Below are 57,671 nucleotides of genomic sequence, written 5' to 3'. Positions count from 1 at the left end.
AATAATGTCGTTTTTTCTCCCGTTAATTTAATAATTTCATTTTCTGTACGTAATATTTCTTCTTTTATTTGCGAAGTAGTTAAATGAGTTAATTTAGGATGGCTCCAGCTATGATTTCCTAACGCATGCCCTTCTTTCTCAATACGCTTTAACATACTCGGACACCACTGAATTTGTTGCCCCACAACAAAAAAAGTAGCTGGAACTTTTTTGTTTCCTAGAAGATCTAAAATTTTAGGAGTGTAATAATCATCAGGACCATCATCAAATGTTAAAGCTATCTTTTTCCCAGCTGCGGATCCTCTATAATAAACATTCGAATTCCATTTAGGTAAGGAATTCGTGATCAAGTATATGCGAGGAATCTCCATATTGGACCAGACAACTAACTCCAGCCTTTGAACAACATAAAAAAATGGAATATACATAATATCATTTATTTCAATAGGTGCAGTCAAAATAGAATCATGTAGAACTGTATTGCTTTCTTCTACAAAAACATCACTTTTACATTGATTCTTAAATAACGTGATTAAAAACTTACCTTTTTTCAAAACAATAGCATGATTTTTATTATCATAATCGACTGAAATGCCCGCGTATTTAAAAAACAAACATGGAACCATAACATAACCATCTTTAATATAATACGTTGTTTGCACCATTTTTCCATCGATATAAATCTCTATCTGATCTGTTTTCATTTTTCAAACTCCCCCCCATTCTTGTTGTTTAAAACTTAAAGTCTTAAATAGCCTCCTCGTTTACTATAAATAAAAAACCAAAGGAGAATACCACAAAACGATACATAAACTAATTCTCACGGTGCATCTATATAACTATAACGAAAGAAGTTTACTTACCGTACATAGTTTTAAATTACGATTTAAAATCAATTTCAATATACTTGGCAATGCCTTTACCGTTACTTCAGTTGGATGGATCAAAATAATAGATCCATTTTTCACATTAGAATTTACTTTATCAATAATTGTATCTGCATGATTTAAATACCAATCTTGAGTATCTAATGAACTAATAATCGTTGTCATACCTTCTTGAGAAGCTATTTCTACTATTCTTTCATTACATGCGGCATATGGAGGAGTAAATAAATTAGGTGTAACTTTAAGTTCTTTAAAAAGTATTTCATTCGTCATTTTTAATTCCCACTTCATATACTCATCTGTTAAGCCTCTCATATCAAGATGTGAATAAGCATGACTCCCAATCTCATGTCCCCGGTCCCTTATCTCCCGAGCTAAATGAGGATATTTATGAACCCACAGCCCGTCTAAAAAAAATGTAAGTTTGCAGTTATAATTTTTCATTATCTCCAATAATTCTAAAACGTATTGATTTCCCCAAGATACATTAATCATGATTGAAATTAAGCGTTTATTGGGCTGTCCAACATATATCGGGTTTATACTCTGATTTGTATTTCTAAATTGAGAATTCTGTCTAGCAACCATAGGAAAAAAATCATAAATTTTATTTTTATTCATTACATTCCACACACTTCTTCAATATCATTTTTTATATCCCTCACCATTTCTAACACTCTTTTTTATTTTATATGTTTGTACGCATCTCAATGATTGGGGGAATTAACCTCATAACAATGCTTATTCTATACAGTGTGCTCTTTATATGTGATACTCGTCCTTGTAAGCTAGTAGCTAAAAGGACTCTTTTTCATAAGAAAAGCAGCGTCCTTTTTTAAGAACTCTGCTTTTCTTGTTCGTATCCTTTTTAAATATTTTCACTTAATGTATGTGATGCTTTTAATACATCTAAAAAGTATCCCCAATTATTTATAACTGACGAAATACTAATATGCTCATCTGGTGTATGAACATTAAAAATGTCTGGTCCAAATGAAATCGCGTCTAATCCAGGCATTTTTTGAACAAATACGCTACATTCAATACCAGCATGTACCGCAAAGATTTCAACGCCTTTGTTATATTTTTCTTTATGCACTTTTTCAAATAAATCACGAATAAGTGAGTTGGGATTATACGGCCATTCTGGATACTCTGATTCCTTTTCAAACTTTGCTCCAACTAATTCTGCAATATGCTGAATCTCATTTGTAATGTGCTGTTTTAAACTACTCACAGAACTTCTTACTTCATTTCGTAATTTAATTTCATTATGTAGTGTTTCGATAACACCTAAGTTTGTTGAACTTTCTACAAGTCCTTGAATATCCATACTCATACTTTGGATGCCATTAGGAATTAAGAATAATGAAGAAATCAGTTGTCTTTGTGTTTCTTTTGCAAATACTTTTTCTACTTTATCTTCTAATTTTGTAAGAGAAACTTGTACATCCGGATCTACAGCACGTAGCTCTTCTTGTAGAACTCGTGTCCATCTTTCCACTTTTCCTTCTACTTTTTCTACATCGTTTGCAGCTAATAAGATTGTTGCAACACTTTCACGTGGAATCGCATTTGTTTTTAATCCACCATGAATGTCACTTATGTGAAATGGAACTTCATGCGATAAATCATAAAGAACTCGTCCTAATGCTTTATTGGCATTACCACGTTGCTTATCAATTTCCATACCAGAATGGCCACCTTTTAGCCCTCCAACATATAGACGATATGCAACTGTCTCAGCAGGTGCCTCGTCCCAATTAATAGAAATTGTTTCAACTGCTTTTGCTCCACCTGCACTGCTCACTAGTAATTTATGATCTTCCTCAGAATCGATATTAATAAATATTTTCCCGTCAAAATGTTGCGGATCAACAGCAAAAGCACCACCCATTGTTGTCTCTTCTTCTGTTGTAATTACCACTTCAAGAGCTGGATGCGCGGTATCAGCTGAATCTAATAATGCTAACGCATATGCAACTGCGATACCATTATCTGCACCTAAAGTCGTTTCGTTTGCATACAGCATGTCCCCAACAATTCGTAACTCGATTGGATCCTTTTCAAAATTATGAACAGTTGCTTGATTCTTCTCACAAACCATATCCATATGACCTTGGATAATAATCGACGGCACTTTTTCATATCCATCAGTAGCCGGCTTTTTTATGATTACATTTAATGCTTCATCTTGTATAACTTCTAAATTACGGTCCTTTGCAAATTTCACTAAGTAATCACTAATTTCTTTTTCATTTCCGGATCCTCTTGGAATCTTTGAAATTTCTGCAAAATGATAAAATACAGGGTGCTTTGTTAATTGTTCTAAATTAGCATACATTGTGAAGCTCCTCTCTTAAATAAAACAACTTGAATGATTATTCTTTCCTCTATCATTATATCATGCTGTTCCATTTTTCTATAAGTATTCCAGTAATCATTCCTTAAAAGGTCATATATGATACGGGAAAAGAAACATGATAATCTGACGAGATGAGTTCGTATAAATTGGTGAATGAAATTTTATTGGCTGTTTTTCAAATATATTAGCCTTTTCTCATAATATCTCGGCAATGTGATGAAGGATATCGACTAACTAATAAAAAAACAGGAGCCCTCTAGCTCCTGTTTCCATCAAACTGAAAAGAAAATGCTTCTATGCATTTTCTTTCAATTTTTTTTCTTGTATATATTTTGATGTAGTATGATTCATGAGCTTTTCTAATTCATTAATATTTTCCGTTAATGCACCTTTTACAAGAGAGAAGTCTGTATTAGGTGCTTCTTTTTTTTCTTTAAAAAACGAAAGGTTTTTTGTTTTTGTTTCTTTCATTTCTCTTCCCCCTTAAAAAAGATACAACCTATGTCTACCGTTATTATAACTTATAGATAGAAATGATGCACTGTTATCCTTTTCTCTTTAATTCTTCTTCTAAAGCTTCTACTTGTTGCATTGTATCTCCTTTAATTAAAGAGAAATCCGTTGTATCTTCAGCTTCTTCTTTAAAAAATTCATTACTATATTCTTTTTCCACGACAATCACCTCTACATACTAGTGTAGGAATGATTGTCCAATTTTATTCAACTTTTGTCCGATTGACCCGAATTTTGTTCTAAATTATGTAAAGAAGGAAAGGACAGAGTAAATATTCTGTCCTTACTTACTAAAATAACTATGATGAATTGTCAAATTATATACATTTTCAAAATCGCGATCTTGAAGACTGTTCTTTTGACCATCAATAACAATACAAACATCTTTTACTATTTTTGCTGGTATGATACCGACATTTTCTACTTGAACTGCTTTTTGTTCATTTAATCGCTCTATATGTTCTAACGGTACTGTGATACTGAATTGAGAGCGAATACCACGAAAATTCGTATTTAATTCATCTGCTGTTACAAACACTACAATCTTGGCTCCAATCTTTTCAGCATAAGTATCAAGAAAGCCATTTAAACTTTGTGCATATTCAGCCTCTGTTCTCCATTCCATCATACCAAATGCAACTGGGTTTACATTTTGAATGAGTGTTGTATATATTTCTCCCCTTGCTTTCGAAGCGATTAATGATCGTTTAATGGATTGAACAGTCTTTCCGATATCACTAAATTTCGCACCCCATATTTCTGAAATGTTTGGAGTTAAAATAAAGGCAATATCGACAAATATGACCATCGCAACGAACATTAAAATGTTTTTCCAGAGGGTTAAATCTATTCCTTTCATCATGAAATACATTGTGACCGATGTAATAAACACACCATACCATGTTTTTCGAATAAGCTGCTTTTTTTCCTCGTACAATTCTTCATTTTTCCAATAAAAGAAAATCAGAAATAAAAAAACTAATACTAGCAAAAATAAACCAATTCGAATGTTAGAGACTGTCAATCACATCACCCTCCATTCAAAGACTTCTCATATCATTACATGCTTAACTCCCTTTCATTATGACAAAAGACGTGGACAACCTTCTAAAGTAAGCAGCACCGCATATACTAAAAAAGGAATCCACGTCTTAATAATGAATCTACATTGTATATGTAGACAAGTATACATTTCAAATTTTCAAAAATATTTTTTATAAAGATATATGTTTAGGGATTACGTCTTTAGGTACTTCTCCATCCATACTTAAATAATAGTGACGAATCGGTTGTAATTTTTCATCTAATTCATAAACAAGAGGGATACTCGTTGGAATATTTAATGACACTACGCCGTCGTTCGATAGGTTATCTAAATATTTTACAAGCGAACGAATTGTATTCCCATGCGATGAAATGATTACCTTTTGACCAGATTGTAACGTTGGTGCAATTTCATTATGCCAAAAGTCCAGTACCCTTTTTTCTGTATCCTCTAGGCATTCTGTAAGCGGAAATTCCCCTTTTTTAAGCAATTTATACCTTGGGCCAGTAATTTCATACCTTGGATCATCTTCAGTAAGAGCTGGCGGTCTCACATCTGTACTTCGTCTCCAAATATGAACTTGTTCATCGCCATATTTCTTTGCTGTCTCATCCTTATTTAAACCTTGTAGTGCTCCATAATGCCTCTCATTTAACTTCCATGATTTATGTACCGTAACCCAAGCTAGGTCCATTTCGTGCAGAATAATCCAAAGTGTTCGAATTGCCCGTTTTAACACGGAACTGTACGCAACATCAAATGTATACCCGTTGTTTTTTAATATTGCACCTGCTTCTCTTGCTTCGTTTAATCCATTTTCCGATAAATCTACATCTGTCCATCCTGTAAATCTGTTTTCAAGATTCCATAAACTTTGTCCGTGACGAATAAGTACAAGTTTTATCATAATAATTCCCCTTTCGGAAATAATAATTTGAATTTTGCAATACGTACACGTCATAAAGTATTTGGTAATGTTCATTTTTCACCCATGTATTCTATGATTTCCTCATAGTTGCCAAAATACATGGATAAAACCGATTCTTTTTCAAACTCCAAAAACAGAGGAATGAATCATGTCCTTACTTTTGATTAACTGGTTCTTCACGCTTAGATAACCATGCATCAAAACCTAAACGGCTATTTGCTAGTTCCGTCATCACTTGATGCCAATATTCTTCACCTGTTTCACCAAATTTTGAAAAAATATTCCCCATTTGTTCTCTTTGCACATCACTCAATTTTTTCTCTAGCTCTGCTCCTTCTTCCGTTAGGACAAGTTGTTTCACACGACGATCATGTTCTGCTTCATTGCTTTCAATAAGCCCCTTTTCAAGAAGCTGACGAAGTGGTCCGTGAAGAGCTTGTTTACTTATTTCTAACAGAGATAATAACTCATTTATACTGATCTCTGGAAACCGAGCAATAAAAAATAAAATGCGATGATGCACCCGCTGGATACCATATTCTTTTATAATCTCATCTGGTTTTTCTGTAAATGTTTTGTATGCAAAATAAAACAGTGCAAGTGCCTGATTCATTTGTTCTTCTTTATGTTGTGTCATCTACTTTCCCCCTATATGTAAATTATACCACAATTTATTTCAGAAATAGTAAAGCGACTGTTTTGACTTCATAAGAGGTATTCCACTTAAACTTACTAGTAGTACTATAAATAAAAAACGTATTACTCATTAGATTGAGAATACGCTTTTATTCATATAAAACACTCCGTTTTCAATTAAATATTTATTTGTTAAAACCCCATTTGAGACAACCAAAGCAATAACTCTTCTTCCCTTATTCTAATGTCATCTTTTTCTTTCTGATATTTACCCAAATTTTTTTCACAACTAATACTTCCATCTAACATAAAAAGTACTCTCTCAGTTTTAGCGGCCACTTTTACGTCATGAGTAACTAGTAAAATAGTCGCTCCCGATTGATTGATATTAGATAAAATATCCATAACCTCATTTGTTGCTTGCGAATTTAATGCTCCTGTCGGCTCGTCACCAAATAGAATATCTGGATTATTAATAAGCGCTCGGCATATAGATACTCGCTGCAACTGTCCCCCTGACACTTGAGTTATATCATGATCTGATAAATCCACAATTCCTGTTTGCCTCATCAGTTCACCCGCTCGTTTGTTTATTTTTTTCCGACTCTCAGTTTTGGCCAAATAAGCAGATAATATAATATTATCAAAAACATTCAAATTTCTAATTAAATGACTTTGCTGAAAAATAAACCCCATTTTATGCAAACGTAGTTTCGTTAATTCTTCCTCAGACATATTCGAAATTTCTTTGCCAGCGAATTTCACACTTCCTGAAGTCATTTTATCCATCCCACTCACATTATAGAGTAGCGTAGATTTACCTGATCCAGATGGACCCATAACAGATACAAATTCACCTACTTTAATGTTCAAGTTAATATCCTTTAACACATGATGTTTTGCTGTTTTTCCAAACAAATAGAGTTTATTTAAACGATTCACTTCTAAAATGTTTGTCATTCTGTTCCCACCTTATTGTTTTAAATCTTTTATATTTTTTACCGATACACTATTTATAAATGTTGTAATTGTCACTGTAATTATGAACAAAAGTGGACAAATAAAATAGGAAACAACGGGATTGACGACAAACTCAATATGTGAAGCGCCCATAAATGAGCCTAACCCGCTAATTATTCCTTGTCCTAGAGTACCCGCCATATATGTTCCGGCTATAAGGCCAATTAATAAAATGAAAATGGAACGAGTCATATATTGAACCTGAATATCCTTATAAGAAAAGCCAATACTCCTTAAAATAGCAATATGAGAAGAGTCTTTTGCCAGTAACATCTTAAAAAACATAGTTGTAATCAATACAGCTATCGCTATTGCAATACACATTGCTAATACTGTAATAAGTTTTAACTGTTCGATAGTCGTCCCCAACGTCTGTGACAAATACTCATCCATATCTGTAGCTTTTGCAGGATAAAATACTTTCTTATATTCTTCTAATTTTCTTTTCATATCGACGTCCACTTTCATATCCAAGTTCACTACATGCCATAATATCTGATTAGCATCATACGGTAAAAGAGCTTTAGCGGTCTTACCTCCATTGGTTACATCTTGGTATATCCCGCATATAGTTAATTCCTTCTCTTTCCCATTTACTATAAGAACTAGGTCATCTCCAACATTTTTCTTCATTTCTTTTGCGTTCATATAAGAAAGAGCAATTTCATTTTCATATCTTGGTGCTCCTCCCTTTAAATACTCCAAAGGAAAAGCTGTAAAGTCCCCAATTTCTACATTTATATTTCGATAGGCACCATCATGATTTAATACCTTAAATGTGCTAGTTATGAGTGCTGTATATTTTTCTACATCGCTATCACTTTGAATATAAGATATTATGTTATTAAATTTTTTCCTTACGTCACTAGAGTTCTGCAAATCTATTCTGATATCACTTTTACCAGTTCCCATATAAGTAACAAAAGTTGGAGACTGCACTGTATTTAGAAAATTTACTGGAACGATTATAAGAAATGACGAGATGATAAAAATAAAACATAATACACTATATATTTTCATGCGGCTGAACACATCTTTTATACCTAAAAATATATTTACATGTAGAAGTCGACTTTTATATAGTGTAAACGGCCACCTATTCCATACATTACCTACTGAATTTCCTTCTCTAATTGCTTCAACAGCACTAATTTGACGGAATTTCCTTAAAACGAGCCGACAGAAACAAACAACGATAATAAAGACAAATATTGTACTGAATAATGGCACAACATAATGCAATAAAGTTTTACTCGCCGCCCCCATATATAGAGCGATGTTGTCTGTAAATAATCCTCCAACAAATAGCGAAAGAATATATCCACATATACTAGCGACCACTGACATGACAAAATATTTTGTTAAATAGAGTTTTTGAATATCCTTACTGTGAATGCCAATTGTTTTCATCACACCGATTTCCTGATACTCTTCTTCCATAGTCGAAATCATAGTAAATCGAATACAAAGAAGTGCTATAGCCATTAATAATAAGCTAATAAAAATGATAACAACGGCCACGACGCCGTCACTTAAAGTATTCAAAGTCTTAAAGAGGGGATACGTAATTGCGGTTCCTTTTTGAGGTAAATTCGATGCTTGGTACATATCTTGAAACTCATTTACTTTATTTAAATCATGTAACTGAAATTCTAAAAGATACTCGCTTTCTCCAAGGTTAGACTTTAATACATTCCAATCTGCATCATGAATGATAAATCGCTTTGAACTGACAATTGATGGGTTCATTTGAACATCTCGAACAAATGTCTTTATCTTAAATTCCATTTTAAAATGATTATTTATAATCCATATTTTATCTCCAATTCTTAAATTTTTCTCTTTCATATAATAAATTGGAACTCCTATTTCCCCTTGGGAAACATCTATTACTTGATTTTCTAAGTCTAGTAAAAAATCAAAAGAATGGTTTTGTTTCACAAAATTCATATCCATCACACTGTTATGTTCCGCATATTTTCTATCGTTTATAAAAACATTAGAACCGTGAATTGTAATCATTTCAACTGTTTGCTGTTTTTTAACAAGCTTATTACGAAATACAAAATTATCAATAGCTCTCTGATCGATTTCCCCAGCATGCATTTGCACAAAATGAGGTGCACTGGAATTTTTAGATAGTCGCTCCATCGAACCAAATAAATCTACTATAATACCAGTAGCACTAGCAATTAATAAAGATGCAAACATTATAAATACAAATAAGATGAAAGTTATCACTCGATTTCGTAAAAAATCTCTTTTGAGCATTCTTCTAATCATATCACGCTGTTTCCCCCTCGTTTTGCAGTATTTTCTTCGTTACAAGCGCTATTACAATCACCAGAAGACTTACAAACAATATAGGAAGATATACCCTAAAACTAAATGTTTCAAACATGACACCATAAATAACTTGACCTATAGGCGCCATACATTGTGCGACTGCTGTAATTATTGCCATGACTTTCCCTAAATTCTCATTCGGTGTTTTCTTTTGTACAAAGGTAATAACAAAAATCGAAATAATTGTCATTATCATTGCGATTAAAACAGCACATAACATAAAAAGTACAAATGATGGATAATATCCGACTTCAAGGACAGAAGGCATAATAGATATAGCCATTGGGACAATTAGTAGAGCAATGATTAGCAACCACTTATATACTGTTTTCATTTGCATTTTTTTTGCAAAAAAGCCAATAGACAAAGCGCCTAAAATAGTCGCTAAATCTATAAGTCCCATTCCGACACCATACATCGTATCACTACTTTGCATCGTAACCCGTAAAATGATCGGACCACCGACTACAAAAAATGGTGTAAGGATTAAGTTTAGTAATGCAGCTATAATCATAGATTTTAAAATATATGGTTGTTTCACAACATAAGAAAATCCACCTTTCATATCCTTTATAATTGTTGGAACAATATGTTCATCCTGTACTCTTTTCACAAAGGGCATCTTAATAAACATCTCTACAATTGCTGAAAAGAAAAAAGCGATACAACTTATCATAACAAGTACTTTTAGGCCAACCATGCCGTATAGCACCCCACCTAAAACAGGTGCAGCTACATTTGATAATGCTTGAACACCGTTTACAATCCCATTCGCTTGTTCTAGTTTCTTTTCTGCTACAAGTAGTGGAATACTGGCCATAACAACAGGTGCGTACATAGAACTAATAATAGACAATAACACCATAACGGTGCCAATGAATATTACAGAAACATTGCCGGCTGATAACAGCACCATGAGGAAAAATATAATAGCACTACTAATCAAATCATAAATGACCATTAAATTTCGTCGATTGAATCTATCAGCAATCGCTCCGCCAAGAGGTGCCAACAAAAAAGGTACACTCGATATCGCATATAAAGTAGCATAAATATCGGCCCGCCCTGTTATATCAAGTACATATAACGACAAAGCAAATCGTAAAAGAGCAGATCCTAAAATAGATACGATTTGTCCGAATAACATAAGATGAAAATCTTTAGAAAAAGATTGTTCATTCATTCTCTCCTGCAATGTAATCACACCTTTTATATCGTTTTGACCGGTTGTCGGTCTGTAGTGAACTTAATCCGGTCTTACTAAAAAGTCCAAAATATAATCAAAAGTTCCTTTCTTTGCTCCAAGAGTAATTTCCATCATATTAATGAAAGCTTTGGCTCGTTGTTTTACTTCATGAGGCTGCCATTGAAACAATCCCTCATCGAATATAACTTGCGCAGAAGCAATTAAAAACTCCATTGTTTCCCTTGGATAGGCGGTCGCAAAAACCTTTTCATCAATTCCTTGCTTAATAACCTCTGTTAAAACTGGTGTTAAATGCAAAATAGCTTGCACTAAGCTTTTTTGATGCATTTCTGCATTATTCGGTTGATGAAATTGTTCAATCATTTTTTCTTTATTCCCACCGGATTTCGGTGTTTGCACCATTAAAATTTGAAACAATTTATCAACTACTGGAATCTCTGGATTTGAAGCAATCTTTTTTGCAGCCGCTACATCCGCAGTTACAATTCTCATAATAATAGCATCCATTACTTCCTCCTTTGACTTAAAATAATGATAAAAAGTTCCTTTAGCAATACCGATTTCTCGTAAAATATCATTTACAGTTGTTTTCGTGTACCCTTTAGAAATAAATAGTTTTTCTGCTATATCCAAAATTTCATTTCTGCGCTCTTCATATTCTTTTACAATCCTCATAAAGAAACTCCTTTCATCTAGACCGACTGCCGGTCTATTATAAATATATGTGCCTCCTATAAAAAAGTTTCATTCTTAATGAAACTTTTCATCCTTTACCTAACGTATACAACACCCCAATTACATTATCCTGCCGCTTTGAAGCGCAAAAACCAAAAAGTCGTTTTCCTTGTAGAAAGGAAAACGACTTTTCATTCTTAACACATACTCCGCATTAACGCCCTCGTCTTGACTGACCTTGCTTTGTACTATTTTTCTTTTTACTTGACTTATGAAATGATCGTTGTTTGCCATTTTGAGACCCTTCGCGATTGTCTCTTTGACGATACTGCCCTGTTTTCTTTGGTTTCTTTGTGTGTTCTTTTTTGTTTTGTTCATTTTTGGTAGTTGTTTGATGTGCAGGTAGCTCAAGCTCTTGTCTTTGCAGAGTTGTACCAATACCTTTTTCAATCTCTTTTAAATACATTTCATCTTTCGGTGCAACAAATGTAATCGCAAGACCTGAGTCACCGGCACGTCCAGTTCGACCGATACGGTGGATATAACTCTCTACATCTTCAGGTATATCGTAGTTAAATACATGTGTTACCCCTTCTACATCTAATCCACGAGCAGCTACATCGGTCGCAATTAAATATTGAATTTTCGCATCACGGAAACTTTTCATTACACGCTCACGTTTTCCTTGCGATAAATCCCCATGAAGTTCATCGCAGTTATAACCGTACCCTTTTAAATCATCATATAATTTACTTGCTCTACGCTTTGTGCGGCAAAAAATAACGGCTAAAAACGGCTGATCACGATCCATCACATGGCGTAGTGCATCTTGTTTTGCACGATCCGTCGTTTCAATTACTCGTTGTTTAATACTATTTACAGTCACTTCTTCACTTTGAATATGAATGATTTGAGGTTCTTTCATATAGCGCTTCGCCAATTTTTTAATATCTTTTGGCATCGTTGCTGAAAATAGCATTGTTTGTTTACTCTCAGGCGTCGCTTCTAAAATGTCTTCTATATCATATAAGAAACCAAAATGAAGCATTTGATCTGCTTCATCTAATACAAGCATAGACACATTTGATAATTCAATCGTCTCCCGGCGTAAATGGTCTAATAAACGCCCTGGTGTTGCTACAACAATATGTGTATTTCCTTTTAACTTTCTCATTTGCTGCGCAACATCTTGACCACCATATATCGCAAGAACATTGATATCTTCTTTATGAACAAGCATCTTTTCAATTTCAGTTGTAATTTGCAGTGCTAATTCTCTAGTTGGTGCAACAATTAAAGCTTGTATATCACTTGATTCAGGATCAATTTTTTCTAACATTGGTAAAACAAAAGCAAGCGTTTTTCCTGTTCCTGTTTTCGCTTGACCAATTATATCTTTTCCAGACATGACAATTGGGATTGCTTTCTCTTGAATTGGTGTTGCTTCCGCAATCCCATTTTCACGTAATGTATGATTAAATGTTTCACTAATTCCTAACTCTAAAAAGTTTTTCAAACAGATCACTTCTTTTCCTTATTTTTCACATTAAGTTCTCATTGTACCATTTGTTTCACTAAATATGAATCAGTTGGATTAATTCTTCCTGCTTCTCTTTTGATTTTGTTAACAATTTCACATTAATAGGTGCCAAAATAAACTTCTTGATTTTCCGATTATTCCAAATGAGCCCTGTATACCTTATATCTTCATGTACGTTTCGGAACCATTCTTGTTCACTTAGCTTGGCAATATAATGTTTTAACTTCGCGTCAGTCCTCGGATAAAACAAGATAGTATCTGCTATCATATCAAATAAAAGACCCCTGTTTTCTCCCCCTATCTTCCTTTTGTTTTATGAAAATTAACAGTGAGAAAAAAATGAGAAAAGTGATTACTTTGTCAATTATTTGTCTATCCTCTTAAAAACTCTATACTTTTAAATATTTTTACGTAATGTTGAATATGCTGTTACAACATTACAAAAAAAAGACGAAATGAGGAGCGGATATATGGAAAAGCAGAAATTATGGAGAAAATTAAAGCACGGTGCAACAAAGTTAGGTAAGTCTGGTGTATATGAGAGCATTATTTTATATTACACCTTAAACAAGAAAGGACTACCTGCTAGAGCTAAAATGATTATATTAGTTGCACTATCTTATTATGTGTGGTCAATCGATTTCATTCCGGATTTAGCAGCTATTATCGGAATTGGCCTGTTAGATGATGTGATAGCAATTGCCTGGGCACATAGATATATCATGGTACATACAGATGCAGAAATTCGAAAAAAGGGAAAAGCAAAGATGGAATCTTTATTTAAAACAGCACGTGCATAATACATGAAATAAGAGAGACGGTCTTCAGAACCGTCTTTTCTTTCACCTATATATGTACTCGTTCCACATACATCTGTAAACAATTCAACATTCTTTTTATAATGATTTAGACAAGTTTTGTTGACATTGATTAATCGCCTCTACAATATATGATAAAAATTGCTCATAATTTAGTAAAACATTTCCGAAACCGCTCATACTTCTTGCTATTTCTTTACCATTTTGGTTAAATGCGATAGCTTCTGTCTTCGTCCCATCACCGTCTACACCGATTATATACTTCATCTTTCCACCCGCTTTTTCCTACCTCACAATTGGAGGGAATTTTTGTTATGAAAAAAGTGAGATCATCAAAATGACCCCACTTTTTTACTTACACATTTACTGTATCCTGATTACCATCACCGCTCTTTTCGATTTCAATCATATTTTTATCGTACATTTTAAAAAATGGTAGATAAATAAGAAATGAGATTGCTATATTGATGAAGACTAATACAACAGCTCTCCAATCTCCACCTGTCGCTAAATATGCACCAATTGGAGCTGGCAATGTCCACGGCGGCATAATATAAGTCGCTGTAACAAGTCCCATAGCAGTTGCAGTATAAGCAATCGTTGCGGTTACAAGCGGTGTAATAATAAAAGGAATAATTAAGATTGGGTTTAATACAATTGGAAGCCCAAATATAACTGGCTCATTAATATTAAAAATACCAGGTACTATACACGTTCTTGACAGCGCTTTAGAATATTTTGATCTACCGAAAACAATCATGGCTAATACAAGCCCAAGTGTAGCTCCGGAACCACCAATCCATATAAACCATTGGTATAATGGTTCTGGTGCAATAAATGGTATACTGCTCGCTCCATCTGCAACTGCAGCAGAGTTTTTGCCAAGATACACTTCCCATAAAGGACGGGCAACTGTTCCAACAACAGAAACACCATGTATACCAAATGACCAGAAGAATGTAATTAGAAACACCGGTAGGATAACTCCAAAATAACTATCACCAGCTTTTACTAATGGTGCAGCTAGCTTATCAACTAAATGGTGTAAATCAATGCTAAAAACAACAGTAATCATACTCATAATAATAATAACGAAAGCAGCAGGTATAAGTGCTTCAAAAGAACGAGATACAGACGGTGGTACTTGCTCTGGCATTTTAATCATCACATTTTTCGTCTTACAGAATCTCAAAATTTCAACCGATAAAATGGAAACAATCATTGTAACAAATAACCCATGTCCCCCAAGGTTTGTCATGGGAAGCATAAAACCTTTCTTATCGATTAATTCAGGTGTCAATGTAAGGAGCAAAGAACAAACTGCAAGTTGTGCTCCTGATAACGCATCTAATTTGTAACTTTTCGCTAAATTATATCCAATACCAAAGGCGATATAGAGCGACATAATAAACATCGTTAATCGATATGGTATTAAAATACTCGTTACATGCTTTGCTGCCCAAAGTGAAATAAAACTATCTTTTGGAAGAGGCGGAAACGCCACGATTAAAAAGAAACTCCCGACGATAATAAACGGTAATGCTGAAATTACACCGTCACGAATCGCTTGTAAATGCCTTTGCTCAGAAAGTCTCGCCATTGGACCAGATAAGTTATTCTCAAGAAACGAGATAAACTTATTCATACTATTCTCCCTCCTAACGAATGAGTTCTTGTACTGCTTTTAATAATGTCGGACCGCCAAGTGGCGTATAAGCCTGCGGTGGAATCACACCACAAGGAACAGACTGCTCATCTGCTATTTTTTTCACTGCAGCAAATCTATGCCTTACTTGCGGAGCAACCATTATAACGTCCCAGCCATTTTTCACCTCTTCTTCCACTTCACTCGTTCCAATTGCGTGTACATCCATACTAATTCCCTTCTTCTCCGCTTCTTTTTTTAAAGCGTTTACAACAATTGAACTGGACATTCCTCCAGAACATACAAACAGAACTTTCATTTCATAATCCTCCCATGTGCTTTCAGTAATTTTTATCCTTTTTCAAGGACTGTCAAATCGCCAAAAAAAGGTTGTTTTGCGGTATTAAAAATCATATGAAGAATGTAGACAAATTAGTTCTAGCGAAATGAAATTTTAACAAAAATTTTTTATATGAAATAAAAGTTTCAGCGCGCTTCTTTCTCAATTGTGAATCTTACATTCACATGATATAGTAATTTCGATAATAAAATATGTAAGGAGGCGTACGATGATTTTCAGAAGATTATTAATGAGTTGTTGTAGCGTCATCTTGATGATTCCCTTTCTATTCATCACCTCTAAATCCACACGAGCTGAAGTCCCTACTACGTACCAAAAACACGAACTACGTGCCGCATGGATTGCATCTGTGCTCAACATTGATTGGCCTTCAAAAATTGATCTACCTATCGAAAAACAGAAACAAGAATTTATCAAACTACTAGATGATTTAAAAAATATAGGTATGAACGCGATTGTTGTGCAAATTAAACCAACCGCCGACGCTTTTTATCCGTCCCAATACGGTCCTTGGTCTGAATATCTTACCGGTACTCAAGGCAAAGATCCCGGCTATGATCCACTTGCATTTATGGTCGAAGAATCCCATAAAAGAAACCTTGAATTTCACGCTTGGATTAACCCCTACAGAATAACAATGAATCATACTGATATAGACCGATTAGCAGAAAATCATCCAGCAAGAGAACATCCCAATTGGGTTATCCCTTATGGCGGGAAACTATACTATAATCCTGGTATTCCAGAAGTGAAAACTTTTATAACGGAAGGTGCACTAGAAGTTGTACAAAATTATGACATTGACGCACTTCATATGGATGATTATTTCTACCCCTACAAAGTAGTTGGTGAAGAATTTCCAGATCAAAGCACGTATGAAACGTATAATAATGGGAGATTTTCTAACATTGAAGATTGGCGTCGTGATAACGTGAACCAGCTTGTAAGCGGATTACATACTGCTATTAAACAAGAAAAGTCGTATGTAAAGTTTGGAATTAGTCCATTTGGCGTATGGAGAAATATTGCTGATGATCCAACTGGTTCCAATACAACTGCCGGACAAAGAAACTATGATGATTTATACGCCGATACACGAGAATGGATCCAAAAAGGATACATTGACTATATTACACCACAAATCTATTGGAATATTGGTTTTTCACCTGCAGCATATGACATATTATTAGATTGGTGGGTACAAGAAACTATAAACAAGCCTATTCACTTATATATCGGGCAAGCGGCATATAAAATTAATAATAACTCCGTTCCCGCATGGTCAGACCCTGAAGAATACCCAAGACAAATTGCGCTAAACCATAAAAATTCACAAATAAAAGGTAGCATGCACTTTAGCATTAAAGATATAAATAACAATCCATTAGGAATAAAAGACAGACTTCAAAAGGACATTTATAAACACCCTGCATTAATCCCGCCAATGCCTTGGTTAGATCATGATCCACCTAAACAACCTATATTAAAAGGTGCCATTGCAAGGCACGATGGTATCGCCTTAGGAATTATCGATGATAGAAACAATAACTCTTCTTATTATGCAATCTATCGAGTAAATGGAAAAACCGAGGTTGATATTCAAAAAGCTGAAAATTTACTTACTACTGTACGAAAAACAAAACCTGGAGAGATTTATGTAGATAAAACGGCAGTATCTGGTGAAACATATACGTATGTGGTGACCTCTTTGGATCGGTTGCATAATGAAAGTACTCCTTCTAGTAAAACTACTATAAAAGCACAATAATGATAAAATCCCTCACTCAAAATATGAGGGATTTTACTCTATACATCAAAAAATCTATTTGCTCAGTTTACTATATTGAATATGAATTCTATTTTCAAGATTTTTATCTACTGTATACAATACGAGTAAGAAAAAACATTCTAATGGTTTCATTATGATATAAATAAAATCAGCTCTATTCGCTACCAGAACCAATAAGTAAAAGAAATCCTTTTGAGTACATTACTCAAAAGGATTTCTTTTACTTAGTCTTAAATTTCTCAGTCGCCGCTCTCATCTTCACGTTCAAATCATGATCAATGGAGTCACGAATATCACGCTCTACTGCTTCCATTTCTTTTTGGAAGTTTTGTAAGTAAACTTGCAATTCTTCTTCTTTTTCAGGACGTTGTGATGGTGGCAATTGTGTTACTAATGACAACATAGCGATTAAGTCTTTCATTAAGAACGTCTCTAGTTTGTGCTGTTGTTCAAACATACGTTGTTCTTGATAGTATGGAAGTGCATGTAAGACAGAAATTGTAATCTCATCAACCATTCTTTGTAATGAAGGATTAACAGATCTTTTATATGCCTGAATGTCATTCAATGCATCAGGGTAACGGTCGTAAAAATACAATTTATAAAACGATAGATCAGTTGACCCAGATGCTTGTTGTGATTCTTGTCTTAAAAAATCTTTAATTTTTATCGCTGCCACATCAATATCTTCATTTGTCACTTTTTTCGTTGTTTTCGCCATCGCATGCACTTTTTTCTGTTTATCTTTCGGTAACATAGAGAAAACTTGTTCTCTAGAACGTTGATTTGCCGTGCAAAAAAGAGTATTCAAGACTTTTTGTTCCTTTTTCCCTTCTGTACGAATCCAGCGATAAAACAGCGGATGCTGAGTAAATTCTTGTAAAAATGGCGTTGATTTATTTGATAATTTTCCGATTGATTCATGTGCCCGTTTATATGGCTTTGTCCATGATAAGTAAAATTTCCGGCCGAAGTAAACGAGTAACACAATAAGTGTAAACCCTAGCAAAAGTAAAATTCCACCGACCATTAAAACAAATTCGAAGAAACCCATATTTTCACCTCCTCTAATGACCTTTTATTTCTTTGGACGCTGAATGAGCTTCTGCTTCATTTCATCATTAAATGTGTCAAGTTCAATAACAAACTTCTTACTTGATTCAATAATGCGTTCTGATGATTTCTCAGATGCCTCAATAGCTGCAAATACATTTTGGAATGATTCGCGTAGTTTATCCATGCTAATTGCTGGATTTTCAAGCAGTTGCGTTGTTTCTTCTGTGTTTTGTTTTAAAGCTTGTGAGTTACTAAGTACCATCGATTCAATTGCTTCATTCGTCGCATTCACTGCATCAATCGTCTTACGCTGATTTGTTAATGCGAGCTGAATTGCTGCTGAAACAGTAACCACATTTTGTGTCATTGTAATTGCATTACGAATTGCTTCTGTTAACTTTTCATTATTTTTCTTAATAATGTCTACAGATGCGATAGATTGCAGTAATACACTTTTTGCTTGTTGCATATTACGTGTACGTACAAGAATTTTTTCTAGTGCATCATTGATTAATGGAATATCCTTTTGACGATCTGGGTTTTGCCTTTCTGCTTCAAGCATACTAGCAAGTTTTCTACCAAGATATACTTGCTTATCAAGTGCATGGATTTTTTCATGCGATTGCTCTTTTAGCATTTCTAAACCAACTGTGTCTTCTTGAAGATTGTCACGTCCAATAAGCAATGATCTTATAATTTCTTCAATTTGTTTATCTATGGATTGATATTTATGAACATACGTTTCAAGTGGATTTTTCTTAAAAACTTTAAACATAAACCTCTTCATACCCGACGCTTTTAATGAATTAGGATCAAGTTCTGATACAACTTTACGCAGTTCTAATAATGTATTTGGAATCTCTTCGTTCTTCCCAGTCATCATCGCAGTCACAGGGCGTTTTAATGCTGATAATGTTTGCCCTGCTGCTTGTTGTTCTTTATCTCCTAAATCTCCGAGCTGTGATAATACTTTTGAAAGATCGGTATTTTGTTCACTATTTAACTTTTGTACATATAAATCAGCTTCTTTATTCAGTTCAACAAGTTCTTCATCTTTAATAACTGTATCAACAACGACTTCAACATTATCTTTCACTATTGATACAGATTCTTTTTTCTCTAATTCAGTCAACAAAATCGCTCCTTTATTTATATGTGCGAATTTATTTGCACTATATTTCATCTGAAATCTCGTATTCAACATATATGCTGCTTGTTTGAAATCGACTTTTAATCAACTCCTGCTTATGCAGTCATTCCCTGTTTCTTACTATAAGTATACCTGTTTCGCGCATTATTTTCCTCAGCCTTAAGACCTAGAAGACTACGTGCTGAAGGCGGATTCTTCACGTGTTACACAGTTTATCGCTTAATAATTCAGCCCGCAATTTCATTTTGTCTACCTTTCCGTTCGGCTTCTTTGGTAAATGTGATCGTACAGTCCAATTTCTTGGTTGCTTATACGATATTAGTTTTTGACGGCACTCTTTCTGAATATCTACTAATTCCCGAGAAAAATCCTTAACGATAACAGCTCTTATAATTTCTCCGCGATTCTCATCTTTTTCCGAAAACACTACCGCTTCTGTAACCCCGGTGATTCCAAGTAATACATCTTCTATTTCACCAGCGTACACAAAGCTCCCAGCAGCTTTTATAACTTCTCTATCTCTACCTACTAAAACAATTTTCCCATCTTCTCTTTGGAAACCAATATCATGTGAGGTTACCCAATCTTCTATGAAAGTAGCCTTTGTTTGCTCTTCATTTTCAATATATCCTTCAAAAGCCTGACCGGATCGAACAAATAATTTCCCGAAGTTTTCTTTATTAGTTACTACTCGTTCGTTTTTCTCATTAAAAAGGGCAATCTCTACGTCAGGAAATGAGGTTCCAACTGTTTCGGGAGTATGTTTTGCATCTTTTGGTGTTAATAACGAAGCATAACCCATTTCTGATGATCCGTAATATTCATACAAAAGTGATTGAGGAAAATTCTTTTCAAATTTTTGTCTTTGTAAAGGCGATAATTTTGTTCCAACTGAAATCACACATCTCGGCATCACTTCCTCTACACGCTGTTTTTGTTTTGCATAACGAGTTAAAGGTTCAATTAAAGCTGGTGTGATAGAAACACATGAGCCTTTAGCTTTGAAAAATGCCTCTGGTGTGAAGCTAGATAATAAAACAATTTCAGCACCAGTAGCTAACGCCTGAAGTGCTGGATATAGCTGTGCTGAATATGATAAATGTAGCGGGACTATAACACGCTCATTTCCCGTAAGTGAAAACGCCTTACTCCATCCCTTAAAACTACAAATCCAAGACTGATGACTTTTAACAAACCCTTTCGGTGTACCCGTTGAACCTGAAGTATATCCAAAGAAATATAACTCATCATGTCTACTCACATATCTAAAAGGAAACCGAATCTTATTTTTCTCAATCGTTTGACATACAGTCTCTTTAGATGTAATAATCCAATTAGGCTCCGTTCTATTTATAATCGCTCTCCATTCTACTTCTGTAACTTCTGGATGAATGGGCATTATAATTCCACCAATTTCTGAAACTGCGAGGGCATCTCGAATCCATTCCATACAATTTTCTAACTTTATAATAAAAATATGACCCGGTGCTGCTCCGTCTTGTATAAGAACTGATGCACGATTTGAAACATATTGCGCTAACTCTTTGTAAGTCCAGCTACTATGTTGTTCTGAAAGCGCAACATGGTCAGGATATTTTTGCGCCTGCTCATAGAAATAGGAATGTATACGCATTTTTTATTGAATCTCCTTGTTTGTTATGGCTATATTTGTTATTTTTTTCGTGCTACAAACGCTCCTTTTTGAAAAGCTAGTAATACCGTTTCAAATGTATCATCTTCTTCAATCATCTGAATAAATTCTGCTAATTCTTCTGCATGTGAAGTGGCATTATCAATGACAAGAAGCCCCTTTGGCTCTAATATGCGTTTTATATTTTCCCACCACCACATATATTGAGTACGCTCTGAATCTAGGAAAATAAAATCAAATGATCGATCTACTTGTGCATCTAGAAACGCCCCCGCTTCCTGATTATGAATATCAATCCAAGATCTAAGATTCGCCTTTTCAAAATTCATAAGTGCCTCTGCGACTCGTTCTGAAGAAATTTCAACAGTTGTAACATTTCCATGCGTTTCTTCAGCCGCATTTGCAAGCCACAATGTTGAATATCCATTTGAAGTCCCAATTTCTAAAACTCTTTGAGCACTACACCCTTTTATTAAAATAGATAAAAATTGTCCCATTTCACGAGAAATATTTCTTAACTTTTCTTCTCGTTTCTCTTTTTCACTATCATGCTCGTTTCCGTATTTTTCTAGTTCTAACAACAACAATTGTAATGAATTCATACGATTCATCTCCTTTCCAAGCAAATTTAATAAATAATCAAAATTGATGAGAAAGTTAATTATGTTTATCTACCTTTCATTATATGCTAAACGAATAGGTTTTTCCTGTTATAAGACAAAGAATTGAATTTTTTGTAGCATATTGTTACATTTTTTGATAAAGTTAATTTCTACGTGCAATTATTCTATTCACATTATTTTACAATCAAAATGCAATCATATAATTATTTTTAATCGGTATTTCAAATTAAAGTAGCGCCCTTTTTGGACGCATTTTCTTTTGGTTATAACTGTATGTAAGAAAGGATGCTTTGAACATGAACGTGATTAATTTAGAAGCTGCTAGAAGACGTAAGCAGCATAAAAAACAAATGATAACTATACCGATTATTAAACGTATTTACGAAGAGGACGGAGAAATTAAATTTGAAGTATTAGGTGAAAAAGATGTTCCTCTTGAAATGTTAGAAAAGTAAATGATATGATTCAAAAATTAAAGACGCATTTCTGTAGAAATGCGTCTTTTTCATTCTATGCATTCTGATTTATATGCATAAGTTTTTCTGGATTCATCATCATATAAATAGATGATATTTTCTCTTCTTGAAACTCAAACGAAAGCACATACATAATGCGATTATTTATATTCACAATAATCCCTGGTGTACCGTTTACAATTCTAAATATAATGGCATGTTCTTCTGGCAATTTTTTGATAACCCCTAAGAATAAACGTATAATCCTTTCAGATGTGTAAATTGGTTTAAGCGCTGTTGCAACCTTCCCACCACCATCAGATTTGAAAATTGCATTTGTTTTTAAGATTCCTAACATTCCCTGTACATCTCCACGCTGCAAAGATGTAACAAACTGTTCCACATATGCAGCCATTTTCTTTGTGCTTAATTTCGAGGCTTTCGGTTTATCTATTATACTTTTTCTAGCCCGATGAAAGATTTGTCGACAGTTCACACTGCTCTTTCCAACAATTGATGCTATTTCATCATAATCGTAATCAAAAACTTCTCGTAATATAAACACCGCCCGTTCAACTTCAGATAACTGTTGTAAAAGTAAAAGATACGCTGTAGAAATAGATTCTTTCATTATATATGTCATTGAGGGATCATCATTTTCTTCAACAAGTGGTTCAGGTAACCAAACACCAACATAAACATTACGTTTATGAGCTGCTGAACGTAATTTATCGATTGCGCGATTTGTAACCATTTTACATAAATATGCTTTTATATTATCAACTGAATCTAGACTTTCTATTTGACTTAAGGAAAGAAATGTATCATGAACAATATCTTCAGCATCCATAACACTCCCCAGCATACGATAAGCTATAGAAAACAATAAAGGTTTATATGCTTGATACAGTTGTTCTGTTTCCACACTCACATGACCCTCTTTCAATTTATGACTTTACTTCGCTCTAAAATATGCAATGCTGCTCGTTTACCGCTAGAAACTGCGGCGTCAGCTAATAATTCATCATGGCTAGCCCAATCTCCTGCAACATAAACCCCTGGCATTTCAGGAACAGTAGGCCCTGGATTTTCAATACGAGCAATATGAGGAAAATCATATACAACTGTTATTTTAGGTAAATATTGCTTTTCAACTAACTCCTGTTTCCACTTTGGATGTAATAAATCCATTGTATGTTCTAACAAAACTTTATCGTCATGAGAATTACTAACTTGTGATGCAGGATTATGATATTTAATCAATCCGACTACTACCGTTCCATCGTCACTTAACTTAGCGGCTCTCGATTGATTCGTAAAAAATACCGGCTGATCTAATCCTAAAGCAAATTGATGTGATGGATTAGGTAATTTTCTTAAACCAAGATCTAAGGAAGCTGCTGTAACTGGCATAGACTGTTCTTTCCATATTTGTAGCGCAGTATCTTTTGCTCCCTTTATAATTTTACAAGCTTCTTTTGGTGGTATAGTAACAACAACCGTAGAAGCTTCAAAGAGTTCGTCACCAGAACAACGGATTCTTTGAATATGACCACAGTGCTCAATTTCAACTACATTTTTACTCGCTATAAAATGGACTCCAGCATTTGTAGCTTTGTCTCTTAGTTTTGTAATGATCGTCTCCCATCCACCATCTACATAAAAAACCCCTTCTTTCATTGAGCGTTGTATTTGTTTTAGTACAGAAGATGCTAACTGTATTGTGGGAGCATATGTGTAGGTCGCTGTTCGACATGATGCATAAAACATATTTCTTACCATAGGATCTTTAATTTCTTTTTCTGCCCATACACTCAAGCTCATTTTAGGAATTGTCTTCAAATCTAATTTCCCTATTTTTAACATCAGATGTGAAAACTGTATTTTAGCAGACAATGAAAGTAATCGCGTAGATAAGATCGATTGAAAATCTGTCGGCACTACATACACCTCATTTTTCCATATGCCATGCGCGCTCGTAGAAGGTATGCCTCCTGGAATATTGATTCCAAGTTCCTCAAAAGTAGATAGTGCTTCTCCTCCGCGATATAAAGCGTGTGCTCCAAGATTCATAAGGACGCCATTTTTATTCGTTGTCATTGCTCTTCCACCAAAATGATTTGATTTTTCTAATACAACAACTTTTTTACCTTCCTTAGCTAAATAAATCGAGGCAGTTAATCCGGCAAGTCCCCCGCCTATAATTGCCACATTAAAGTTCTCCATATAAATTCCCTCCTTATTTTTCTACACACAGGACGAATGAAGAAAGAAGAATGTGACATTTTTTAAAATGTATTTTTCCTTCAGAAACAAAAAGAACCTTTAATATATGATAAAGGTTCTTTTTGTTTACATAATATAATTACCACCAACTTATATGAGAGGTCGTCTTCAGCGGGACTGGATTCCAACTTTGTTGTATTGTTTGCCATGATTTTACCGTTCCGTCTTTACTTTTAATGAATGCTTTAAACTCTATGTTTCGATCAGCTGGCAACATAACATTGCCTTGCCAATCCTTACTATGAGAGTCATAATACAATTGAATTGGATACTGTTTCGTGTCCCAACTTCCTAACTCGGCACGATTTCCAGTAATATAAACCGTATCTCCTATTGCTGTAGGAGCATTTTTTACTATAATCGTTTGCATAACAGGGGTCACACCTAATAAATCCTTAAATTTCCCCATTAAAGAATTGTTATAAATCACGTCTTGATAGCGAAGCAAAGTAAAGCCCGAGAAATTATAATTAAAAGCCATTTCTGCAACTCGTTTATACTCCTCTTCATTTCCGATACTTAAAGCATTTTCACCATTTAATACAATTCCTTTTTGATTAGCTAATGTTGCAATTTCTTGTACTAATGTTCTAGGCATTGAATATTCTGGATAATTACCTTTGTCTGTCATTTCCAGACAAGTAAATGTTACATCTAACTTTGCGCTTTTGAAAGCATCAAGTAAATGACTATAATTATTATACCCTGCTGGCTTTTCTGCCCCATGAGGTATAGCCGGATTATTATATTGCCAATGTACTCCTGCGATTTTTGCGCCGATTGGTACTTGAAAACTTGGATCAAAAGCATTGTGTGCCAATTCACCAATTAATTTTGTATGACCTTCTAGAACACCTTGATACCATTCTAAATAATCTTTCCCGTATGAAGAATTATATCCACTCTTTAAAAATAGTTCGCCATCACTTGGTGGTAAAATTTCTGAAATAGAAGTAAGTTTTGTACTCCATACTTTGTTCACTTCATTTAAGGAATCATATTTATTTAATACCCAGGATCGAAATTTTGACTTTGCAAACTCCGTATATGCTTGAAACTTCCCACGTGATGGATAACCGCTTCCATCAGCAGATGTATAGGAAGGATATCTTAGCTCCCCAGCTGGCCCTCCCGATAAATATATCTTTGCAATGACATCTTTATATGGTTTCATAGCTGCTGCAAATGCTGTATATAGTTCGCCATACTCCTTTTGAATTACATCTGAAGCAAGCGGATTCAATGTTTCTTTATTAACATTTCCTGTTTCAGATTTAAAGTAAAGACTGTCATCATTTTTTTGATTCCAAACCCATGAAGGTATTGGAGTATTACAATCATCCCCAACATTCCCACCACACTGATGCGTAGAAATAATAGGTATCATTTTCATACCTGCATTTCTTACCGATTGGGCAAAACGTTGTGCGTATGAAAAATCAAATTGTTGATCCCCGTTCTTTTCCATATCTCCCCACCAAAAGTCAACAGTAATAGCATAAAAACCATTTTGTTTTGCCCACCTTAAATCATTTTCAAACACCTCCCAATTTGTTACTTCCGGAATCTTTTTTAATGGTGCCATTAAGTAAGCTTTGTAGTCCGAATTCATTCCTTTTCCATTTACAGCTGCAAAACTTGTTTGTGGACTTAATAGGGACACAAATAATATCAAGACAGATAAAATAGAAACACTATAATATTGAAACCGCTTTTTCATCTTTTCTCTCCATTTCTTTTTTTATTTTAATCATGACTTCAATTTATCGCGCATTAACGAGCGGTAAGACCCTCATCTCAAAATTCAGCGAAAGTAAAGAAGTTAAGTGAGAGGAACGCCCCCCCACTGATTAAAGTTTCACTTTATACAGTTTCATTATAAAACGAAAAGAGAAAGCGTTTGCATGAAATAATGCATATTTAACAAAAAAACAAAAGTAAGAAAAACTGACCTGTGTTTTTTACTCTATCTATATAGAAATAGGACATCAATCATACTTTATATTTTTCTACACATAAATTATATCTTCTTCTCGATTACTATTGTGATCGTTTAGCAACTAGCAATGCTAGTGGATTCAAGAATGGCTTAAATTGCTGTTTTAATTGTTCATTTCATTCTTTTAAAACAGAGTTAATCATTTCCTTCTCCCTTTACATAAAATGTACAATCATTCTAATTTTCTACTAACTAACAGTAATCACACTTCTTACTACTATAATGGAATACCACAAATACAAAATAAAAAGCACTACCAATTACATTTATTGTATACGAATAGGTACAATAAATACTGCACACTAAAATAACTAGACTCATACCCTAATTCGTATACGTAATTTTATTTCCTTACACTCTATGCTAACTTTCATACTCTCGTAACAATTACTAGAGTTTCCACATATACTATGTATATATCAAACTGGAGGAGATGATATCATGAATAACGATTACAATTCTAATAAGAAATCTTCTACTAATAAAGGTAGCAACCCTTCATCTTCAAAATCTTCTAATCATCAATCAGCACACCATTTATCGCAACAAGGATATGTAAAGAAAAAAGGCTGTAATTGCGGTAAAAACAAATAGTTTTTTCAAGTATACCTTCCACATTCATTTAGGAAGGTATACTTTTTTAAATCGTTTCTTACGTAAATTCCAAAACTGCTGTTAACATACTAACCAATGTTATTACTTATAAAAAAACAGAACTCTCTTCTCATATAGATCGTTCACCTATTTTTTTCACTACATAACGCTTTTCTTCATGTACGAAGAGCGGATTTTATCGTTTTGTACAAGCACTTCTTCCTTTTTTTTATAAAATATATAGAAATTTAATCAAAAGAAAGCGAGTGAAACACGTATGGCTAATTCTTATAAAGATCAATCGTATTCGTCTTATTCAAAAAACAACTGTTTTATTAAAACCTATACGATTTTTGGATCTGGAAATACTCCTGTAAACCTAGAGATTATACGCGCCACTTCTCAAACTATATTTGAAAATTTTACCGACAATCATAATAAAACATTAATCAAATTAAGTTATGTCAATACATCCTTTGCACCAATTGAATTAATCATCCAAACAAGACAATCTCGTACCCCACTTACTATTATTTTAACTCCAGGAAATATAAAAACATTTCTAGTAGAGGATGTCGAAAAAATTACTTTCACAAACTCTGATGAAGTTGATGCTACAATCAGTTTACTCATCCAACAAACAAATTGTATTTGCTGTAATGATAAAAAAAAGAAATGCGATTCTTGAGACGAATGTTATCATGAATATTAGATTAAATCATTAAAAAGAATCCTTGATTTAGAAGAGGCCATTGGAAAAGTTCACCTAATAAAAAAGGAGTTCACCACCTACTATATACAGGTGATGAACTCTATTTTTCTTTCACTTCATTTTCATCAATCATCAAAAAACTGTTTGGATAACAAATGTTTGCAACCACAAAAATACGGTTTCTCAAATAAAGGAAACCGTATCCTATTAATCTATTAAATCTTAAACTGGCTTGTATACAATCCATAGTAGAACCCTTGATTTTCAATTAAAGATTCATGATTCCCTCTCTCAATAACTTCTCCATCTTGAATAACAATAATTTGATCTGCTTTTTCAATCGTTTTTAATCGATGAGCAATGACAAAGCTCGTGCGTCCCTTCATCAAATTATTTAATCCAGATTGAATTTGTAATTCCGTTCTTGTATCAATATTAGAGGTAGCTTCATCAAGAATCAAAATATCTGCATCTGCTAAAATCGCCCTTGCAATCGCTAGTAACTGATTTTGCCCTTGACTTACATTTGATCCTTCTGAAGCAATTTCCGTTTCATATTGTTTGGGCAAATGTTTGATAAATGAATGTGCAGAAGCTGCTTTTGCCGCCGCAATAACTTCTTCATCACTGGCATCTAGTCTTCCATAACGTATATTATCCATAATCGTACCAGCAAAGAGATATGTATCTTGCAAGACGACTCCTATTTTGCTTCGTAAGGAACTAATATCGTAATCTTTTATATCTTTTTCATCAATCTTAATTTGCCCTTTATGAATATCATAAAAACGTGTCAATAAATTAATGACTGTTGTTTTTCCTGAGCCAGTCGGTCCAACAAGAGCAATTGTTTCTCCTGGATGTGCATGTAAGTTTACATTTTTTAAAATTTCTTTTTCTTTTGTATATCCGAATGATACATGTTCGAAAGTAACATTCCCTTTTAAATTCTTAACAACAATTGCATCTTTTTTATTTTGAATTTCTGGCACTTCATCCATAATTTCAAAAACTCGCTCTCCCCCAGCAACTGCAGCTTGAATTGTATTCATAAGCGTTGCAAACTGGCTGAGCGGCCTTGAAAATTGACGAGAGTAGTTAATAAATGCAGCGATAACACCGACTGTCGTCATATTATTTAAAACCATAACCGCGCCTGCTAGAATAACAAGCCCCATACCTAAATTATTAATAAAGTTCATGCTTGGGAAAATAAACGCTGAAAATGTATCAGCTTTTGTAGCAGAAATTCTAAGTTGTTCATTGATAGCAGCAAATTTATTTACTGTTTCTTTTTCCTTTCCATACAATGTAATAACATCTGCACCTGTAATGGCTTCTTCAATAAAACCATTCAATTCCCCTAAATCTTTTTGTCGCTTCGCAAAGTTTTCCCCACTATACGCAACCAGCTTTTTTGTTACAAAAAACATAATTGGTACTGTAATCAGTGTCACAATCGCTAAAATCCAATTTAGTGAAAACATTGCGATCGTCACGCCAATAAATGTTAAAGCAGACGAAATGATCTGAACAACACTTTGTGTTAATGCTTGGTTTAAACTATCAATATCATTTGTGACACGACTCATTAAATCCCCTTGTGAACGAACATCAAAGAAACGAAGAGAAAGCGTTTGGATTTTCTCAAAAATATCTTGTCGTATTTTTTGGATTGTTTTTAATGCAACACGAACCATTAAGAATGTTTGCAGCCACGTTAACAATACCGTAACGCCATAAATCCCAATGAGTAGCATACACATTCTTGCTGTTCCAGTTAAATCTCTTGGCACGATATATTCATCGATAATAACTCCCATATAATATGGACCTAGTAAACCGAGTAATGTTGTGGCAAATACAAGAACAATAACGAATATAAGAGCTGCTTTTTGATACCCCATGTAGTTCCAAATCCTCATTACAGTTCCTTTTGTATTTTGTGGCTTTCCTGATTTCAAATTGCTACGTCCGCCTTTACTTCCAAACTGTCCTTGAAAATTACGCATGTTCTTTCCCTCCTTCTTGATGCAAACTACCACCTTGGGAAAGATATATATCTTGATACACTTCGCATGTTTCTAATAAATATTCATGTGTTCCACTACCAACTAGCTCACCATGATCTAAAACGAGAATTTGATCCGCATCCATAACAGATGATATTTTCGAAGCGATTAAAAATGTTGTCATTTCTTTGTGCCCTTCTTTTAACGCTTCCTGTATCACTCTTTCTGATTTTGCATCAACAGCTGATGTAGAATCATCTAGTACAAGGATAGCTGGCTTTCGGACAAGTGCTCTTGCGATAGAAAGACGCTGTTTTTGACCACCAGAAAGATTCGTTGCGCCTTGTGTTAAGTGATATTGATATGCATTTTCGAGTTTATTAATAAACTCGGTCGCACACGCTGCTTCTGACGCAGATTCTATCTCCCCTTGCGTAGCTTCTTCTTTACCATAACGCATATTTTCTTCAATACTTCCTGAAAACAGCAATGCTTTTTGCGAAACAAATCCGATTGAAGAACGAAGCGCCTGTAAATCGTACTCTTTGACATTGACACCATCAACAAAAATTGCACCTTTATCAACATCATATAGACGTGGAAGTAATTTAACTAGCGTAGATTTCCCGCTTCCTGTAGGACCAATAATTCCTATTTTTTCACCTTTCCTTACGGTAAATGAAATATCTCTTAGAACATGTTCATTATTTTTACTATAGCTGTAACTTACATGCTTAAATTCAACATTTCCCTTTACCTCCTCTGGTTGATACGTGATTTTTTCGTTTTCAATATCAACTTTCGTTTCTAGTACTTGTTGTACCCGAGCAGCAGATGGGAAAGCACGGGCAATTTGAATAAATACCATACTGATTGACATAAGTGACATTAATATAATGTTTAAGTAATTAATAAATGCTAAAATCGCTCCAACTTGTAGTGTGCCGTTAAAAACTTTTATACCACCTATCCATAAGGTTGCTACAATACCGCCATTTACAACGAGCATAATGATCGGCATCATTAATGAAATGATTTGTACCGCACGCATATTAATACTTGTTAAGTTTTTATTTACTTTTTCAAACCGAGAAATTTCATGATTTTGTCTTACATAAGCTTTTACAACGCGAACCCCTGATAGATTTTCTTGTAGCTTTGTATTCACTTTATCTAACGCTTCTTGTACCCTTCTAAAGGAGCCACTTGCATTCCCAGCAATGAGAATAATCGCAACTAAAAGAATGGGTACAACAATAAGTAAAATAGAAAATAAATCTTTTGCTGTTACAAAAACAATAATAATACTACCTATAAACAATAACGGACCGCGAACGAGAACACGCAATGTCATCGTCATGGCAGCTTGAATAGATGTAATATCATTCGTAACAATGGTTAATAATTTCCCAGTCCCAAATGAGTCTCGATTTTCACTGGAAAACGCCTCGATTTTTGTAAAGACGTCTTTTCTTATATCTGTTGCGAAATTAACAGCTGCTTTCGTGGAATACATCATACATCCAAGCCCACCAATTAACCCAAGTGCTGCGGCTCCTATCATCAAAATTCCCATTTTCACGACATAATGAAAATCTTGATTAGCGATGCCAACATCAATAATATGCTGCATAATCGTTGGTTGAATTAAGTCCATCGCAACTTCAAGTACCATAAACAGTGGTCCAATAATAGCGAAGAACATGTATGGTTTTAAATACTGTAACAATTTGCGAAATGATTTCATACATAGTCTCCTTTTCTTATGAAATTGTCATTCTATAATTCAAATATCCCCTCCATTTTATTCATCTGGACATCTCCATCACTACTACAATTATATTCTGTAGATTAATATTTAACATTATTAAATGATAAATATTAATAATACATTCGTCAATCAAAGTGCCTTCATTTGATTGAAAAGAAGACTTTCATCACAAAACTTTATAGACGCCTATTTCAAGACAACAACCAAAAGCCACATTCCTTTATAATAGAATGCGGCCAATTTCAATTATGTATGTTCAATTGAAAAATCAAATACTATATGTTGCTAGTTACTTCTAAGTTAGGAGTCTATTTAAAATTCAGTTAAAACTGGAAACTTATACCCTTTCCAATCAAACTTTTCACCGCCGCGAATCATTAAATACGTTTCAGACTGAAGCTCTTTACACGCTACCTCTTCGATCCCTAATTCATCAGGATAAAAATAAAATTCAATCTCTGTAAATGGCTCACATATTTCAGCACATATATCATCTAAAATCGGAAGGACTTGTGCGAAAACTCCAAATAACTTCAGCACTTGATTTTTCACTTCAAATACAATAAGTGTATCCAGCTTCTCTGAATAATATAGTTTTTCATTCCAATTCGCACCGTACATATTAAAATAAAAAGAAGACTGGTAATTTAAAGTTGAAAATTCCCTTGAAAGCAGTTGAGCATTTCCCATTATTTCTTTTATAAGCTGTATATCCTTTTCATTATAAAAATCTAATTTCCGAAGTGAAGATGAGTCAGATGAATTATTATCATATGACAATGTCATTAAATATTCTTGTATAACTCGAAAACCAAACATCTCATATAATTCTGGCTTCTCTGTAAATAATATCGCACATTCATATTCTGTATCTATTTCGTGCAATACTTTAGAAAATATCTGTTTCATCAAACCTTGTCTCCGATATTCTGGATGTGTCATGACTGATTGAATGCCAGCTGCATGAACCTGCTCTCCATTTATAAACATTGGTAGCGAAAACATAGATACATTCGCTATTACTTGACCTTTATGTAAATATGAAAAAGGTTTGTATGTCGTATCCCAAAATCCATTAGACTCAAAATTTTGTAACGTTTGAACAGGAACATGAAACACTTCCTCAAACAATGGAAATAACTGTTCCTTTTTCGGTTCTTCCACAAAAAAATTCTCGGAAAGAATAAAATTTCCCATATTGTCCTCCATAAATTCATTCTGATTAATGTAACCGTATTCTATTATGTTTATATCAAATAAGTCTTCCTATAAATCCACACCTCCACAAAATATACCAAAAGAAGTTAAGGATTTCAAGATAACTTCAACTACTAATTCTTCTTTTTTATTTCATATATGAATTATTGATATATGAAAAAATGCAACAGATTGTTACACTTTTTCTTATATATCACAATTAAACTAAATGACGCTTCCACTTCAATAATAACTCTTGTAGCTGATGTTCTTCTTCAATAGTAAAACAACTACAATTTTCTTGTAAAAATCCGGCATACTTCACATCGACTTTCTTTCTAGTCGCTTCTCCCTTATCTGTTAAAAAGACAAGTGTTTCACGCTGATCATTTGGATTTTTTTCCGTTGCAACATATCCATCTCTCTTCATTCGTTGAATCATGGTGGTCATATTACTTGGAACACATCCCATGTTTTCAATTAGCTTAGACATGGATACCTTGCCAGACTTTGCAAGTACTTGTATCACACCAAATTGGACATAACTTATATTATCCTCTTCTATTGTATTATCCAAATTTCTCTGCAATTGATGATAAACATCACGAATATTTCCGTATAATTCTCTTTTTTTCATATCCATCCAAAAAAGCCCTTCTTTTTTATTTCATATATGAATCTTATTTTCGTTTAGTTCATATGTCAAATAAAATAGCCTTGTCTCTATGAATTTTCCCCACTAAGACAAGACCTTTATCAAAATCATTACCGTATATTCATTCAATAAAAAACAACGGGTATATCAGTACGATAGATGCACTCGTTGTTTTTATACATTATACAAACTTTTAAACTATCCAATATCATGTTGTTTTGATTTTCTTCCCCACAATTGTCTCCATAATATAATGGAGGCAACCGCAAGCAGAATGGTTGTAAGTACACTTCCTTCAATTCCAAATGCTCCTCCGTGTAACAATTCCGATCCACTCGTTGAAGGTTTAAATAAAGGCGTCGAATATATTGTCATTCCACTTACCGCAAAACCATACACATTATACTGAGCCCAGTTCCATATAGAGTGCCAAGCACATATCCCCCAAAGGCTATTCTCTTTTAATACATAAAATGCCGCAAATACACCAACTAATATAATATTTGTTATAGAAAGAATTGTAATACCTGGGTTAAGGAGATGGAGAAAGCCGAATAACAATGAGGTAACAACAACTCCAACCCATATCCGACTTCTAACTGAAATAACTGGAAATAACCAACCACGTACAACAATTTCTTCTGTAGCACCTTGTACTAAAAATGCAACTAAAGAACCTAGAATACCTAATATAACTGTACTTGTGATATGTTGTATTTGTAACTGTACCATTCCTGTTATAATAAGTAATAATACCGGTATTGATATGAATATAAATCCTATCAACGCTCCCTTTATATACTTTTTCAAAAATTTCTCTTTCCAAAAACCAATTGATGAAAATGGACGTTTCTCTACAAAACGAACCCATAAAAATACAAATAAAATTGCTCCTCCAAATGTTAATACCATATTTAAGTTGTTATAATATGCCTTCATAAATGTCGTTTCTGCTTTTGGCAAAAATAACATAAACACCGTAAACAATTCTCCAAGGCTTATAAATACAACCGATAATATGACTGCTAAAATTGGGTGTACTTTTTTTCGCCCTTCCTTTGCCGCTTCGATTGTTTTACATCCACTATTATTCAAATTCATTCCTCCTTTTCCATTTCTAAACATTACTATTTTACACTAATTTTACTCCTCCCTCATACTTTTACATTCCATTTCCAATAAAAAAGAATAAAACAAGAAATACCATCGGAAATCTTGTCGGGATTTTCACCTACTTTGAACTAAGGATAATACATACACATAAAAAGACAGTTTTACCTTTTAAAACAATAATGACCAAAAAATCCCCATTCATTTCCAACACTTGCTATTTCCCACCATTTGTTGTAAGATAGGTCTTAAGGTCAAATTCATGAAAATTTCATTTTACATATTATCAAGCATCTATTTAGGCTAATAAGTATCCCTCATGGATTTTTGATAATATGTGAATTTTTATTTTCGTTGAAATAAGACCGATCATATTGTAATTTATTTTTTTTACTTTTAGGAGGCACTTACCATGACATTAACAGGTAAAGTAAAATGGTTTAACAGCGAAAAAGGTTTCGGTTTCATCGAAGTTGAAGACGGTAACGATGTATTCGTTCACTTCTCTGCTATCACTGGCGACGGCTTCAAATCTCTTGACGAAGGTCAAGAAGTTAGCTTCGAAGTTGAAGACGGTAACCGCGGACCTCAAGCTAAAAACGTTGTAAAGCTATAATTTAAACAATAAAAAGGTTGTTACCATCGCACGGTTAACAACCTTTTTAATATATTATTCAAACACTTTACATAAAAGGAGTGGTCACATGTATCGCAATCGAAAGAATGATGTAGCAGAAGTACCACCAGAACAAACCCCTGTTTGGGAATGTGAATCAGAGGATTGTTTAGGATGGATGAGAAAGAACTTTTCATTTGAAGAAGAGCCAAAATGCCCTTTATGTAAAAGTAACATGAAAAGTGGAGAACGTTTATTACCTAAACTAGGTTAATTGCTTCATTCCCCTCTTATTTTGATAAGAGGGGTTCTTTATTTTTCAGCACTATCTCCAGTTTAATTATACAAAAAACCATGCATGTTATATGTCATGGTTCTTTTCTAAATCTGTTCGTATAATAGAATATATGTATACATCTCGCTGCTGATCCCCTTGATGAATATACCCTCTTAAAAGTCCTTCTTTCTGAAATCCTATTTTGGATAACATATTACAAGATGCTATATTTTCAGGATATGTAATCGCACCAATTCTAAATATTCCAAGCTCCTGAAAACTGTACATGATAATTTGTTGTGCAGCTTCCGTTGCATAGCCCTTTCTCCAATAAGAAGGATGTAAATCATAACCAATCTCAGAACGTTTACTCCAAAGTTGTAAATTATTTAATCCAATTGTACCAATTAACGTATTGGTTTCTTTCAATACAATCCCCCAGCGAATCGCACTCTTTTCAAAATAATTTTTTGAAAAAGATTCAATCATACGGGAAGCTTGGCCAAATTCTGTAAAAGAATTCATTCCATAATAGCGCGTGACTTCTTCGAGTGAAAAAATTTCATATATTTTTTGACAATACGATTGTTCGATTTCAACTAGACGTAACCGTTCTGTTTCTAAAGCAGGAAATGTCATGAAAACCCTCCTTTTCTTTCTATTGATTTATTATACCAGAAAATCTTTCTCTTATTGGAAGATGTATTATAAATAAAAGCCTGTTTTCAAAATAGATGAAACAGGCTTTCTCTTTATTTTTCTTAATTTATTCGTTATATACACAACATTAACTTTGTTTTAGATCTAGCAAAGTTAATAATCTTAATTATTTTCTTTTAGACATTTTAACATACGGAAATTTTCTGTACAATCAAAAAATACTATATGAATATTTCAAATAATCCCTTTTCCCTTTTTGATGCTTTTTCCATCTTTATATAGGAAACAGTATCATTAATCATTTCAAACGTTATCACCCATTAAGTGTAATAAATATTGGCTCTTTTTTAGGCTTACTATTCACTACAACACCATGGACAATTACAATTAGTTGTTTGCTAGTAGGACTTTTTTCCTCACTTCAAGCTAGAAAATTAAACCGCCTTGCTTATGATGCTACTGAATCATTTAAAGATTCTAGCTTCTCATTACGTAATCGCCGGTCTAAACTAGGAATTATCATTAACCAAATTTGTTTCGTTCTATTCATTTTATTAAGTAGTTTTCTCAATCATATATCATTGAACCAAGTATTTCTAATACTTACTGAAAAAGAAATTCAAAACAAAAATCTTATGTTTACTAATTTAACGGTAACCGCAATCATTATGGTTACCATAACCGGATTTCTACTACTATTCTGAACATGGAAATTGGAATTAACAAATAAAAAGAAGGATTAATTCCTCGGCATTTAAAGAGATGCTTAGTATAACTAGCATCTCTCTAAAAATGATCCATATTCATATATTAATAGGAAACTTCTTCCCCTAATATGAATGTATGTGATACATTCATATTTCGCATGACTCCACGCTCTATACAGTAATAAATTGTATATTTACGTTAATATATTAGTGAACAACAAAATATGTTTGCAGCGATAAAACTCATATTAAAGGAGGTGAATGAAAAGTATGTATATTTTTATAGGCATTGCCCTCTTGTTCATGTTACTTGTTTTTTTATTTGCACAAAAATTCGCACCCAACTCGGCGATGATGACAAGTTTCAAAAAAAATAACTTAAAAAAATTTATAATCGGGCTTGTAATCGCCTCGGCATTATCATTTTCATATGGATTTTATCACGCAGCTACGTATCAACCTTCCTTGCTACATATTAAAATAAACAACACACAATATATTATTTCAGGTGATATTGGTGAATTAGGTTATTTTTCAGAACAAATAATCAAAAAAGAAAAAGAAACCGAACTTTATTTTGCATCTTGGAAAACACTGAGTTTAGAAAATCCTCAAATTATCATAAGCTACCCTTCTGGTAAAACAGAAACTTGGAAACCGAATATATCTCTAATAAAAAACACATCCACAAAAGAACTGCAAGAAAAATATAAAATAAAAGAAATTTATGCGCTCTCGCCTTATTCATTTAAAGAATCTGGAAACGTCACATTAACCATTACAGAAAATAAAACTACACGTGCAGAAGTTCTAATCAAGGTTAAATAATAAATGAAATCCCACTCTTGTACTAAAGTGGGATTTCGTTAAAAATATAAAAATTTCATTATTCAAGTCGATTGTTCAATGCTCTTATAATCTTCTCTGCCGTTTCCTTTCCATTTCCTATACAAGCTCCTATACCTACACCATAGTATGAAGCTCCAGCTAGATACACTTTTGGAAAAACAGCTGATATTTTCTCATTTAAAGATTGAACGGCATGATTATGTTCTAAATGATAATTAGGCATTAAATCTTTCCAGTCCGTAACTTCAACAACTTGCGGTTCTCCTTTAATTCCAAGACTTTTCTCAATATCAGATACGGCCAATTGAATCAATTCTTCCTTACTTTTATGTTTTATTTTTTCATAAGCCGGATTCGAACTTTTATAAAACAATCTCACCAATAAATTTTGTTTATCTGATGTATGCTTCCACTTCCTGCTCGTCCATGTACATGCATCGCAAAGTAAATCACTATATTCTGAAACGATGAAACCCGTTCCATCCGCCGGTAATTGTTCATCAGCTATTTCAAACCCTAAATAAACGCTAATTAACGAAGAGTTTTTTAGCTTATTGAAATCAAAATCTAATTCATTAGAACTTAACAACGTTTGTGCAACATCATGTGGTGTAGCTACAACAACGTAATCTGCTTTTATCGTTTCTTTATTTGAAAATGAGACTTCATATCCATCGCCGACTCTTTGTACATTCGTCGTTACTACTCCTTTTTGTATTTCTGTCTCTGCCAATTTCTCTTCTAAACGAGTAATAATCGTAGAAAGCCCTTTTTCAAATGATAAAAACTTCTTATTCCCAGCAGTCTGAAACTTTTTTTTATTAACCTCAAAGCCTTTTATAATACTGCCATATGTATTTTTATAATCAAGTAAATATGGTAGTGTAGACGCCATTGTAAGCTCATTCAATTTACCAGAATACACTCCTGAAAGAACGGGAGAAATCTGCTTCTCAACTAATTCTTTTCCTAAAAAACTTTCTAAAAATACAGCGAGCGATGTATCTTTCGTAAAATCTTTATTCTTTGTAATAAAGTCTTTTAGCGCAATGATTTTCCCCTTCGTTGAAACTAACGTACTACTAAATAACGACTCTACACTCATCGGTATCCCAAATACTGTGTCAGCAGGAATCGGATGTAACATATCATTTGAGTAAATATAAGAAATACCCGTTTCGTTATATACCATTTCGTCTTCTAAATTCAATTCGTTTATAAACGGCATTACATTTTCGTTTCGAGCAACGATTGAATCGGCACCCGTTTCCATAATAAAATCCTTTTCTTTCACACTGTGAATTTTTCCGCCTAAGGATTCATTTTTTTCTACAAGGATTAACTTTAAATCTATATTGGAATCCTTTTTTAGTCTTTCTAAGTAATACATCGTAGAAAGTCCTGTAATTCCTCCACCTATGACAACGACTGTTTTCATACTTGCTGCACTGCTACTAAAAACATAGACAAACATAATCATCTACGTTAGATTATTCTTGCTTCTATGTGCCTCGCTTCGCCACTTACTCGCTACCACAATTTGATATAGAACTCCACAAGCGTAAATTCGGATGTAGCCCACCCTACATATATACGTTATCGAGATGTGATGATCGTATATTCTGTTGCATATTTCAAATTTAGACTTGCGTTAAAGTCTCTATCCATTTCAACATCGCAGTTATCACATTTAAAAATTCTATCAGATAAACGCAAGTCAACTTTTTTATATCCACGACAAGAACATGTTTTTGAACTAGGATAAAAACGATGTACCATTCTTAATTCGATACCATATTCATTGCATTTATACATCAACCATTCTTTAAAACGATAGAATTTCTGCACAGATACTGCACGAGACAAATGACGATTTTTTATCATCCCTTTAACATGCAAATCTTCAATTGTTATATACTTTGGTTTGGCTTTCACTAAAGTATTTACAACATATCTAATATATTCCTCGCGGATGTTCGCGAGGTGATTATGAAGTTTTTGTATCACTAAAATTTGTCTATTGATATTCTTTTTAGTGGCAGATTTTTCACCTCTCTTTTTTAAATGTTCATATTTACGACTTAAAGATTTTTCTAATCTTTTTATTTTCTGTGTTTTATTGATATTTTTAAAAGTAAAGTCATGACTACAAATTGCAAAATCTTTAATTCCAATATCTACACCTATACCATCTTGTGTGTTTATTTGCGTATTCTTTGTATTCACTTCACAAAGTACAGATACAAAGAATTTACCTGCCTTTTGAGAAACAGTTCCACTACTTACTTTAGCATTCGTGGGGATGTAACCAAATTCTTTTAATCGTACTCATCCAATGGTAGGTATTTTAATACGATGTCGTTCGATGATCCAATCTGTTTTGTTATTTTTCGGAAAATAGCATTTCACATCTTGGTCGCGCTTCTTTTTGAAACGTGGAAATTTTGTTCTTCCTTTGAAAAAATTTTGAAATGCTTTTTCTCCATTCATAATAGCTTGTTTCGTTGCTTTAGAAGATACTTCTTTGATCCATATTTTATCTCTATGATTCGGAATATATTCGTTATTCAACCACTTAGGAAAGTCTATTCCACTGATAAATTCCTTTTCTTTTTCGTATATTTCTTTATTATGGGCGATATAGCAGTTGTAAATATATCGACTTACTCCAATCGTTTGAAGAACTTTGTTTTTTTGAATATCAGTGAGTTTGATTTCTGTTTTGTATGCTTTTTTCAACAGCCTCATCCTCTTTGATTTTCTTTTTATATTTTCTTAAACCGTAAATTCTACAGCTAAAAATATGGAGAATAGAAATCATACCTTGAACAAGTCCTTCTTGCGGAGAAAGGCTTTCATTATTTAAGTTGAATGAATCTAAGAGTCTTTCGAACCGATCATAACCAAAAGGACTCAATCTATCTTTATGCGTAATCACAATTGTATCTATTTGTCATGCATGTATTGATGAAATCGTGCCATTTTTTACGGTTATAATTCATTCCTTTATTATTATAACCTAAAAGTGCACTTTCTCGACTAGCAGCTGACAAAGTTCGTAAAATGTACATACTGTGTCTACTTTATGCTTTCAATAACATTATATAATTAATTAATTTGTCTAGTTCTTGGCTTACTGTAAGTACCTTTTCATGTTGAAATCCATAATTGGACACTAGTGTAAATAATTCTTCTTTTTTCACTTCAATAATTTGTTCTAATTTTCTCAGCTCCATATCCTATTTAATCGCTCCAATTTAAAATGTATGTACTCTAGTATAGAGTATTTACATAATAAGTAAAAGTATCATTTTCAAGTCAATCTTACATCTTGAAGAAAGAAACAAAAGGGTATGTTCAAGATGGTTTCAAAAAAATAGAAAGACCTCATTCATGATAAATGTTCTTGAATGAGGTCTTTCTATTTTTAAGGTTATTTGATTTGTACATCCATTGGCCTAAAACAATTAGCTCAAACTAGTTTTATTTTATAAAACCCTCATTTAAACTTTTTTAACAAATTCAGATTTTAATTTCATAGCTCCAAAACCATCTATTTTACAATCAATATCATGGTCTCCATCTACTAAACGGATACTTTTTACTTTTGTACCGATTTTCACAACCAATGAAGTTCCTTTTACTTTAAGATCTTTAATTACTGTTACAGAATCACCATCGTTTAAGACGTTTCCGTTTGCATCTTTGATTACCTTTGCATCTTCACTATTTTCAATTTCTGATTCTAAAGTCCATTCATGAGCACATTCTGGACAAACAAAAAGATTCCCATCTTCGTAAGTGTATTCTGAATTACATTTTGGACAATTTGGTAAATTAGACATATTTTTATTTCCTCCACTCTTTATCATTCATTCTAATATATATGCATTATTTTCAATTTTCTTTTTTCAAATTCGTAAACAAACATCTATTTTATCGCATATCTTCCAACTTCTTAATGCTCATGTTTGATGTTGCCCATTCATCACAATTAAAATCAGAAAGTGAATTTTTTAAAAATCTAATGCAGCTGACTTATTCTTTATTGCATTCACTTCCTGAGGTTGCCGAGAAAGCCCGGTACATTCATGAAAAGCGAAATGCTTACACCCTATACATTTTTTTGTATTCAAATGTCTTAGAGCGTAGTTAATGGCTTCCCCTGTGTGGTCAAAAAAGTTTTCTTCCCCAATCTCGGCGTACAGTCCATTCTTATCTAGCGTTGTTTTTAACTCTGATTGAATTCCCGAAATGAGAAGTACACCACCTTGGCTTTTAAAATGTCGGACAATATTCCTAAAATAGGATTCTCCTGTTGTGTCAATAAAAGGAACCTTTCCCATACGTAAAATTAAAACCTTTGGTTTATAATGAATGGTCGCTAAAATGTTTTGTTCAAATGTTTGAGCAGCTCCAAAGAATAATGGTCCTTCTATTGTATAAATACTAATTTGTGGGCAGTCGTGAGTTTTTGTTACCACATGTGGTAACAATTTTTCATTCTTTTTTGTATGATCCGGAAGCACCTTAGATATAACAAGCATATTACTCATACGTTTTGTAAACAAAATAATCGCTAAAATAATCCCGACTTCCACAGCCGTTGTCAAACTAGTAAATACAGTAAGTAAAAATGTTACAAGTAATACAAGAGAATCTCCTGCCTTCATTTTAAGTATGTGAACAAAATGTTTTTGCTCACTCATATTCCAAGCAACCACCATTAAAATGGGAGCCATACTAGCAAGTGGAATATGTGAGGCATATGGTGCTAGTAATAGGAGTGTGAATAATACAAATACTCCATGAATAACACCTGATATTGGAGAAACTGCTCCACTCTTAATGTTAGTTGCTGTACGAGCAATTGCTCCAGTTGCCGGGATACCTCCAAATAATGGTGTAATAATATTGGCAATTCCCTGACCAATAAGTTCTTTATTACTGTTGTGTTTACTATTTGTCATACCATCTGCCACCACAGCGGATAAAAGAGATTCAATACCACCTAACATGGCAATAACAAATGCAGGCCCAATTAATTGTTCTATACGCTCTATTGTGATTTCTGGTGTATTAAACTGAGGAAGTGTATTGGGAATCGTACCATACGCTGTACCAATAGTAGGTACATGACCTGAGAAAAATATAGTTGCAATTACAGTTGAAATCACAACACCTACTAATGAACCTGGTACTTTTGGTAAAATCTTTGGTGTGATGAGTATGACAAGAAAACAAATCAAAGCAGTTAAAACACTGTAAAAATTGACAGTACTGATATGAATAAAAATTTCCTGCAGATTTGCTATAAATTCTTCATGCTTTTTTATACCTGTTAGACCTAAAAAACTAGCAATTTGCCCTGTAAAAATAATGACAGCAATACCTGATGTAAAACCAATTGTTACAGGACGTGGAATAAACTTAATTAAAGATCCTAGTTTAAAAATCCCCATAAGGCATAAGATAATTCCAGCTAATAAACCAGCAAGTAGCAAATTTCCATACCCATAGGTAATGACGATTCCTAAAAGAATCGGAACAAAAGCACCTGTAGGCCCTCCAATTTGATACTTTGAGCCACCAAATAACGAAATGAGTATACCAGCAATACATGTTGTATAAATTCCATACTCCGGCTTAACACCAGAAGCTATAGCAAAAGACATAGCAAGTGGAATCGCAACAACTCCAACAATCATTCCTGAAAGAAGATCCTTTTGAAAATGCCCCCATGAATATCCTTCAAACCTTCCCGTAAATAACTCTTTCATTACAAACCCTTCTTTTCTATTTTTAATAACTCTGGATTACAAACATGATGAGCTCCTATTGAGCAAAATATTTCCATGCCATGTTGAATAACATCTTCTTTCTTAACTTCAATGCTCAACCTATCGTTTCATCTTCCGTTTCATCTAGCTCTTCTAACATTGAAATCGTATCGATTAAATGGTTGTTAAAGATCTTTCTTGCTACTACTAATAAATTCATAATCATAGGATCCCGCAGAGAATATAAAACTCGTTTGCCATCTTTGGTGCCGACAACAATATTTTTAGCACGTAATACACTTAACTGTTGAGAAACAGCAGAACCTTCCTTATTAAGAATGCTTTGAATTTCATTTACACTTTTTTCACCTTCTGACAACGCTTCTAAAATACCTATTCGTAAAGGATGCGATAAGGCTTTAAAAAAATCAGCTTTAAATTGTTGCATTTCGGTTCCCATTAAAACACCTCTAGTATTTATTTTAATTAAAGCTCCCAAAGTATCATATACATCTTCAAATGTTTGAATATGTATATGATACTTCTAGAACTTACAATTTTCAATACAAATTTTGAAACGTTAAAAAAGAATCCGAAAAAAGCATCTATATGATCAGTTACAATACAGATGTTTAATTCTGTTCTTATAATCACACAAAACACCGTCTAGTTATCCTAGACGGTGTTTGTAACAGTTTTTTTAACATCACTGTATTGTGAATTACATTACTTCAATTGAATAACAATAGACGGTCCTTATCTCATGGGCGGTTTTAAATAACTTTATTGTCGATCAACAACTTTTAATTATGTACAATGAAACCATTTGGACGAAAACGACTCATCATAATTTCATCAATAAACTTACCATGCGCTTTTAAATTCCCCTTTTTTACACCCTCTTCTTGAAATCCAAATTTTTCATATAGAGCTTTTGCACCAGAATTTATTTCCAAAACACCAAGTTCTACCCTCTCTAACATTAACCAATTGTCTGCAAGGTCCAGCATTTTTGTCAGCAAAGCTTTTCCAATGCCCTTATTATGATATTCACTATCTACCCCAATAAATAAATCTCCTGAATGTGATCTTCTTCCTTGTCCTTGCGTTAAACCAACAAATCCAACGACTTTTCCATCATACTCAGCCACAAATTCAAATTGATTCGGTGCTAAATTTCGAATTCTATTTTCCATTGCATCCACCCGCATGCTAGGCAAAAACACCATATAAGGTAAAACATCGTTTTGTATGCATATACGATGAATGCCTCTAGCATCTTGTATTTCTACTGCACGAATCGTGAATTCCATCGCTTTTCCTCCTTTTTAACTCCTACATTACAGGTTCTTTATTTCCATATAAAAATCCTACTTGTATGTATTTGTGAATCTCCTCATTTATCTGTTTCAATAACAATACCTTTGAAAATTTTGTATATAAAATACAGGTTTTCCTTTTTTTATCACTCGAATTACTATATAATAGTTAAGTTGTTTTCATTTTTCTAAAAACTACAAATTGGGAGGTTTTCATATGACTACACTCGGTATTATCCGCCACGGCAGCACACATTGGAATAAAGAAGGTAGAGCACAAGGAAATTCAAATACCCCCCTTGATCAAGACGGATTCTCTGATACTCATAAACTAGCAGAACGTTTAGCTATAGAAAATTGGGATTTGATCTATTCTAGCGATTTACTACGAGCGAAGCAAACCGCTGAAACAATAGGAAAAAGCATTGAAAATATAGAAATTCATTTAGACCCTAGACTTCGTGAAGTGGGCGGCGGTCAAATTGAAGGAACAACTGAAGAAGAGCGAATTTCAAAATGGGGAAAGAATTGGAGAGAGCTTGATTTAGGAATTGAAAGTACTGATAGTGTTACAGCAAGAGCTATACCTTTTATTGAAGAAATTACATATAAATATCCTAACAAAAACATCTTAATTGTTAGTCATGGTGCATTTATTAAGCATCTTCTTAAAGAATTAGTACCGCATTCGAACATGACTGATTCTCTCAAAAATACATCCATAACGAAAATTAGAAAGTTAGAAAATGGTTGGGATTCTGAATTATATAATTGCACGGTACATTTAGAATAACTCGTTAAAATTCCAACAAAAAGACCTACTAATAAGGTCTTCTTTGTTGTTTTTTAACAATCCCCTTTAATCATTTAGATATTGTTTCTCCCGCCAAGTTTTTTTATATTTTCATTATTTACAGCACTTATTTCTGAATAAAGTTTGTTTATTATTGCTTCTACAATATTCTCTACATTCATTTGACCATCAATTATATAGTCCGAATCTGGTTTAACACTTTTCTCCATCTCTAGGTATGCCTGCCTTCCAGCATTCAAATACATCTCGCATTCATAAATGACTTCATCAATAGAATTCAAAGGATTACGAATTAATCTTCTTGCTATTGCTATATCTAATGGTGTGTCAATATAAAATGAAATGTCTATCAAATTTTTCATCTGATTATTAAGGTACGAAAACGGATAGTCCAAAATAATATAATTTATAATTGAATCATTTAATAATGACTTGATGTCTTTAATTATGGGATTAACATTCCATTCGTCGTAATTTGCACCTTTTTCTACCCATTTACAAATGTCATTTGGTCCTTCTAAATCATACTCATCAAAATGAACAACCTTAGAGTTATTAAGTCTATTAGCTAGTCTCTTTGTAACTGTTGTCTTACCTCCACCAGATACAGCCGAAATAGATATTATTATTGTTTTTTGTCTCATTTACTCCTCCATAAAATATTAGAAGATTAATCTCTACTCCAATACATGTGACACTTGAATGAAATACCCTTCTATCTTCAACAATCTTGCTCTTTTACTTTAATAACACAGGTTCTTGTTTGCCTTCTAATTTAAATACTCCATCCCACTCAATTCCACAAGCAGTTGCATGTAATTTAGGAGCATATTTCTGACCACTTTTTTAAATTATATAAATTAAATTTGTGATTTTACCACAAAGATGACCAACTGCTTTTTTCTTTATCATTCCTTCTTCACCTAACTGCTTTACTGGTCGATATTCAAAATAGTATATTAATTAGTTTTTTCATTGTCTAAACACGAATTGTTCCATCGTTCTATAAATTTCTGTAAAGAAGGAAAGGAGCAACCCAAGTACGGCTATCATTTTCATGATTCCAGATATAAATATCATCTTTTTGTATCACCCCATTTAAAATTGAATACGCAAACAAATCTCCGTTCCCAGCATCTGCAATAAACAATAGACACTCAAATGGCATATACAAATCTTTGAAATCTTCGTAATTTCTAACATTTGAGTTTTCCTCTATAATTCGGCTTGTTGACCAAACAAGATAATTCCCATATTCATCGTTTATACCATCTGTTTCTTTCAATAGACTTTGCCATTCATCAGGAGTCTCTATGTTGAATGTACTATTGATTTCTTAAATTCTTTTTATAGTAGCAGGTCCATTACATACATACTCCTCTGAGATATTTCTTATAAATTTTCCCCACATACTCTGTCTCCCTCCTTCATATATTCCCATTTTAAATTTCCAGCTTATAAGTCTCGGTTATGAAAACAAAAGACGTTCTCCACTCATTTTCTCTTTCTATTTTCACATAGCATAGAGTAACGAGCAGCTGCCCTCTCCTCCTAAAAGAAATGGTTTTATGTCAGTCTTTCGATGCGTATTTATATAGAGTAGACATTTTAAGTAAATCGTTATTATTTTATAGGAGTGATCCTAATGAAGCGCTTCGCAGTAATTTTCACCTCTATTTTGTTATCAAATATGATTTCCGACCTAATATATTTCCTTATCAATCTTAATTATAACTTGTTTATTGATAAATTTGACTTCTTATTGTTCATATTGAGTTTCGGAATTTATTTAATCGTCTTTTTACCAATATACTTTCTTTTAAGTAAACTTCTATTAAAAGAGTAGAAATGATTTTTATCATAGTTTTCTCAAATTATTTGCTAGCAGTATTTTCCCACTACTCGTAAATAATTACTCTCCAATAAAAAAGTATAGAAAAATTACTTATCCTTGCATTTTTCGCTTTCAATATTTTTATTTTACATCTAATTTTGTGGTCCTTCTCCCTCCATAGCTCATCAGGCCAGAAAACAAAATTAATGTAATACGTGAACTGAAACATCCCCCTTTTTATTCACACTGTTTTTTGTTACCAAAAGATAGTTTCAACTAAACAAACACCTTTTCACTTTCTCTACAATTCCTTCAAAATACTTTGGACTAATCCCTCCTTTAACATAGTAAACTAAACATGAAGGCTACAAAAATGGAGTGTGATAATATGGAGCGATTATGGATCCCAATAATCGTTACGTTTTTTTCATTTAGCGGCTTATTATTAGGTGGTGCTGTCGGATTTGCAGCACGTCAACTCATAGAAGAGAAAATGCATCGTTTATATGCACTTTGCGGTGGTATCTTACTTGGTCTATTATCGCTAGAAATCATTCCAGAAACTTTTTCAAGCTATGAAATGATTGGGCCTATGCTCGGAATTATCATTGGTATACTCATTATGAGTTTACTAGATAGTTATTGCCATCCCCCGATTGTAAATAAAAAACACAAGCAAGCATGGCAAACTTTTTTATTTCTCTCCTTCGCCATTTTTATTCACAACATGCCGAGCGGATTTGCATTAGGAACTGCCTTTACAAGTCATAATGAAACTGCAATTCCGTTCTTATTTGCAATTGTTATACACCATATTCCAGAAGGGTTAGCTTTAATTATTCCTTTTCTATTTACAAAGCATAAATATTTCTCATTTTTATTAACGATTCTACTATTATCAATTATCCTCGGAACTGGCACACTTTTCGGGATAATGATGAACGGAAAAGCAATTCATTTACAAGGACTGATAATGGGAAGTGCAATCGGTTCTTTAGGGTATGTGACAATACATGAGATGATATGGAAAGCTAAGAAACACCTTTCTTCTCTCCCCTTCCTTTCTTGGTCTATTAGTGGATTTCTACTCATAACCGTTTTTACTCTTTTCGCTGGCCATCATTAAAATAAGGAGTCATCTTTGTATATTTTACCTATTTTTCCAAAACATAATAATATCTCGATGCACAAGGAGGATCTATTATGTTTCGTAAAACAGCGGGTGAAGCACTTGTTGATTTGCTTATTGAATGGGGTGTTGATCACATTTACGGCATGCCTGGGGATTCAATCAATTCTATTATTGAACCGCTTCGAAAAAAACAAGACAAAATTAAATTCATTCAAGTTCGTCATGAAGAGGCTGGTGCTTTAGCAGCCGCTTCCTATGCAAAATTAACAGGTAAACTCGGCGTTTGTATGGCGATCGCTGGGCCTGGAGCGATTCATTTATTAAATGGATTATATGACGCAAAACTAGATCAAGCGCCCGTTCTTGCCATTACAGGTCAAATTGAATCAGATTTACTAGGAACAGGCTTTTTCCAGGAGGTAAACTTGGAAAGAATGTTTGATGATGTAGCTGTTTATAATCAGCGCATTATGTCAGCTGAACAGCTCCCTGCAGTTGTAAATCAAGCGATTCGTATGGCGTATACAAAGAAAGGAGTATCTGTACTTACCATTCCAGATGATATTCCGAAGTTTGAAGTGGAAGCTGGTGCACGCGTAACAAGTTCTTCTTTTACATTACCCGAACTCTTTCCGAAAGAAGAGGATCTTAAGTTAGCAAAATTAGCACTAAATGAAGCAAAAAAACCTGTTATTTTAGCCGGAAAAGGAGCGAAACATGCGCGAGAATCTTTACTTGCATTCGCAGAACATATTGGAGCTCCAATCGTTTTAACACTTCCGGCAAAAGGGATTATTCCTGATGAACATCCTCTTTGTATAGGGGGATTAGGATTAATTGGGACAAAACCTTCTTACGAAGCAATGAAGCAGGCAGATACATTGATTATGGTCGGTACTTCTTATCCTTTCACTGGCTTTTTACCTGAAAAAGCAAAGACGCTTCACATTGATACGGACCCTGCGCAAATCGGAAAACGCTACGCAACAGATATCGGTCTTGCTGGTGATGCAGATAAAACATTGAAATGGTTTTTAGAAAATGTGGAAAAACATACGGATCATTCATTCCTAGAACATCATCAAGAACTGATGCAAAAATGGGAAGAAAAATTACATAACCAAGAAGAGGATGCTTCTACACCAATTAAACCACAGCGGGTTATGCATGCCCTGCAACATGTTGCTCACGACGATGCCATTTTATCAGTAGATGTTGGAAATGTCACAGTATGGGCTGCCCGCCATTTTCGGATGACGAATCAACAATTCATCATCTCTAGTTGGCTCGCAACACTTGGATGTGGCCTTCCTGGAGCAATTGCCGGACAACTTGCTTATCCAGATAAACAAGTCTTTGCAATTTGCGGTGATGGTGGATTTGGAATGACAATGAATGACTTTGTTACAGCCGTTAAGTATAAATTACCAATTATCGTCGTTGTCTTAAATAACCATAAAATCGCTATGATTAAATTCGAACAAGAAGTGATGGGAAATGTTGAATTTGGTACAGACTTAACAAACCCTAATTTTGCAAAATATGCAGAAATATGCGGCGGAGTTGGCTACCGTGTTGAACATATCGATGAGTTACTTCCTGCTTTTGAAAGTGCCGTTAAGCAAGATAAACCTTGCATTATTGATGTTATAGTAGATGTAAATGAAGCACCTATGCCCGCCAAGATTACATTTGGACAAGCGGCAGGCTATACGAAACATATGTTAAAAGAGTTATTTGAAGAAGGAAAAATTGATTTACCACCTTTGTAAAATGGAAAAAGATAGATGAGAACAGATTGTTCTCATCTATCTTTTTATTTAGATACTTCTTGATGAAAAGAAAAATCCTTTCTTCCACCATCTACTTGTTCTTTCATTTTCTTTTCTTTCTTTTTCACTTTTCCTCTCTTAAGGGTTCCTCCCCCAATCGCTCCTTGTAAACTATTACTTATAAGATTTCCTGCCAAAATCGTCAGGCTATAGAAAAACATTGGTATAATAACGATCCAAGTATGTGTGGTCAGATGGCGAAAATTTTGTCCAATCAGTCCTGTCCACTCCTTTGTTACACTATCTGCATCACCACTATATAATATTGTTCCCCCAAAGAATAATTGAAGTATACCAAGGTGCATAAGAAGCAACAACATGCTAACAAATTGCTGGGCAACAAGTAAGAAAAAAGATGGTACAAGATGAGACCAAACATGGCGACATAACTGATGCCATTTACTGCCTCCAAGTACCGTTGCTGCCATCATAAACTCTTCTCTTTTTAATCGTTTCACTTCTTGCGCCGTATACAGCATGACAGTCGGCACAGCCAAGAATGTGAGAATACTAATTTGAAACAGCACTCGTATTGTGAAAGGAACTGGAATAGTACCACTTTCAAAGAATAAAACTTCTCTTAACATAAAATACGAAATCATGATCATTGGAACAATACTAAATGGATCAAAAAATGAAGAAATAACCGGGAAAGAACGTTTACTATACATACCAAGAAGTAACCCTAATCCTCCTCCAATGATAACTCGTAAGATTGCAACAATTAAACTTGCACCAATTGTCCATTTTGCCCCTTCTATTATTAATTGGAATAAATCTCGCCCATTCGTATCGCTTCCGAACCAAAAACGAGATGATGGAGGAAAAGGCGCTGCTTCTACTTGCCCTTTTTCGTTATACAACATCGTTACTTCCCGAATTTCCCCATCAAAAAATAGAGTATTTCCGATACTGACAAGCATAAGTCCGCTTAAAAAAATCAAACCAATCCAAAACCGCACGTCATGTTTTAACGTTTGCCACATATTACACACGCTCCTTTATCACATTTTGCATGATTGTATGTAACAAACGAAATAAGAAAAAAATTGGAACATATAATAGAACTAAGCACACAGTAAAAACTTCTATTTTCGAATATTCTTTTAAGAATACAAACATGCCATATGTATTAAAGAGCCGTTCAATAATATAAAGATTTGATAACATAAATAAAATATTCGTTTTCGCATAGTAAACTGTAGTAAGTAATACGTTTCTTGAAATATGATGCGTTAAAATATACCGCAAACTTAACCCCTTACTTTTCGCAAATAAACTATAGTCTTTTTCTAACTCTTCTCTAAAACGGAGTAATAATAGTTTAATAAATAATAACGTTGTCGGTAATGTAAGGCATAAAATCGGTAAAAGGCGAACCCTTTCTCCCGAAATCCCTGCAAACTTCACTGGCATCCAACCCGTTTTTTGAAATACAATCACTACAAAAAGTTGTGACAATAAAATAAGTAAAATATCCGGAATACTTTCAAGTGCAAGAAAAATCCCACTCCATATACGTTGCCTAGTATGAGAACGCTGCAGTATCCATACAACAAGCACGTACGCAATGAATAGCGATAATAGAAAAGACGAAACAAATACTAGCATCGTCTCCATATAATGTATCCAAATTTGCGGAAATAGAGTTCGAGAATCACGAAACCCATACATAATTTCCCCTGGGTGGAGTAATTTCTCACCAAGGTATAAAATCGTTTTTCCATACCCAATAGAATCCATTTGTAATCCTTTAAATAAACGGGGGAGTGCCCCTAAGCAAAGAATACACCCCAGTGCAGCAAATAGTTGTAAAAAAGTAACCCCCCACCACTTTCCAACTCGAAGTAACATAACATTCTCCCTCCCTAAATCATAACTTTATTTTACAAAATATTCAAAAAACATGGAATATATTTTGCGAATTTGAAAGAAAGTTTGTCAAAATATGTTTTACCAAAATAAATAAATGAACGTGAAATACACGTTCATTTATTCTTTAAGCTCCGAATTACATACTATTTTTCTGTAAAGTAATAACTTCTCTACTTTATCATTTGTTCCTTTGGCATAACCATACTCTTATACAATTGAACCGTTATCCAGTAATATACAACATAAATAATAAGAAAGATTCCAATTGGCATCCATACTTTTACAAACGGATCAACTAAAAAGAGACGGAACAAGTTAAGTCCTACTAAAATATGAGAAATACCAATAATAGCTGGGAAGATAAAAAGATATGAAATTTCCTTATACATACTGCGCGATAACATACTACGGCGTACCCCAATTTTCCGAAGCATTTCATAACGGCGTACATCACGAGAAGCTCCCATTAAAATTTTAAACATAAGAGAGCTTGCCATCATTGCTAAAAAGGCAATTCCAAGGAAGAATCCCATAAACATCGTACCGCTCATGAAACTATTCATAAATTGGTACGTTGTCATTTTTGTATATAATTCTATTTTTCCCCCTGTTGCTTTTTCTACTAACTCTTTTTGTCGCTGATCAATATCTATTAACAAAGGTTTATACTTTTGTAAATCGTCTACTTGCACGAGCGTAACACTATGTTCTGTTCCTTGAACTTTTTGATAATGTTCCTCATCTGCAATTCGAACAGGCTTCCCGTTGAATTGATTGTGTGTCACTTGGACTTCTCTTATAATAGCGTCACTCCAATCTCTTGGCATATGTGGAAGTTTACTTCCTGACTCAGGTGCTTCCATTGATGTGTATAAAGGTTCCGTTAAAGGTTCTTTTACACGTTTACGAACAGGCTCCTTTGCATTCTTTGTATCTTGATGATCAGAAATGAGCGGCGGTTTTTCGGTTAAATCTTCTCGTAAATAATAGACTGCTTCTCCATCCACTTTATACTTATAAGTTCGTTGCTCTACAATCTTCATTTGCTTTAATGCGGCTGCATCTTCTTCATTCGGATCATGAATTGTTGCATCATAGACTCGAGAAAAATCCGTCATAATGCCAACATTTTTTTGAAAAGCCATTCCAGCTGTCATTGCTCCTGCACCAAGTGCAATCAGCATCGCGACAGTCCCAAGTACCCGCGATAAACTATTGATTCGAAAACGAAGCTGAGCATATGTAAAACTATTTAAACCTGTTTCGTTTCGTTGTTTGTTACTTTTTAACCGCGTCACAAATAACGGTAACAATGAACTAAAAAGAAAATATGTTCCTATCGTTGTAGCACCCGTTGCTAGTATAAAACCTATTTCACGTAACTTGTCTATATGAAGGATAGAATAATACCCTGTTCCTAACAGTAGCACTCCCATTACAGCAAAAATAATAACACGGCGTCTACTCTTTTCTGTTGCATCTTGTGTTTCATCTTCACGAAGTAACTCAAGTTCAGTTTTACGTAATAAACGTATACTATTGATAAATCCAGTAATCATAAATAAGATCAAGAAGAATCCACCTGTAACAAGAACTGCAGGTATATAAAACGGCGTATAGCCTTTTGCTGAAATTTCTAATCCATTCATTAAAAAATCCCCTGCTGCACTTGCTAGTAATATTCCTACAATAATCCCAATAATAATGCTGACAATCCCCATACCGAATGTCTCGATAAATAATAACTGGGCTACTTTTTTCTTCTTCGCACCGAGCATCATATACATACCAAGTTCTTTCCTACGCAATGTAAGCAAAAAAGAATTGGCATATACGATATAAAAGACTGTAATGAAGGAAAGTAAGACAGCCCCCACCCAAAATACAAGTCGAATGCTATTGATCATGCTATTATCTTTTGTAAATTGGCTGTTGATTGCCATCGTTTGAAACATGTAGAAAATACTTATACTAATGACAAGACCAACAAGTAAAACAAGATAGTCCTTTAACATTTTTTTCATACTATGACGTGATAATTTCAATAACATGATCTCGCCCCCTACTTGGATTCAGTCGCTGAGCCCATATGAGCAAGCACACCTAAAATATCTTGATAAAAATCCTCACGTGTTCCTTGGCGTTTCAATTCTTTATAAAGTAAGCCATCTTGAATAAACAGAATCCGTTGACAATAACTTGCACTAAATGCATCATGCGTCACCATTAATATACTCACTCCATGATTTTCATGTAAGTCTTGCATCGCTTCTAATAAACTCTTCGCATTTTTGCTATCAAGTGCACCTGTTGGTTCATCCGCTAATACAATAGCAGGATTATGTACTAAAGCCCGCGCTGCAGCTGTTCTCTGTTTTTGTCCACCAGAAACAGCTGATGGATACTTTGTTAAAATTCCAACAATATCTAATTTCTGTGCAACTTCATTTACTTTCCTACTTATCTCACTTGAAGGTACCCCTTGTAACGAAAGTGGCAAAGCAATATTTTCATAGATTGAGAGATTTTCAAGCAAATTAAAGTCTTGAAAAATGAATCCTAGTTTTTGAGAACGAAAATCTGATAAAGCATTCCCTTTCATTGAAGTGATATCTGTACCTGCTATCGTCACACTGCCTCCTGTCGCACGATCAAGTGTACTAATTACATTAAGTAATGTCGTTTTCCCAGATCCAGAAGGTCCCATAATCCCAACGAATTCCCCTTTTTGTATCGTAAACGATACCCCTCTTAATGCTTTTGACTGGCTCTCATTTCGCTTACCATATGTTTTCTCCACACTTTCTACTGTTACTACATTTGTTGCCATTTCTATCACTCCATCCCCATTTGTATATCATTACTTTGCCATACGTTTCTTAGATTTCCCCTACATAAATTCTTAAGATTTTTTTAACTTTCCTTCTTTTATAACGAAATTGATAAAAAACCTTATATCGCTAACTTTCCTTCTTAATATTCTCTCTTTTTCTGATGATTTTCTTGCGATTTATCTTACATTTTAGTCAGGTTCAAAAATAACAACGTAAAATCCCCACCTATACTTTGCTTAGAGGCAGGTGCTTCTATATAATTTATTAAAACCAAATCATACATTTAACCACTCAAAAGAAAACAATTGTAAATAACTTTTTACAGTAACAAAAAACACACCACTTGTTAAAAGCAGTGTGTTTTAATTTTTTTATTTAGAACATTTTTTATAAATTTCATCCTGCACACTTTCCATAAATGCAGATAATGAAACTACTTCAGATCTTTCTTCACCATACTTTCGTACATTTACAGATCCATTCTCCATTTCTTTATCCCCAATTACAAGAACATATGGTATTTTTTTAAGCTGTGCTTCCCGAATTTTATAACCTAGTTTTTCACTGCGCACGTCGCGTTCGACGCGAATACCAACGCTCTTTAGTTTTTCTTCAATTTCCTTTGTATATTGCTCATGTACGAGGTTGGAAACAGGAATAACTTTCACTTGAACCGGAGCTAACCACGCCGGAAATGCTCCGCCAAAGTGTTCAATTAATATTCCTAGGAAACGATCAAAAGAACCTAATACAGCGCGGTGAATCACAACTGGTCTTATTTTCTCATTTCGTTCATCGATGTAATGTAAATCAAATTTCTCTGGCATTTGGAAATCAAGTTGAACTGTTCCGCATTGATGGCTTCTTTTTAATGCATCTTTAATGTGAAAATCAATTTTCGGACCGTAAAAAGCTCCATCTCCTTCATTCACTCTATAGTTATACTGTAATGATTTTAGTACATTCTCAAGAGATAATTCGGCATGGTTCCATAGCTCATCATCGCCCATTGAATCTTCAGGTCTAGTTGAAAGCTCAATTTCATATTCAAAACCGAATGTTCTATATGCATAATCAATTTGTTGTAATACTAACTTTATTTCACTTTCTATTTGTTCAGGTGTCACGAAGATATGGGCATCATCTTGGCAAAATGTACGAACTCTTAATAATCCATTTAAGGCACCACTAAATTCATGACGATGTACTTGGCCAAACTCACACATCCTAATTGGTAAGTCACGGTATGAGTGTAATTTATTTTTAAATATAAGCATATGACCAGGACAATTCATCGGTTTTAATGCAAAACTTTTGTGATCTACCTCAGAAAAGTACATATTATCTTTATAATGTCCCCAATGTCCTGATTGCTCCCATAAACCTTGATTCATCATAAAAGGAGTACGTACTTCTTGATAATCGTATTTTTGTTGAATTTCTCTTAAAAAGGACTCTAATTCATTTCGAATGATTTGTCCTTTCGGCAAGTAAAAAGGCATACCAGGCGCTTCTTCTGAGAACATAAATAATTCTAGTTCATTTCCAAGCTTTCGATGATTTCGTTTTGCTGCCTCTTCTACAAAATGTAAGTGATCTGCTAATTCTTTCTGAGAAGGGAAAGCAACGCCGTATATACGCTGAAGCACTTGATTATTGCTATCCCCGCGCCAATATGCACCGGAAACGTGAGTTAATTGAAATGCTTTCAAATAGCCAGTGGACGGTAAGTGTGGACCACGGCATAAATCAACAAATTCTCCTTGTTTATAAATTGTCACAATTTCATCTTCAGGAATTGCCTCTAAAAGTTCCAACTTTAAGTGGTCATTTAAATCTTGAAACAACTTTTGCGCTTCATCCCTAGTGATCTCAACTCGCTCCATGTTTAAATTTTCATTCACAATATTCTGCATTTCTTTTTCAAGTTTAGGTAAGTCTTCAACACCTATACTGCTTGAAAGATCCATATCATAATAAAATCCATTTTCAATTACAGGTCCTACGCCAAGTTTTACATCACCATATATTCTTTTTACAGCTTGCGCTAATATATGTGCAGAAGTATGCCTTGCAATTTCTATTCCTTCCTCTGA

53 protein-coding genes and 4 pseudogenes (2 of these 57 cut by a window edge) are annotated in these 57,671 nt (G+C 33.9%); 11 read left to right on the top strand and 46 right to left on the bottom strand.

Features of this window, described 5'->3' with window-relative positions; translation table 11 throughout:
* From ACX5JI_RS22370 to ACX5JI_RS22305, 14 genes are all read right to left on the bottom strand, one after another.
* A protein-coding gene (locus ACX5JI_RS22370; protein WP_459503215.1) for a polysaccharide deacetylase family protein crosses the window boundary here: on the bottom strand, positions 1-704 show its 5' portion. The gene continues 295 nt to the left of window position 1, outside the view; 704 of the gene's 999 nt are visible here — the first part of the coding sequence; it begins with the start codon at positions 702-704; the stop codon falls past the left edge of the window.
* A gap of 135 nt (positions 705-839) precedes the next feature.
* Positions 840-1,508: a polysaccharide deacetylase family protein gene (locus tag ACX5JI_RS22365; RefSeq protein ID WP_459503214.1), complete on the bottom strand. Its 669-nt coding sequence runs from the start codon at positions 1,506-1,508 to the stop codon at positions 840-842.
* 247 nt (positions 1,509-1,755) lie between these two features.
* Positions 1,756-3,231, bottom strand: coding sequence for an aminoacyl-histidine dipeptidase (locus tag ACX5JI_RS22360; protein WP_459503213.1), 1,476 nt, complete (start codon positions 3,229-3,231; stop codon positions 1,756-1,758).
* Between the two features lie 315 nt (positions 3,232-3,546).
* The gene (gene spoIISB, locus ACX5JI_RS22355; RefSeq protein WP_459503212.1) at positions 3,547-3,723 is read right to left on the bottom strand and encodes a stage II sporulation protein SB; all 177 of its coding nucleotides are present in this window, start codon (positions 3,721-3,723) and stop codon (positions 3,547-3,549) included.
* A 73-nt stretch (positions 3,724-3,796) separates the two neighbouring features.
* A complete protein-coding gene (locus ACX5JI_RS22350; RefSeq protein WP_459503211.1) occupies positions 3,797-3,925 on the bottom strand; it encodes a D-alanyl-D-alanine carboxypeptidase in 129 nt (42 codons plus the stop codon).
* A gap of 123 nt (positions 3,926-4,048) precedes the next feature.
* Positions 4,049-4,789, bottom strand: coding sequence for a type II toxin-antitoxin system SpoIISA family toxin (locus tag ACX5JI_RS22345; protein WP_459503210.1), 741 nt, complete (start codon positions 4,787-4,789; stop codon positions 4,049-4,051).
* A 190-nt stretch (positions 4,790-4,979) separates the two neighbouring features.
* Complete coding sequence (gpmA, locus tag ACX5JI_RS22340; RefSeq protein WP_459503209.1) at positions 4,980-5,717, bottom strand: 2,3-diphosphoglycerate-dependent phosphoglycerate mutase; 738 nt, start codon at positions 5,715-5,717, stop codon at positions 4,980-4,982.
* Positions 5,718-5,892: 175 nt separating this feature from the next.
* Positions 5,893-6,375, bottom strand: coding sequence for a MarR family winged helix-turn-helix transcriptional regulator (locus tag ACX5JI_RS22335; protein WP_459503208.1), 483 nt, complete (start codon positions 6,373-6,375; stop codon positions 5,893-5,895).
* Between the two features lie 191 nt (positions 6,376-6,566).
* On the bottom strand, positions 6,567-7,334 hold the full coding sequence (locus tag ACX5JI_RS22330; RefSeq protein WP_459503207.1) for an ABC transporter ATP-binding protein: 768 nt from the start codon (positions 7,332-7,334) through the stop codon (positions 6,567-6,569).
* Between the two features lie 12 nt (positions 7,335-7,346).
* The gene (locus tag ACX5JI_RS22325; RefSeq protein ID WP_459503206.1) at positions 7,347-9,677 is read right to left on the bottom strand and encodes an ABC transporter permease; all 2,331 of its coding nucleotides are present in this window, start codon (positions 9,675-9,677) and stop codon (positions 7,347-7,349) included.
* Between the two features lies 1 nt (position 9,678).
* The gene (locus ACX5JI_RS22320; RefSeq protein WP_459503220.1) at positions 9,679-10,923 is read right to left on the bottom strand and encodes an MFS transporter; all 1,245 of its coding nucleotides are present in this window, start codon (positions 10,921-10,923) and stop codon (positions 9,679-9,681) included.
* A 63-nt stretch (positions 10,924-10,986) separates the two neighbouring features.
* On the bottom strand, positions 10,987-11,622 hold the full coding sequence (locus ACX5JI_RS22315) for a TetR/AcrR family transcriptional regulator (protein ID WP_459503205.1): 636 nt from the start codon (positions 11,620-11,622) through the stop codon (positions 10,987-10,989).
* 214 nt (positions 11,623-11,836) lie between these two features.
* The gene (locus ACX5JI_RS22310; RefSeq protein WP_459503204.1) at positions 11,837-13,147 is read right to left on the bottom strand and encodes a DEAD/DEAH box helicase; all 1,311 of its coding nucleotides are present in this window, start codon (positions 13,145-13,147) and stop codon (positions 11,837-11,839) included.
* Positions 13,148-13,196: 49 nt separating this feature from the next.
* Positions 13,197-13,430: a hypothetical protein gene (locus tag ACX5JI_RS22305; RefSeq protein ID WP_459503203.1), complete on the bottom strand. Its 234-nt coding sequence runs from the start codon at positions 13,428-13,430 to the stop codon at positions 13,197-13,199.
* 202 nt (positions 13,431-13,632) lie between these two features.
* Here ACX5JI_RS22305 and ACX5JI_RS22300 point away from each other — a divergent pair, with 202 nt between their 5' ends.
* Positions 13,633-13,962 (top strand): YkvA family protein, encoded by a 330-nt coding sequence (locus ACX5JI_RS22300; protein WP_459503202.1) that lies wholly within the window; start codon positions 13,633-13,635, stop codon positions 13,960-13,962.
* Positions 13,963-14,067: 105 nt separating this feature from the next.
* On the opposite strand, the pseudogene ACX5JI_RS22295 reads toward ACX5JI_RS22300, so the two are convergent.
* From ACX5JI_RS22295 to ACX5JI_RS22285, 3 genes and pseudogenes are all read right to left on the bottom strand, one after another.
* A pseudogene (locus ACX5JI_RS22295) lies at positions 14,068-14,247 on the bottom strand (BadF/BadG/BcrA/BcrD ATPase family protein); the annotation flags it as partial.
* Positions 14,248-14,335: 88 nt separating this feature from the next.
* Complete coding sequence (locus ACX5JI_RS22290) at positions 14,336-15,625, bottom strand: PTS sugar transporter subunit IIC (RefSeq protein ID WP_459503201.1); 1,290 nt, start codon at positions 15,623-15,625, stop codon at positions 14,336-14,338.
* Positions 15,626-15,638: 13 nt separating this feature from the next.
* Positions 15,639-15,944, bottom strand: a complete 306-nt coding sequence (locus tag ACX5JI_RS22285; RefSeq protein ID WP_459503200.1) for a PTS sugar transporter subunit IIB — start codon at positions 15,942-15,944, stop codon at positions 15,639-15,641.
* Between the two features lie 250 nt (positions 15,945-16,194).
* Between ACX5JI_RS22285 and ACX5JI_RS22280 the strand changes: the two genes are divergently transcribed.
* Positions 16,195-17,754: a glycoside hydrolase family 10-like protein gene (locus ACX5JI_RS22280; protein WP_459503199.1), complete on the top strand. Its 1,560-nt coding sequence runs from the start codon at positions 16,195-16,197 to the stop codon at positions 17,752-17,754.
* A gap of 54 nt (positions 17,755-17,808) precedes the next feature.
* Here ACX5JI_RS22280 and ACX5JI_RS22275 read toward each other — a convergent pair.
* The 5 genes and pseudogenes from ACX5JI_RS22275 to ACX5JI_RS22255 form a co-directional block, all read right to left on the bottom strand.
* Positions 17,809-17,928 (bottom strand): annotated as a pseudogene (locus ACX5JI_RS22275) (DUF6688 family protein); the annotation flags it as partial.
* A 67-nt stretch (positions 17,929-17,995) separates the two neighbouring features.
* The gene (locus ACX5JI_RS22270) at positions 17,996-18,829 is read right to left on the bottom strand and encodes a DUF3974 domain-containing protein (protein WP_459503198.1); all 834 of its coding nucleotides are present in this window, start codon (positions 18,827-18,829) and stop codon (positions 17,996-17,998) included.
* A gap of 24 nt (positions 18,830-18,853) precedes the next feature.
* Positions 18,854-19,963, bottom strand: a complete 1,110-nt coding sequence (locus ACX5JI_RS22265) for a toxic anion resistance protein (RefSeq protein WP_459503197.1) — start codon at positions 19,961-19,963, stop codon at positions 18,854-18,856.
* A gap of 214 nt (positions 19,964-20,177) precedes the next feature.
* Positions 20,178-21,614, bottom strand: coding sequence for a class I adenylate-forming enzyme family protein (locus ACX5JI_RS22260; RefSeq protein WP_459503196.1), 1,437 nt, complete (start codon positions 21,612-21,614; stop codon positions 20,178-20,180).
* Positions 21,615-21,652: 38 nt separating this feature from the next.
* On the bottom strand, positions 21,653-22,243 hold the full coding sequence (locus tag ACX5JI_RS22255) for an O-methyltransferase (protein ID WP_459503195.1): 591 nt from the start codon (positions 22,241-22,243) through the stop codon (positions 21,653-21,655).
* Positions 22,244-22,551: 308 nt separating this feature from the next.
* Here ACX5JI_RS22255 and ACX5JI_RS22250 point away from each other — a divergent pair, with 308 nt between their 5' ends.
* On the top strand, positions 22,552-22,710 hold the full coding sequence (locus ACX5JI_RS22250; protein WP_459503194.1) for a hypothetical protein: 159 nt from the start codon (positions 22,552-22,554) through the stop codon (positions 22,708-22,710).
* 55 nt (positions 22,711-22,765) lie between these two features.
* Here ACX5JI_RS22250 and ACX5JI_RS22245 read toward each other — a convergent pair whose 3' ends face one another.
* From ACX5JI_RS22245 to ACX5JI_RS22235, 3 genes are all read right to left on the bottom strand, one after another.
* A complete protein-coding gene (locus ACX5JI_RS22245; RefSeq protein ID WP_459503219.1) occupies positions 22,766-23,635 on the bottom strand; it encodes an RNA polymerase sigma-70 factor in 870 nt (289 codons plus the stop codon).
* Positions 23,636-23,652: 17 nt separating this feature from the next.
* Positions 23,653-24,936, bottom strand: coding sequence for a protoporphyrinogen/coproporphyrinogen oxidase (locus ACX5JI_RS22240; RefSeq protein WP_459503193.1), 1,284 nt, complete (start codon positions 24,934-24,936; stop codon positions 23,653-23,655).
* A 139-nt stretch (positions 24,937-25,075) separates the two neighbouring features.
* Positions 25,076-26,716, bottom strand: coding sequence for a family 14 glycosylhydrolase (locus ACX5JI_RS22235; protein WP_459503192.1), 1,641 nt, complete (start codon positions 26,714-26,716; stop codon positions 25,076-25,078).
* A gap of 720 nt (positions 26,717-27,436) precedes the next feature.
* On the opposite strand from ACX5JI_RS22235, the gene ACX5JI_RS22230 reads away from it, so the two are divergent.
* Both ACX5JI_RS22230 and ACX5JI_RS22225 read left to right on the top strand, forming a co-directional pair.
* Positions 27,437-27,589 carry a hypothetical protein gene (locus tag ACX5JI_RS22230; protein ID WP_459503191.1) on the top strand — a complete coding sequence of 51 codons (153 nt, stop codon included), beginning with the start codon at positions 27,437-27,439 and terminating at the stop codon, positions 27,587-27,589.
* Between the two features lie 277 nt (positions 27,590-27,866).
* Entirely contained in the window at positions 27,867-28,277 is a 411-nt protein-coding gene (locus ACX5JI_RS22225; protein ID WP_459503190.1) for a hypothetical protein, read from the top strand.
* A 239-nt stretch (positions 28,278-28,516) separates the two neighbouring features.
* Here ACX5JI_RS22225 and ACX5JI_RS22220 read toward each other — a convergent pair whose 3' ends face one another.
* From ACX5JI_RS22220 to ACX5JI_RS22200, 5 genes are all read right to left on the bottom strand, one after another.
* Entirely contained in the window at positions 28,517-30,313 is a 1,797-nt protein-coding gene (locus ACX5JI_RS22220; protein ID WP_459503189.1) for an ABC transporter ATP-binding protein, read from the bottom strand.
* Positions 30,306-32,060, bottom strand: coding sequence for an ABC transporter ATP-binding protein (locus ACX5JI_RS22215; protein ID WP_459503188.1), 1,755 nt, complete (start codon positions 32,058-32,060; stop codon positions 30,306-30,308). Before ACX5JI_RS22215 ends, ACX5JI_RS22220 begins: the two co-directional genes overlap by 8 nt.
* Before the next feature lie 336 nt (positions 32,061-32,396).
* Positions 32,397-33,281, bottom strand: coding sequence for a GNAT family N-acetyltransferase (locus ACX5JI_RS22210; RefSeq protein WP_459503187.1), 885 nt, complete (start codon positions 33,279-33,281; stop codon positions 32,397-32,399).
* 220 nt (positions 33,282-33,501) lie between these two features.
* Positions 33,502-33,924, bottom strand: a complete 423-nt coding sequence (locus ACX5JI_RS22205; protein WP_459503186.1) for a MarR family winged helix-turn-helix transcriptional regulator — start codon at positions 33,922-33,924, stop codon at positions 33,502-33,504.
* A 210-nt stretch (positions 33,925-34,134) separates the two neighbouring features.
* Entirely contained in the window at positions 34,135-35,037 is a 903-nt protein-coding gene (locus ACX5JI_RS22200) for a CPBP family intramembrane glutamic endopeptidase (RefSeq protein WP_459503185.1), read from the bottom strand.
* Between the two features lie 421 nt (positions 35,038-35,458).
* Here ACX5JI_RS22200 and cspD point away from each other — a divergent pair, with 421 nt between their 5' ends.
* Together cspD and ACX5JI_RS22190 are read left to right on the top strand one after the other, a co-directional pair.
* Positions 35,459-35,662, top strand: a complete 204-nt coding sequence (cspD, locus tag ACX5JI_RS22195; protein ID WP_000176367.1) for a cold-shock protein CspD — start codon at positions 35,459-35,461, stop codon at positions 35,660-35,662.
* A gap of 88 nt (positions 35,663-35,750) precedes the next feature.
* On the top strand, positions 35,751-35,936 hold the full coding sequence (locus ACX5JI_RS22190) for a cold-shock protein (protein WP_000286200.1): 186 nt from the start codon (positions 35,751-35,753) through the stop codon (positions 35,934-35,936).
* An 87-nt stretch (positions 35,937-36,023) separates the two neighbouring features.
* Here ACX5JI_RS22190 and ACX5JI_RS22185 read toward each other — a convergent pair whose 3' ends face one another.
* The gene (locus tag ACX5JI_RS22185; RefSeq protein ID WP_459503184.1) at positions 36,024-36,578 is read right to left on the bottom strand and encodes a GNAT family N-acetyltransferase; all 555 of its coding nucleotides are present in this window, start codon (positions 36,576-36,578) and stop codon (positions 36,024-36,026) included.
* 998 nt (positions 36,579-37,576) lie between these two features.
* Between ACX5JI_RS22185 and ACX5JI_RS22180 the strand changes: the two genes are divergently transcribed.
* On the top strand, positions 37,577-38,134 hold the full coding sequence (locus ACX5JI_RS22180; protein ID WP_459503183.1) for a hypothetical protein: 558 nt from the start codon (positions 37,577-37,579) through the stop codon (positions 38,132-38,134).
* Positions 38,135-38,192: 58 nt separating this feature from the next.
* On the opposite strand, the gene ACX5JI_RS22175 is transcribed toward ACX5JI_RS22180, so the two are convergent.
* The 8 genes and pseudogenes from ACX5JI_RS22175 to ACX5JI_RS22140 all read right to left on the bottom strand — a co-directional run bounded on the left by ACX5JI_RS22175 (position 38,193) and on the right by ACX5JI_RS22140 (position 45,248).
* Complete coding sequence (locus tag ACX5JI_RS22175; RefSeq protein WP_459503182.1) at positions 38,193-39,593, bottom strand: protoporphyrinogen oxidase; 1,401 nt, start codon at positions 39,591-39,593, stop codon at positions 38,193-38,195.
* 158 nt (positions 39,594-39,751) lie between these two features.
* A pseudogene (locus ACX5JI_RS22170) lies at positions 39,752-40,894 on the bottom strand (RNA-guided endonuclease InsQ/TnpB family protein).
* A gap of 344 nt (positions 40,895-41,238) precedes the next feature.
* Positions 41,239-41,391 carry an aspartyl-phosphate phosphatase Spo0E family protein gene (locus ACX5JI_RS22165; protein WP_241819024.1) on the bottom strand — a complete coding sequence of 51 codons (153 nt, stop codon included), beginning with the start codon at positions 41,389-41,391 and terminating at the stop codon, positions 41,239-41,241.
* A gap of 267 nt (positions 41,392-41,658) precedes the next feature.
* Positions 41,659-42,000: a zinc ribbon domain-containing protein YjdM gene (locus tag ACX5JI_RS22160; protein WP_459503181.1), complete on the bottom strand. Its 342-nt coding sequence runs from the start codon at positions 41,998-42,000 to the stop codon at positions 41,659-41,661.
* Positions 42,001-42,171: 171 nt separating this feature from the next.
* On the bottom strand, positions 42,172-43,935 hold the full coding sequence (locus tag ACX5JI_RS22155; protein ID WP_459503180.1) for a SulP family inorganic anion transporter: 1,764 nt from the start codon (positions 43,933-43,935) through the stop codon (positions 42,172-42,174).
* A gap of 35 nt (positions 43,936-43,970) precedes the next feature.
* Positions 43,971-44,054: pseudogene (locus ACX5JI_RS22150) on the bottom strand (DNA mismatch repair protein); the annotation flags it as partial.
* Positions 44,051-44,395: an ArsR/SmtB family transcription factor gene (locus tag ACX5JI_RS22145; RefSeq protein ID WP_459503179.1), complete on the bottom strand. Its 345-nt coding sequence runs from the start codon at positions 44,393-44,395 to the stop codon at positions 44,051-44,053. The pseudogene ACX5JI_RS22150 and the gene ACX5JI_RS22145, both read right to left, overlap by 4 nt.
* Positions 44,396-44,738: 343 nt before the next feature.
* Positions 44,739-45,248, bottom strand: a complete 510-nt coding sequence (locus ACX5JI_RS22140) for a GNAT family N-acetyltransferase (RefSeq protein ID WP_459503178.1) — start codon at positions 45,246-45,248, stop codon at positions 44,739-44,741.
* A 223-nt stretch (positions 45,249-45,471) separates the two neighbouring features.
* Here ACX5JI_RS22140 and ACX5JI_RS22135 point away from each other — a divergent pair, with 223 nt between their 5' ends.
* Positions 45,472-46,047: a histidine phosphatase family protein gene (locus tag ACX5JI_RS22135; protein WP_459503177.1), complete on the top strand. Its 576-nt coding sequence runs from the start codon at positions 45,472-45,474 to the stop codon at positions 46,045-46,047.
* A 74-nt stretch (positions 46,048-46,121) separates the two neighbouring features.
* Here the strand turns inward: ACX5JI_RS22135 and ACX5JI_RS22130 are convergent, their stop codons facing one another.
* Both ACX5JI_RS22130 and ACX5JI_RS22125 read right to left on the bottom strand, forming a co-directional pair.
* Positions 46,122-46,712, bottom strand: coding sequence for a nucleoside/nucleotide kinase family protein (locus tag ACX5JI_RS22130; RefSeq protein WP_459503176.1), 591 nt, complete (start codon positions 46,710-46,712; stop codon positions 46,122-46,124).
* Between the two features lie 359 nt (positions 46,713-47,071).
* Positions 47,072-47,401 carry an SMI1/KNR4 family protein gene (locus tag ACX5JI_RS22125; RefSeq protein WP_459503218.1) on the bottom strand — a complete coding sequence of 110 codons (330 nt, stop codon included), beginning with the start codon at positions 47,399-47,401 and terminating at the stop codon, positions 47,072-47,074.
* Positions 47,402-48,290: 889 nt separating this feature from the next.
* Here ACX5JI_RS22125 and ACX5JI_RS22120 point away from each other — a divergent pair.
* Positions 48,291-49,028, top strand: a complete 738-nt coding sequence (locus tag ACX5JI_RS22120; protein ID WP_459503175.1) for a ZIP family metal transporter — start codon at positions 48,291-48,293, stop codon at positions 49,026-49,028.
* A 77-nt stretch (positions 49,029-49,105) separates the two neighbouring features.
* On the top strand, positions 49,106-50,806 hold the full coding sequence (locus ACX5JI_RS22115; protein WP_459503174.1) for a pyruvate oxidase: 1,701 nt from the start codon (positions 49,106-49,108) through the stop codon (positions 50,804-50,806).
* Between the two features lie 44 nt (positions 50,807-50,850).
* Here the strand turns inward: ACX5JI_RS22115 and ACX5JI_RS22110 are convergent, their stop codons facing one another.
* The 5 genes from ACX5JI_RS22110 to thrS all read right to left on the bottom strand — a co-directional run.
* The gene (locus ACX5JI_RS22110) at positions 50,851-51,852 is read right to left on the bottom strand and encodes an ABC transporter permease subunit (protein ID WP_459503173.1); all 1,002 of its coding nucleotides are present in this window, start codon (positions 51,850-51,852) and stop codon (positions 50,851-50,853) included.
* A gap of 1 nt (position 51,853) precedes the next feature.
* A complete protein-coding gene (locus tag ACX5JI_RS22105; protein ID WP_459503172.1) occupies positions 51,854-52,720 on the bottom strand; it encodes an ABC transporter permease subunit in 867 nt (288 codons plus the stop codon).
* A 191-nt stretch (positions 52,721-52,911) separates the two neighbouring features.
* Positions 52,912-54,792, bottom strand: coding sequence for an FtsX-like permease family protein (locus tag ACX5JI_RS22100; protein ID WP_459503171.1), 1,881 nt, complete (start codon positions 54,790-54,792; stop codon positions 52,912-52,914).
* Positions 54,793-54,803: 11 nt separating this feature from the next.
* The gene (locus tag ACX5JI_RS22095) at positions 54,804-55,571 is read right to left on the bottom strand and encodes an ABC transporter ATP-binding protein (RefSeq protein WP_459503170.1); all 768 of its coding nucleotides are present in this window, start codon (positions 55,569-55,571) and stop codon (positions 54,804-54,806) included.
* 375 nt (positions 55,572-55,946) lie between these two features.
* Positions 55,947-57,671, bottom strand: partial view of a threonine--tRNA ligase gene (gene thrS, locus ACX5JI_RS22090; RefSeq protein WP_459503169.1) — the 3' portion only. The gene runs 201 nt beyond the window's last position; the window shows 1,725 of its 1,926 coding nt (coding positions 202-1,926); the start codon falls outside the window, past its right edge; the stop codon is at positions 55,947-55,949.

It is taken from the genome of Bacillus sp. C1, from assembly GCF_054570475.1.
The sequence above is the reverse complement of the archived record's forward strand: the minus strand, read 5'-3'. Positions and strand labels throughout refer to the sequence as shown.

Coding starts and splice junctions, on each gene's coding strand:
- spoIISB (WP_459503212.1), bottom strand. CDS start 3,723: ATGAAAGAAACAAAAACAAAAAACCTTTCGTTTTTTAAAGAAAAAAAA.
- ACX5JI_RS22225 (WP_459503190.1), top strand. CDS start 27,867: ATGGCTAATTCTTATAAAGATCAATCGTATTCGTCTTATTCAAAAAAC.
- ACX5JI_RS22365 (WP_459503214.1), bottom strand. CDS start 1,508: ATGAATAAAAATAAAATTTATGATTTTTTTCCTATGGTTGCTAGACAG.
- ACX5JI_RS22140 (WP_459503178.1), bottom strand. CDS start 45,248: ATGGAATTCACGATTCGTGCAGTAGAAATACAAGATGCTAGAGGCATT.
- ACX5JI_RS22230 (WP_459503191.1), top strand. CDS start 27,437: ATGAATAACGATTACAATTCTAATAAGAAATCTTCTACTAATAAAGGT.
- ACX5JI_RS22210 (WP_459503187.1), bottom strand. CDS start 33,281: ATGGGAAATTTTATTCTTTCCGAGAATTTTTTTGTGGAAGAACCGAAA.
- ACX5JI_RS22215 (WP_459503188.1), bottom strand. CDS start 32,060: ATGAAATCATTTCGCAAATTGTTACAGTATTTAAAACCATACATGTTC.
- ACX5JI_RS22160 (WP_459503181.1), bottom strand. CDS start 42,000: ATGTCTAATTTACCAAATTGTCCAAAATGTAATTCAGAATACACTTAC.
- ACX5JI_RS22360 (WP_459503213.1), bottom strand. CDS start 3,231: ATGTATGCTAATTTAGAACAATTAACAAAGCACCCTGTATTTTATCAT.
- gpmA (WP_459503209.1), bottom strand. CDS start 5,717: ATGATAAAACTTGTACTTATTCGTCACGGACAAAGTTTATGGAATCTT.
- ACX5JI_RS22240 (WP_459503193.1), bottom strand. CDS start 24,936: ATGGAGAACTTTAATGTGGCAATTATAGGCGGGGGACTTGCCGGATTA.
- ACX5JI_RS22335 (WP_459503208.1), bottom strand. CDS start 6,375: ATGACACAACATAAAGAAGAACAAATGAATCAGGCACTTGCACTGTTT.
- ACX5JI_RS22305 (WP_459503203.1), bottom strand. CDS start 13,430: ATGATAGCAGATACTATCTTGTTTTATCCGAGGACTGACGCGAAGTTA.
- ACX5JI_RS22105 (WP_459503172.1), bottom strand. CDS start 52,720: ATGTTACTTCGAGTTGGAAAGTGGTGGGGGGTTACTTTTTTACAACTA.
- ACX5JI_RS22115 (WP_459503174.1), top strand. CDS start 49,106: ATGTTTCGTAAAACAGCGGGTGAAGCACTTGTTGATTTGCTTATTGAA.
- ACX5JI_RS22190 (WP_000286200.1), top strand. CDS start 35,751: ATGTATCGCAATCGAAAGAATGATGTAGCAGAAGTACCACCAGAACAA.
- ACX5JI_RS22155 (WP_459503180.1), bottom strand. CDS start 43,935: ATGAAAGAGTTATTTACGGGAAGGTTTGAAGGATATTCATGGGGGCAT.
- ACX5JI_RS22110 (WP_459503173.1), bottom strand. CDS start 51,852: ATGTGGCAAACGTTAAAACATGACGTGCGGTTTTGGATTGGTTTGATT.
- ACX5JI_RS22260 (WP_459503196.1), bottom strand. CDS start 21,614: ATGCGTATACATTCCTATTTCTATGAGCAGGCGCAAAAATATCCTGAC.
- ACX5JI_RS22175 (WP_459503182.1), bottom strand. CDS start 39,593: ATGAAAACAGTCGTTGTCATAGGTGGAGGAATTACAGGACTTTCTACG.
- ACX5JI_RS22130 (WP_459503176.1), bottom strand. CDS start 46,712: ATGAGACAAAAAACAATAATAATATCTATTTCGGCTGTATCTGGTGGA.
- ACX5JI_RS22300 (WP_459503202.1), top strand. CDS start 13,633: ATGGAAAAGCAGAAATTATGGAGAAAATTAAAGCACGGTGCAACAAAG.
- ACX5JI_RS22145 (WP_459503179.1), bottom strand. CDS start 44,395: ATGGGAACCGAAATGCAACAATTTAAAGCTGATTTTTTTAAAGCCTTA.
- ACX5JI_RS22280 (WP_459503199.1), top strand. CDS start 16,195: ATGATTTTCAGAAGATTATTAATGAGTTGTTGTAGCGTCATCTTGATG.
- ACX5JI_RS22100 (WP_459503171.1), bottom strand. CDS start 54,792: ATGTTATTGAAATTATCACGTCATAGTATGAAAAAAATGTTAAAGGAC.
- ACX5JI_RS22285 (WP_459503200.1), bottom strand. CDS start 15,944: ATGAAAGTTCTGTTTGTATGTTCTGGAGGAATGTCCAGTTCAATTGTT.
- ACX5JI_RS22220 (WP_459503189.1), bottom strand. CDS start 30,313: ATGCGTAATTTTCAAGGACAGTTTGGAAGTAAAGGCGGACGTAGCAAT.
- ACX5JI_RS22135 (WP_459503177.1), top strand. CDS start 45,472: ATGACTACACTCGGTATTATCCGCCACGGCAGCACACATTGGAATAAA.
- ACX5JI_RS22250 (WP_459503194.1), top strand. CDS start 22,552: ATGAACGTGATTAATTTAGAAGCTGCTAGAAGACGTAAGCAGCATAAA.
- cspD (WP_000176367.1), top strand. CDS start 35,459: ATGACATTAACAGGTAAAGTAAAATGGTTTAACAGCGAAAAAGGTTTC.
- ACX5JI_RS22320 (WP_459503220.1), bottom strand. CDS start 10,923: ATGAATGAACAATCTTTTTCTAAAGATTTTCATCTTATGTTATTCGGA.
- ACX5JI_RS22255 (WP_459503195.1), bottom strand. CDS start 22,243: ATGAATCGTATGAATTCATTACAATTGTTGTTGTTAGAACTAGAAAAA.
- ACX5JI_RS22200 (WP_459503185.1), bottom strand. CDS start 35,037: ATGAATTTGAATAATAGTGGATGTAAAACAATCGAAGCGGCAAAGGAA.
- ACX5JI_RS22330 (WP_459503207.1), bottom strand. CDS start 7,334: ATGACAAACATTTTAGAAGTGAATCGTTTAAATAAACTCTATTTGTTT.
- ACX5JI_RS22290 (WP_459503201.1), bottom strand. CDS start 15,625: ATGAATAAGTTTATCTCGTTTCTTGAGAATAACTTATCTGGTCCAATG.
- ACX5JI_RS22120 (WP_459503175.1), top strand. CDS start 48,291: ATGGAGCGATTATGGATCCCAATAATCGTTACGTTTTTTTCATTTAGC.
- ACX5JI_RS22315 (WP_459503205.1), bottom strand. CDS start 11,622: ATGAGGATTGTAAAAGAATATGAAGAGCGCAGAAATGAAATTTTGGAT.
- ACX5JI_RS22165 (WP_241819024.1), bottom strand. CDS start 41,391: ATGGAGCTGAGAAAATTAGAACAAATTATTGAAGTGAAAAAAGAAGAA.
- ACX5JI_RS22205 (WP_459503186.1), bottom strand. CDS start 33,924: ATGGATATGAAAAAAAGAGAATTATACGGAAATATTCGTGATGTTTAT.
- ACX5JI_RS22180 (WP_459503183.1), top strand. CDS start 37,577: ATGTATATTTTTATAGGCATTGCCCTCTTGTTCATGTTACTTGTTTTT.
- ACX5JI_RS22235 (WP_459503192.1), bottom strand. CDS start 26,716: ATGAAAAAGCGGTTTCAATATTATAGTGTTTCTATTTTATCTGTCTTG.
- ACX5JI_RS22270 (WP_459503198.1), bottom strand. CDS start 18,829: ATGGGTTTCTTCGAATTTGTTTTAATGGTCGGTGGAATTTTACTTTTG.
- ACX5JI_RS22185 (WP_459503184.1), bottom strand. CDS start 36,578: ATGACATTTCCTGCTTTAGAAACAGAACGGTTACGTCTAGTTGAAATC.
- ACX5JI_RS22095 (WP_459503170.1), bottom strand. CDS start 55,571: ATGGCAACAAATGTAGTAACAGTAGAAAGTGTGGAGAAAACATATGGT.
- ACX5JI_RS22325 (WP_459503206.1), bottom strand. CDS start 9,677: ATGATTAGAAGAATGCTCAAAAGAGATTTTTTACGAAATCGAGTGATA.